Here is a 57,671-nt window from a genome sequence, read left to right as displayed (position 1 = left end):
CAAACGAAATGCCGTATATGATTTCTTTGCCGATGTCTTCCAATTAGATAAGAAGATGATCGACGAAGACAAAGTAACCATCGAACCCCAAAGTGCTTTACTCAGCTTCGGAAAGAAAGGCGAGTTGATGCCTGAAAACGCCATTCGTTCCTTCAATGATGTAGCCGTTTACTTTGATAAGAAACTCTATTCCAACCTTAAATCAGATGCCGGATTGGAAAAGAAAGCAACCGATTGGGTAGCAAGCCTGCAATTGGAGAACGAAAAAGATGCCTCTTTTGTACGCACATTGATTTATAATCACCTTCGTCAGGTACGCGATTGGCATAATGATCATCCTTATACCACCATACCCGAAGGCATTAACCCTGCTACGGGCAATAAGCTCAGTAAGTTAGATCGGGAAATGATAGCCGATTCTGCCATGCCCAAAGAAGTACATGATAAATTGATGAACGGTCTGCGTCGTGCCTTAACCGAAGAACAGGTAGAGCAAATCTTAGATAAATATACCGTAGGCAAAGTGGCTTTTACACTCAAAGGATATCAGGCAATCGTTCCTGATTTAACAGCCGAAGAAGAGTCAATCATCATCGGTCACTTAAAAGAAGCACGGGAGAAAGCCATTGATTATAAGAATATGAAGCAAATCTCTGCTATCTTCGAAATTTACAAAACCAAGTGCGAACAATACCTGAATAATAACGGGCGTAACTGGCGACAGTTGTTTAAGGATTATGTAAATAAGCGGAATGCGGAGAAAGCAGCGGGGAAGAAATAAATTACCCCCTCCGCCCTTTGGGCACCTCCCCCTTGCAGGGGAGGAATTCCTGCGGCATCGACTCCTCCCCTGCAAGGGGGAGGTGCCCAAAGGGCGGAGGGGGACTTTCTCATATTATGAATTAATTTTGAATACCTACTTCTATTATTAAACTGCAAGCATTTACCCCGACAGGGGTAATATGTGCATAACCCCTCTCGGGGTGACTGCTAAGATATGAACTAATTCTGAATACTTACTTAGTATAAATTGTAGACATTACCACTCACTCCAAATTCAACGTCCGTTGAAATCCGTTGCAACAAAAGAAAAGAATATAAAAGAAAAGAGAAGAAAACAACAACAACAACAACAAAGTTACTACTGCTGTTGTTGGAAATGAAAATAGTAGCAGTAGAAAAGAAACACTTCATTTAATGTAAAAGAACCTTCATTTGTTCCGAAAGAAGTATTCTTTTCCACTGGAAGAAGTGTTCTTTTCATAAGATGAATACTTTATCTCGCAATTTGCGCTTGTTTGACGCAATTCATCCATTCAATTTATTTTCTGTTTAGTACCTTTGCCTTAGAATAATTATAAAATCGTACTTTTGCGTTGAACTTTAAAAACAGCATCATGAAGAAGAACTTATGGCTATTATTAATCATACTGGGAGGGCTGGCCTCGGCTTGTCAACCGGGTAAAAAGAATGTAAATATGGACGGTAAAGAAACAAAATTGCGTATTGAAACAAGCATGGGCGATATCATAGTTATGCTTTATGATGAAACCCCTAAACACAGAGATAACTTTATTAAACTGGCTAAAGAAAGTGTATATAACGGCACGCTTTTCCATAGAGTGATAAAAGACTTTATGATACAAGCAGGAGATCCTGAATCGAAAAAAGCAGAAAAAGGTGCTATGTTGGGTACGGGCGATGTGGGCTATACCATTCCTGCCGAATTTGTTTACCCTCAATATTTCCATAAGAAAGGAGCTCTTTCGGCTGCCAGACAAGGAGATCAGATTAATCCGGAGAAAGCATCATCAGGTTGTCAGTTTTATATTGTAACCGGTAAGGTGTACAATGATTCTACGTTGTTAGATATGGAGCAACAAATGAATCAGGGAAAACTGAATACCATCTTTAACTCATTGGCATATAAGCGGATGGACGAAATCCGTAAGATGCAGAATGAAAAAGACCAGGACGGATTATATGCCCTTCAGGAAGAACTTTTTGCAGAAGCCGAGGCGGAAGCAGCCCAACAACCCGATTTTAAATTTACACCGGAACAAATTGAAGCATATTCTACCGTAGGCGGAAGCCCTCACCTGGATGGCGAGTACACCGTATTTGGCGAAGTTTTGGATGGACTGGATGTTATTGATAAAATCCAAAAGGTAAAAACAGATCGCAATGATCGTCCGGAAGAAGACGTGAAAATAAAGAAAGTAGTTGTACTGTAAATGAATATTCAAAAACATACATTGTCCAATGGTCTGCGGCTTGTACACTTTCAGGATACAAGTACGCAGATGGTGGCAATGAATATCATCTATAATGTAGGAGCGAGAGATGAACATCCCGATCATACAGGCTTTGCACATCTCTTTGAGCATTTGATGTTTGGTGGTTCCGTCAATATACCCGATTACGACGAACCTTTGCAACTGGCAGGTGGCGAGAATAATGCATGGACAAACAACGATATCACCAATTACTACTTAACCATTCCGAAACAGAATGTAGAGATAGGATTCTGGCTCGAATCGGATCGTATGCTTAGCTTGGCCTTCGACGAAAAGAGCCTGGAAGTGCAGCGCGGAGTGGTGATGGAAGAGTTTAAACAGCGTTGTTTGAATCAACCTTATGGAGATGTAGGGCATATACAGCATGAAATGGCCTATAAAGTACATCCCTATCGCTGGCCTACCATCGGGAAGGAACTATCGCATATCGCTCAGGCAACGATGGAGGAGGTAAAAGACTTCTTTTATCGTTTCTACGCGCCCAACAATGCAATATTAGCAGTTACAGGCAATATCGATTTTGAAGAAGCAGTAGCACTAACCGAGAAGTGGTTTGGCCCTATTCCGCGCAGAGACGTACAGGTAAGAAACCTGCCACAAGAACCTGTGCAAACAGAACAACGAAGGTTAACGGTAGAAAGGAATGTACCTCTTGATTCGCTATTTATGAGTTTCCATATATCTGATCGTTTAAGCCCGGATTATCATGCTTTTGATATGTTGTCGGATATATTAAGCAACGGTCGGTCTGGCAGACTTAAGCAGAGGTTGGTACAAGAAAAGCGGATCTTTTCGGGCATCGACGCTTACATTTCCGGTAGCCTTGATGCAGGATTGTTTTATATCGTAGGTAAACCGGTTTCCGGTATCTCGTTAGAACAGGCCGAAGAAGCTGTTTGGAATGAATTGAATCTGCTCCATCAAGAGCTGATTGAAACGCAGGAACTGGATAAAGTAAAGAATAAATTTGAGTCTACCTGGATATTTGGAAATACCAGTTACTTGAATATTGCTACTAACTTGGCATGGTTCGAACTAATTACTCGTGCAGAAGATATGTTGCATGAGGTAGATAAATATCGTGCAATAACAGCCGAACAATTGCAACGCGTAGCTACTGAAACCTTTATTCCGGAGAACAGTTGCATTCTATATTATAAACATGAAACTAATTGAAGCATACAAAGGGCATTATAAAGCATTATTGCAGCTTGGGCTACCTATTGTTGTAGGGCAGTTAGGAATGATTATTCTCAGTTTTGCTGATACTTTGATGATTGGACATCATGGTACCGACGAACTGGCTGCTGCTTCTTTTGTTAATAATATGTTTAATCTTGTTATTATTTTCAGTACCGGCTTTTCTTACGGATTGACTCCCATTGTAGGGGGGCTCTTTGGAAGAGGAGAACTCAGAGAGGCAGGCGGAGCTTTAAAGTGTAGCTTATTTGCCAATCTGCTGATAGGTGTTTTTGTAACTGTGATAATGACGGGCTTGTATTTTAATGTAGAGCGTTTGGGGCAGCCGCGGGAATTAATCCCTTTAATAAAACCTTATTACCTGGTTTTGCTGGCTTCCTTACTATTCGTATCCTTGTTTAATGCCTTTAAACAATTTACGGATGGAATTATGGATACACGTACTTCCATGTGGATATTGTTAAGCGGAAATGTGTTGAATATTGTAGGCAACTGGATACTTATTTACGGTAAATTCGGGTTTCCGGAATTAGGACTTCTGGGAGCCGGTTTAAGCACACTGTTTGCCCGCATCATCATGCTTCTGGTCTTTATTCTGATATTTGCCAAAAGTGCGCGATTCTTAAAATACCGAGAAGGATTTAAGCAGATTAAATTTTCCAAAACATTATTCCGCCGCTTAAATGAGTTAGGTTGGCCTGTTTCACTACAAATGGGAATGGAAACTGCCTCTTTCAGTTTAAGCACCATTATGATAGGATGGTTAGGCACTATTGCACTGGCGTCTCATCAGGTAATGCTTACCATCTCCACCCTCGCTTTTATGATTTACTATGGTATGGGTGCAGCGATAGCCATTAGGGTGAGCAACTTCCGCGGGCAAGACGATTGGGTAAATGTACGGCGGTCTGCTTATGCAGGGGCGCATATTATTTTAGTGATGGCCGTTTTCTTCTGTATTTTCCTTTATTCTTTAAGATATCAATTAGGAGGCTGGTTTACAGATAGCGAAGATGTAACAGCAACTGTGGTAACATTAATGATTCCGATGCTTCTCTATCAGTTTGGCGACGGAATGCAGATTGCCTTTGCCAATGCCCTTCGGGGAATCTCTGATGTAAAACCAATGATGATCATAGCTTTTATCGCTTACTTTATTATTTCGCTACCCGTAGGTTATCTGTTGGGCTTTGTGGTAGGTTGGGGAGCTTTCGGTGTATGGATGGCATTTCCTTTCGGATTAACAAGTGCGGCTATGATGCTTTGGCTAAGATTTAGAAAACAAACGAAAAAATATATTTAAGACATTGAATACTTCGGATCGTTTCACCAAGATTAAAGTAGCCCTCGGATACCTCTTGCTACTTATTATTTTATTTCTATCTCTGTGTTTTATTCGTAGAGAAATGGAAGAGCTTTCGCGTATAGATACCGAGCAAGTTATGAAAGGCGACAGCCTGCTGAATCTGATCAAAGAAAAAGATGAGACTGTAGTTCAGATGCTTCGTTCATTGACGAAAGCCAATGAAGAATTAATCTCTATGGAAGAGGTGAATAGATTATTCGAACTAAAGAATATGATAATCTCTCAGAAGGATGTGACGAAACGGACGGTGGCCAAGCAAGATACAATAGTTGATCCGGTGAATAAGAAAGGATTCTTCAAGCGGTTGTCCGAAGTATTTGTGCCTCCAAAGGATTCAACCAAGCGTGCACAACAAGAGATAGAGTATATCAATGATACGGTATTACAGGTTTATAATCCGGTAGAGGAATTGCAACAGCAATTAGAGGAGATTACTAAACAAAGAACAGCAACCTACAAACGGGCTGTTCGGAATAATGAGCGATTGAGAGAAATAAACCGGATACTGACAAACCGACTTGATACGTTGATTAATGCTTATGAAGAGGAAATGGTAGCGCAAATGCAATCGGAAGAGGAAGTACACCAAGATGTGCACTACCGATCCGGGCGTGCCATTGCATGGATAGCTATGGGTGCTGTACTTCTATCGGTGATTTTCTTGTTCATAATCTGGAGAGATATTACCCGTAGCAACCGATATAAACGTCAGTTGGAAGAAGCAAGAGCTCGTGCAGAAGAATTACTTCAAGCGCGCGAAAAGTTGATGCTAACCATTACTCATGACTTTAAAGCTCCTTTGGGCTCTATTATAGGATATGCCGAATTACTTTCCCGTTTGGTGAAGGATGAACGTGAACAGTTCTACCTCAACAATATGAAAAGCTCTTCGCAACACCTGTTAAAGCTGGTCAATGATTTGCTCGATTTCCATAAGCTCGACCTCAATAAAACAGAAGTAAACCAAGTGAGCTTTAATCCGGCGCAATTGTTCGAAGAAGTCAGAGTTAGCTTTGAACTGCTGGCCAAGCAGAAAGGACTCCGGTTGGAACTTGAAACCGATCCTGCTTTAGATGATAGATATATAGGCGATCCTTTGCGTATTCGTCAGATCGTTAACAACTTATTATCCAATGCCATTAAGTTTACAGAAAAAGGAAAAGTATCCTTAATTACGAGTTGCCGCGAACTCGAACTGATTATTCAGGTTAAAGATACAGGCAAGGGTATGAAGCAGGAAGATAAAGAACGAATCTTCCAGGAATTTACTCGCCTTCCCGGAGCACAAGGAGAAGAAGGAGTGGGACTTGGCCTGTCTATTGTAAATAAGCTGGTGCAATTGTTGGAAGGTACCATTAAGGTGGAAAGTACCGAAGGAAAGGGCAGTGTATTCACAGTCAGTATACCGCTTTGCCCTGCTGCCGAAGGTGCAGAGCCGAAAGAGCAAGAAGACGAAAAGGCTACACTTGCCGTATTAGAGAAACCGATGAAAGTTTTGTTGATTGATGATGATAAACTCCAATTGGATATGACTGCCGCTATGTTGCAACAGCAAGGAGTAACAACCGTTTGTTGTCAACAATTGGAAGAGTTGATAGAGCAACTTCGGTATGATACTTTTGATATATTGCTAACCGATGTTCAGATGCCTGCTATTAATGGATTTGATTTATTAAAGCTATTGCGTGCATCTAATATTCAACAAGCCAAACACATTCCGGTGGTGGCTGTTACTGCCCGTAGCGAAATGAGCGAAGCCGATTTTGTAGCTCATGGATTTGTGGCAAGGCTGAATAAACCTTTCTCTCTGAAAGACTTAATGCAAGTACTTGGTAAACAAATCGTTCGGGAAGAAAAGAGTAGTGGAAATACAACATCAGAACAAACATTAGATTTTACTCCTCTTACTGCTTTCTCGGGAGGCGATCCGGAAGCTGCACGTTCTTTCATCCTTTCTTTTATAGTCGAAACGCAAAAGAATATAGAGAGAATGAAACAGGCGCTTCAGCAGAAAGATGTGAATGGAATTGCAAATATGGCGCATAAGTTATTGCCATTGTTTACGTTGATAAATGCCACTCAATTAGTACCGTTGCTAAATGAGCTGGAAGCTTCGCGCGACACTCCATTTACTCCTGAAATAAAGCATAAAACCCAATTAGTAATAGAAGGCGTTGGAAATGTGTTAATTTTAGCTGAACAAGAAGTAGGATAAGGTTGTTCTTACATAGAATAATAAACTCCAAATCCTGGAATTGCATGGCTAAAAAGTGGATAAAGCGAATAGCACTGGTACTTTCCATTCCTATATTGCTATTTGCTATATTAATCATACTGCTTTATATACCTCCTGTGCAGAATCTTCTGCGCAAGGAGGCAATTTCTTATGCCTCGGAAGCCACAGGCATGAATATCAATGTAAAGCGTATTGACCTTAGATTTCCTTTGAAGCTATTAGTGCGAGGAGTTGAAGTAGTACAAGCCCCCGATACCTTATTAACCCTTCAAAGCCTGAGTGCAAGCGTACAGGTAATGCCTTTGTTTAAAGGCAGAATTGAACTGGACGATATCACCTTGAAAGAAGCATCTGTAAATACTGTCGAACTGATAGACGGAATGCGGATAGACGGAAAACTGGGCTTGCTGCAATTAACAAGTCGGGGCATTGATTTATCCAAAGAAACGGCTTTCATTAATTCCATAAAGTTAGCCGATACCCATATATTATTGAACCTGAATGATACAACTGAAACACCTCAGGATTCAACCGCATCTGCACTAAACTGGAGAGTACTGCTGGAAGAGTTGGAAGTAGAAAACGTGTCTTTCGGAATGCAGATGCCGGCAGATTCGCTTTATTTATCCACGCATTTAGGCAAAGCATTCATCAATAACGTCGAAGCCAGGCTGGGCGAACAGTATTATGGTTTGGAAAAACTGTTGCTTCAGGAATCATCTGTAGTGTATAACCTGGGAGAGGCAGAACCACTGAAAGGCATCGATCCTAACCACCTTGTTTTAAGAGATATCTATGTAGAAATTGATTCCGTATTGAGCTCCGGCAAGGAAATGAAAGCCATAATCAAAGGCATGCGCATGAATGAACGGTCAGGACTTAGCATCGCTTCTCTGGAAGGACGCTTTGAGATGGATTCCTCTCAGATATGTTTGCCGGAATTCAAGCTAACTACCCCTTCGTCGGAAATAAATGCAAGGGCATTGGTTGCCGCAGAGGTTATCAATGGAGAAAGAGGTGCTTTAGAGGCAGCCCTTTCCGTACGTTTGAGTAAGCAAGACATCTTCTTGTTTGCCCATGACTTTCCGGTAGCTTTTAAAACAAACTTCCCTTCTGCTCCGCTTAGCATGCAAATGGGCATTGAAGGTACTATGGATGAATTACGAATATCCCGCTTAACCGCCGAATTGCCCGGAGCCTTTTCGTTGACAGGAACCGGAAGTGCACAACAATTAACGGATAGCATTGCACGCACCGGAAAGGTGGAAATGAACATGAGAACTGCTAATCTGGATTTTGTTCGTTCCCTGATGGTAGCCGATAGTTCTATTGTAATCCCTCATGACATGACGTTGGATGTGAAAGCAGAGATGAAAGGCTCTCGCTACGAAGCTGCCATGCGTGCTATGGAGAGTGCCGGTTTTATTCAGGTAGGTGCCACTTTTGACGGGCAAACAGAGAATTACACCGCTTCCCTTAAAGTAGATTCATTGCAGATTAATCATTTTATGCCCAGAGATTCTATCGGTATATTGGCTATCACAGCAGATGTCGCCGGGAAGGGTTTTGACTACACTTCATCATCGACGTATGCCAAGGCCTCGGTCAACCTCGACCGATTGGAGTATGCCCGTTATGATTTGTCCGGTCTTGACCTAACAGCCGAACTTAAAAACTCTGTGGCATCGGCACAACTGAATAGCCGCAATAGCTTGCTTGTAGCTGATGTAAAAGCAGCATACAGTTTGAATAAACCCTATACCGAAGCCCGTATAGATGCCAATGTACAAAACCTCAATATGAATGAACTGGGGTTGCTAACCGATTCTATGTCTAAACCCGTTTCCTTGAAGTTGCAAGCCGGATTAATGAGAGACTCCATTCGAGCTACATTAACCACAGGAGATTTACGGGCAAACTTCCGCTCACGCGGTTCTTTGGAAACACTTATGAAAGAAACCACTGCCTTTACCAATGAGCTGATGAAGCAGGTTGATAGTAAAGAACTTAATCATGCTGCATTACGGCGTACGTTGCCATCGGCAGCATTAAGTATTCGTTCCGGTAAAGATAATCCCCTGGCAGAGTATGTAAGAATAACCAATAATATAAGGTACAATGATATCAATGTAGGTTTTGTTGCAACCCCACGGCTGGGCATCAATGGGCGTGCGGCTATCCATAGTTTGAGAGTGGATACTCTACAACTTGATACCGTTTATTTCTCTACCCATCAGGATACAGCTAAACTAAGATTACGTAGTGGAGTGATTAATGGACCGGGCAATCCTCACATAACCTTCCGTTCTTCTCTTACCGGAGAGGTTCGAAGTGATGATGCGGAATTAACACTCGAATTTCAGAATGATAAAGAAGAAACAGGAGTGCTTCTGGGTGTGAAAGCTCGTCCGGCGAAAGATGGTATGGAGTTCTCTTTTACCCCCGAAGAGCCGATTATAGCATTTAAGAAGTTTCTATTGAAAGATCATAACCAAGTAATTTTACAGAAAGATCTTGGTTTGATAGCCGATGTTGAACTGCTCGATTCTGTTGGAATGGGATTTCGCCTACATTCTATTCCGGATTCGGTGAACTTGCATAATCTGGATATTGAAATACGGCGTATTGACTTGGCAGAGGTCAGTAAAATATTACCCTATCTGCCTGAAATCTCGGGCTTATTCTCGTTGGAAGCCAATTATAAACAATCGGGAAAAAACATGCAGGTATCTGCCGAAGCTACCATCGGACGATTCTTTTATGAGAAAACCCGGATTGGAAACTTAGGCTTAGGTGTAACCTGGCTCCCTAACGGAAATACACATTACCTGGATACTTATCTGACCAATGAAGGGCAGGAAATAATGACGGCTAACGGAACATATAATGTTGCCAGTGATGCATTAGACCTTTCGGCTGCATTAGAGCACTTCCCTCTCTATGTAGCAAATGCCTTTGTTCCGGTTGAAGTGCTGGAATTAAGTGGAGACATAGATGGAAATGTTGCTATTAGAGGCTCTACTTCCCGCCCCAAAGTAGAAGGCGAATTAGGTATGCATGAGGTAGAAATGCGATCGCATATTTACGGAGTACATTTCAAGTTGGATGAACATCCGTTAAAAATAGCCAATAGTCGTCTGGCGTTCAATAAATACGCCATTTATTCTACGGCGTCTCCGGATAATCCTTTTATAGTAGATGGATATGTAGATTTCTCTAATCTATCGGCCAGCCATGCGAACTTAACACTTACGGCTCGCAATTATCCGTTGTTGAATGTGAAGCGCTCTAACATAAGCGAACTGTATGGGCGTGTTTATGTAGATTTGAACTCCACACTAAGAGGACCACTCGAATCATTAATGATGAGAGGCAACCTCAATATATTATCGAGTACCAATGTTACATACGTGCTGAAAGATTCGCCATTGACCGTTCAGGATAGATTAGGAGATTTGGTTGAGTTTGCTTCTTTTGCCGATGATAACCTACAGGTTGTTGAAGAAGAAAGTACCCTAACTTCATGGGGTGGACTGGATATGATGATGACGATTAATATAGATCCGGCTGTTAAAATGGGAGTTGAATTAAGTGAAGACCGGAACAGCTATGTTAATCTCGAAGGAGGAGGAACACTCTCATTTGGTTACACTCCACAAGGAGACATGTCGCTTACCGGTCGTTACGAATTTACGGGAGGTGCGCTTAAATATTCTTTGCCGGTTATTCCACTTAAAGAGTTTGCGGTGAAAAGTGGTAGTTATGTTGAATGGTTAGGAAACCCAATGGACCCGAATCTGAATATTGTGGCAACCGAGCGGATGAGAGCTTCTGTACCAACAGAAAGTGGAGCTACCCAAATGGTAAACTTCGATGTGGGGCTTACCATAAAAAACAGACTTGAAGATTTAGATCTGGCTTTCACTATAACAGCACCCGAGAATCAGGATGTTCAGCAAGAACTGAGCGCTATGGATGAGGCCGAAAGAGGAAAGCAAGCTGTAGCCATGATGGTGACCGGTATTTATCTGGCACGAGGAGGTGCAGGTGGTAGTGGAGGGCTCGATATGGGCTCGGCCATGAATACGCTATTGCAAAGTTCAATATCCAGTATTGCAGGTTCTGCACTAAAAACAGTCAACATTAGTTTCGGGATGGATAACTATGATGATGGTAGTGGCTCTACCCGTACAGATTATAATTTCCGGTATGCACAACGTTTCTTCAATGATAGAGTTCAGGTGGTGATTGGTGGTCGTGTTTCGACCGGAGGAGATGAACAGGAAAAAGATAATTCTTTCATCGACAATGTTTCATTGGAATACAGGTTAGATTCTTCCGGTACACGATACTTACGCCTTTTTCATAATAAGAACTATGAGAGTTTGCTGGAAGGTGAAGTAGTAGAAACCGGTGCAGGGGTGGTGCTTCGTAAGAAGGTGAATAAATTAGGCGAGTTATTCATTTTTAAGAAGAAAAAATAGAAGGTATATGAGAATAAAAGGAATAACTGTTGTACTACTTGCGTTGTTGATTTTAAACTCTTGTAAAGTAACCAATTCGGTAACTAAAACCTTACCGGAGGGGCAGATCTTTTACGACGGACAGAAAGAGCTGATTATTGATAACCAACTTAAATCTCCAATTGCCGAAATGGCTATGGAGGAGGTAGAAGTGGCTTTGGCAAAGGCCCCTAACAACTCTTTTATGAAAAGTTCTACCACACGTATTCCGTTTCCTCTTGGCATTTGGCTATACAAACATTATGGCGAATCTAAAAAAGGATTGGGGAGATTCCTGTATAAAAAGCTGGGTAGTCAGCCTATATTAATATCGACAGTAAACCCGGGCTTGCGCCAGAAGTCGGCAAATAATATTTTGCGTGATTATGGATTCTTTAATGCTACGGTCGATTATCAACTTATCCCCAATAAGAAAAACGATAAAAGAGCTCGCATACAGTTTCACATAGATATGAAGAATCCTTATTTCCTGGATTCCATAGCCTATCGACGCTTCTCGCCCGAAATGATGGAAATTATTAGCCGAAGCGAAACACGAAGTGTACTACGCAAAGGAAATCAGTTCAACGTTATTGACCTCTCCAATGAAAGAGAACGGTTGAGTACCATTTTCCGTAATGTTGGCTTCTATTATTTTCGTCCGGACTTTATAGGCTTTCGGGCAGATACTACCCGGGTCAGTGGCTTAGTTGATATTCAGGTAGTACCGAAATCCGGTTTACCCGCCGATGTTACTAAGCGTTGGTATATCGGAGATATTTCGGTGGAACTCTACGGCAGAAACGGCGAAGTGCCCAATGACTCTATGAAATATAAAGATCTGACCATTTATTACCATAATAAGTTGGATCTTCGCCCTAAAGTTCTGCACCAACGTTTTCGCTTTGCTCCCGAGCAGCGTTATTCGCAAAGACGTACTACCCTGACTCAACAAAAGTTTGCAGAACTGGGTATCTTCAGGTATACCGAAATGCAGTTTCACCCGCGTGATACCGTCCGGACAAATAACATCCTGGACGTGAAGGTTAAGTCGGGCTTCGACCTTCCTTATGATAGCGAACTTGAATTGAATCTGGCCACCAAGAGTAATGACTATGCCGGGCCGGGAGCCTCTTACAGCGTAACAAAACGCAATGTATTTAAAGGAGGAGAAACGTTTACCGTTGGCGTGAAAGGCTCTTATGAATGGCAAACCAAAACTCCCTCGGGAGGAAGCACCGGTAAAGTAAACTCTTGGGAGATAGGGTTAAATGCCGCATTGAAGTTCCCACGAATCTTATTCCCCAGGTTAGGCAAGAAAGACTATGACTTTCCGGCTACTACCACTTTTAATGCCAACATCGACCAGTTGAACCGGGCTCATTTCTTTAAGATGCTTTCTTTTGGTGGAGATGCTACTTATACCTTTCAGCCAACCCGGGTAAGCAAGCATACAATAACTCCGTTGAGGTTGACTTTCAGTACTTTGCAGAACCGGACAAAACAGTTTGATGAGATCATGAATAATAATCCGGCTTTAGCAAAGAGTATGGAGAATCAGTTTATCCCGGCTTTGGTGTACACATATACTTATGATGATATATCCAAACGCAAACAGAAGGATCGTAATCATTTCTGGTGGCAAAGCTCATTAACATCTTCGGGCAATATAACTTCCGGCGTTTATGCTTTATTGGGTAAGGGTTTTAATGAGGAAAAGAAATTGTTGAATTCTAACTTAGCCCAATTTTTAAAGCTAACAAGCGAACTCCGTTATACTTGGGGTATTGACAGAAACCAGTCTATAGCTACGCGATTTCTTGCCGGTGGTATTTATGCCTACGGAGGAAGCAAATATGCACCTTACAAAGAACAATTCTTTATTGGGGGTGCCAATAGTATCCGCGCTTTTACTGTGCGTGGTATAGGTCCGGGCAGTTATTATCCCAAAGAAGAAAGCAAATATTCGTACCTTGACCAAACGGGCGACCTGAAGTTTGAAGCTAACATGGAGTATCGTTTTCGTATTGTTAAAGATTTGCATGGAGCCATCTTTTTAGATGCCGGTAACGTTTGGCTGCTTCGTGATAGAGAGGGAATTGATAATGGAAAGTTCACTCTGAAGAATCTTGGCGATAATATTGCCCTTGGTACAGGTGCCGGTTTACGCTACGACCTTACTTTTTTAGTTATCCGTTTAGACTTAGGTATAGGAATTCATGCACCTTATGATACCGGCAAGAGCGGATACTATAATATTCCGAAGTTTAGTGATGGACTGGGATTCCATTTTGCAATAGGATATCCGTTTTAATTATTTTGCGTGATGCGGTGCCGATATAAGTATTAATTGTTATTTTTGGGCACAATAATTGGAACAACGCAAAACTATGAAGACAATTTTATCTGTATCTTCTGTTTCGGAAACTGCGAAGTGTATCTTTCTGTTATGCTTTCTTTGCATTGCGGATTTCTCTTTGGCGCAAGATACATCTCATGATAATGGCGATGAGCTAATCGTGCGTGTTGGTATTCAGCAAGCTAATTTACGTTTCGAGAATAGTACAGGTGTTCATGTAACTGCCTCGTATTTTCCCTTTGAGGGTATGGTTAGTGCGAATGCAATGTTTGCAAGAACCAATGCCTATTGGACCTATAATCCTTGTACGGTTATAGGAGTGACTGGTAATATGTTGTTTAAGAATGATGTTATGAGGCTTATTTTCACCATGCTCTCTTTAGAAAGTATGGGAGTAAATCTTCCTTTGACAGATAATATTGAAGTACAGCCCTATTGGAGCCTGTTAAGAGTTTCGAAGTATAAGGAACAGCATAACAATAGAGTAACCGGAGCATTTGGGCTTACTGCCTCCTATTATTTCAAGAACATTTTGTTGACTGGCTTTGGTGAGTATAACTTTGGATATGGCAATGGTGATTGGTGGGCAGAGAATATCACCAATCTGTTTAAGGGAGAGGATAACCAATCATACGACACCCAATATAAACGTGTCCGAACGCCCTATAAAGGATGGGTATTCGGACTTACTGTTGGCTATAGAATACGTTTATAGAGCGAATCTTATTTCTTCAAAGCCTCGTACATCGTTTCTTGTATTCTTCCTCGTATATTCTGTTTCGAAAGTTCATTCACCCATACATTCGGGTAAATGCGGTTGCTGATAAACACAAATACCAGTTTGTTTGTAGGATCTACCCAGGCGGCTGTTCCTGTGAATCCGGTATGCCCAAACACTGAGGCAGGTGTGGAGTCGGAACATGGGTTCTTTCGTTTGTCTTTAGTATCCGGCTTATCGAATCCTAATCCTCTGCGGCTATTTTTTGCTTTGGCAGTGGTGAAGAGGTGACAAGTTTCCTTGCTTAAATACCGTTTACCTTCCAACTCACCTTCATTTAATAGCATTTGATGAAGCATGGCAATTTCCTGAGCAGTTGAGAAGAGTCCTGCATTACCTGAGATACCTCCCTGGAAAGCGGCAGTCTCATCGTGCACGTAGCCTTGTACAGTTGTTTTTCGTAAGAAAGGATCTGTAGAAGCCGGTACAATTTCGTCTTTGGCATGTTTGCGTAGTGGGAGATAACCGGTTCTTTGAAGCCCCATCGGTGTATAAAACTCTTTTTGAAGAAATTCATCCAATGACATGCCGCTTAACTTCTCGGCTATTTTCTGTAGCAAAACAAAACCTACGCAACTGTATCTGTATTGCTTTAAACCGAGTTTGGCATCTGCAATTCCTATGTTGATAGAATCTTTGAATGTGTTTGTTAACCACATATTATCAGATACTTGCAAAGTGTGATTGGCTGTAGAGGTAGAAGAAATAAATCCATCTAAGAATTTAAACTTAGGCTGAGCATACGTTTGAGCACCTATTTGTACCGTATGGAGTGCATCGCTTTTAGCACTGAATAATCGACCTTCGTAACTGTCTTTGTTGATGGCTTTCAGGTAAAAGAAGATACTGGAAGGCAAGCCCGATTCGTGATAAAGCAACTCCCGGATGGTAATATCTTCTTTGTCGGTATCCTTTAAAAACGGCAAATGGGCAGAGGCCTTATCTGATAGGTTAAAGAGTCCTTTATCATATAACTTCATGATAGCCAATAGTGTAGCACTGGTTTTAGTTAATGAAGCAATGTCGTAGATATGAGTAGGCGTAACCGGAGTACTCTCTTTTCCGGTAACGGTGCCAAAGCATTTGTCATACATTGTTTTTCCTTCTTTCAGAATCACGATTTGGCATCCGGGGTATGCTCCTTTGGTGATTCCTTCGAGTGCAATGGAGTCGATTCGGTTTAATATATTTGTTTTAAAACCGTAGTCGGCCGGGTTGAAATGATGTGGAGTGCGTATAGAGATGGAAACACCGTCGCCGGTTTTGAATGCATCGCCTATGCTGGCAGATAAGCGTCCGTCTGCTGTAGCCTCTCCAAATAGCATGTTACCCACTTGCCCTTGCACAAATTTGTCGGTGGAGTGAGCCAGAACAACCGTAGAGGCTTTGGAAACCTCATTTGCTACCTGTTGCAACGGTTTGGCTTGTGTGAAGAATACATAAGTAACCGGAGTTTCGGGCGCAAATTCGGCAAAGAAGGTTTGGTAAGGAGTCAACTGCTTTTCGGTAACACACACAATGATTTGTTTGTGTTTGGCCAGACTCTCGTGCATGGTTTTTCTTTCCGTTGCACCCATATTGCCTCGCAAAGTAATTGGTTTTACGGAGACATATTTCTTTAGTGTTTCATTGAATACACCGGCATCGGCAGGAGCCCCAACATGCAAGAGTGCTACTTCTTTTATATCTGTATGAAGAGGCAATACCTGATCTTTATTCTTGAGCACAGTGATAGCAGCCAGATTCAGGCGACGGATTAAGTCACGTGCTTGCGGCGTGTTGATGCGTTGCTCCAAGCCCGACAATTGTATTTTTTGCTCTTTGGAAAGACCGAGTGCATATTTATAGGTGAGTATCTTTTTGCATTTACGATCAATTTCCTCTTCGCTAAGTTCGCCTTTATCCACTGCTTGCAATACAGCTTCTATTTCTTGTTTAAGCTGACGGGGAGTCAACACCATATCATGTCCGGCTTTAATAGCTTGCAAAGATAAATGCTTAAGCGCCGCAGCGCCTTGCATGGCCAAAGCATCAGTAAATACAAGACCGCGGAATCCGAGTTCTTCTACAAGCAGGTCGTTTACGATATTGCGCGAGAGAGAAGAGGGCAATCCTTTGGTTGGCTCAAGCACCGGTACTTCTAAATGACCAACCATGACACCACCCAAGCCGGCACGTATGACTTGCTTAAAAGGATAGAGCTCTACACTATCTAAACGTTCGCGAGAGAAAGAAAGTACAGGCAATGAATGGTGAGAGTCTACATCTGTATCGCCATGCCCGGGAAAATGCTTGGATACGGAAAGCACACCTTCGCTCTCCAATCCCGAGGAATAAGCAATAACTTTATCTGTAACATTAACCGGGTCTTCGCCAAAAGAACGGGTATTGATAACCGGGTTTTTAGGATTGATGTTGATATCTGCCACAGGAGCAAAGTTAACGTGTACCCCCAACTCTTTGCATTGACGGGCTACTTCCTGCCCATATTCATAAATGAGTCGTTCATCCTGAATGCATCCCAATATCATATTGCGAGGATAAGAAGGAATGGTTTTAATGCGCATGCCAAGTCCCCATTCCCCATCAAAAGTAATCATTAGGGGTGTTTTTGCCATCTCTTGCGATTCGTTGATGAGCTTGGCATAGTTCTCCAATGCGCCTCCGGAGAATAATAATCCTCCTACTTTATAGGTTTTCACTACATCGCGTAGCAAAGTCATATTGGCACTGGTGGTTTGTGGAGCTATGGTATAAATAAATAATTGACCTACTTTTTCTTTTAAACTCATTTCATTGAAGATGGAATCTACCCATTGCCGGCAGCGTTCATCTTGTGTGGCTTTATAATAAAGAACAGGCTCTATTTGAGCTTTTAGGTGAACCGATAAAATAGAAATAAGTGTAAGAACAATAGTTTTCTTAGTCATTTTGGTACTCCATTGATTGATAAATGAACTCCTGAATTTTTTCACGTGTCTTTGTCCAAATGATCTTATCATTCCATACATTCGGACAAATACTATTGGTTAGGAATACAAAAATAATATTATTTATCGGATCTGTCCATACACAAGAGCCGGTAAATCCTGTCTGACCATATACTTCGGCAGGGGTAGAGGCCGAACAAGGACTCGACAAAGGGTTTTCCAAATCAGGTCTGTCGAACCCTAAACCTCGGTGGCTGATGGTGGATTCTCCGGTGGTGAAGAGGCGGCATGTTTCTTTCTTCAGGTAGCGTATTCCCTTATACACGCCCTTATTGAGCAGCATGGAGTGAATGGCGCCTATTTCGCGAGCAGTAGAAAACAAACCTGCATTACCCGCTACCCCGCCCAGGCAAGCAGCCATCTCATCGTGCACATACCCATGAATATCCTGACGACGGAGATATTCATTAGTCACTGTTGGTACAATTTCGGCTTTATTGTATTTCTGTATAGGGTGATATAATGTATAGGAAAGCTCCATAGGCTCGAAGAACTGCGCATATAAATATTGATGTAGCGGCATACCTGTAATGTTTTCAATTACTTGTTGCAGAAGCACAAAGCCAATATTACTTTGTATATGGCGCTTGGGGCTCATTTCGGAATATGCAATAGCTTGCATGACTGTTTGTTTGAAGCTGTCTGCTACCCATATACCATCTGCCATTTGCAGGTTGTGTTCTTTATCTTGCCGATAGGATATTACCCCTTTCTTAAAGGTGAAATCGGAACAGGCATACGCCCGGGCTCCCACCTGTGTATAATGCGATTTATCTTTAAACCCTTGGAAGAAAGGTCCTTGCACGCTATGGTCGTCTACCAGATATTGGTAAGGACGAATGTAAGGGGCTAATCCCGATTCGTGCAACAGTACTTCGCGAATGGTGATGTTCTTCTTATTGGTTGTTTTTAAGTCGGGTAGATAATCGGATAATTTATCATTGAGTTTCAGCAATCCGCTATCATACAGTTTCATGATGGCAAGTAGGGTTCCTGTTGTTTGGGAGATCTCGGCAAGATCATACATGCTGGTAGGAATAACAGGTGTTGGGTTGTTATAAGCATGTGTGCCATAGCATTTATCAACTACGGGAATTCCGTCTTTTAAGATGAGTACCTGGCAACCGGGGAAGATGGTGTCTTGAATAGAATTTTCTATCAGTTGACCTATTTTGCGGTTTAAGATATGAGACTTCATGCCGTAATCATCTGCTACAATACCGTCGGTAGGAGTGTTTTTAAGAATCTCTTCTCCGCTTCCTTCGGGAAACAGATCTTCGATGGGCATAGATAATTTGCCATTAACATCTTTCTTACCTAACAGAACATCGGCAGCATCTTTCTGAATACTTTTGTTCAGTTCGTGGGTAACTACTACGGCGGCTGCTTTCTCCAAGGGCTCTACCAATAGATGAAGCATTCTGTAGGAAGAGAATACCACATATATTAAAGGAGCACGAAGCTTCAGCGAAGAGAGAAATTTACGGTGCTGGCGTACGTCCACCGTTTCGCCCGTAACACTGACAATAACGCGGCGGTACTCTTTTAATTCATTGGCTATTTTCAGATAGTCTTTATCTGTTGTTTTACTGTTTATCCGAAATGTTTTTATAGGTGTATGTTCCTCTAAGGAAAGTAGAAACTCGCCGTCGCTACCGGGCTTTCCGATACTTAATACAGCAATGTCGCCTGCTGTTAGTGGAATAACCGGAGCATAGTTTCCGAGTACAGTAATGGGTTGTGCTTGTAACAGCACGATTCCGAACCATAGCAGGATTGCTATGGAGAGTGATTTTTTCATAATGTGGTAAATGCTTATTTAAAGGTGATGTCCATTTTCCCCAAATATATTCCGCTTTTCCCTACTTGGTTGACGTAAACGTCTTTGCCGTCGAGATTCTGGTAAACTTGGGGGCTTTGCATAAGTGTGTGCGAATGTCCTCCTAAAACTAAATCAATGTTACGTGTTTGTTGTATCAATTCAATGTCGCAAACCGATTCTTTGGGGCTTCCTTGTAACCCTAAATGAGAGAGGCAGATTACGATGTTGCAACCTTTCTTTTTGAGTAATGCTGCTATTTTGTTAGCTATGTCATAAGGTTCATGAAAGATAACACCTTCGCAATTAGAGGCTTGTACCAGCCCATCTAATCGGGAACCCAGTCCGAATACACCGATTTTCAGTCCGTTCTTTTTCAGAATGATATAGGGTTTAACCAATCCTTCGAGTACGGTTCCTTTGAAATCATAATTGGCACAAACAATTGGGAAGTTTGCCATCTTGACTAAGCGTGCCAGGTTGTCCATACCAAAGTCGAACTCATGATTGCCAATAGTACCGGCATTATAACCGGCTGCGTTCATCAGTTGAATTTCTACATCTCCTTTAAAAAGATTGTAGTAGGGCGTACCCTGAGAGAAGTCGCCACAATCAAATAACAGTAGGTTGGGATCTTTTTTGCGCAGTTGTTCCACGCATCCTGTCACTCGGATAAGGCCGCCTTTGCCTGCCGAAACATCATCTGCTGATTTATCCTGAACGGGTTCAATCCTACTATGAATATCATTGGTGTGGTATATGGTTAACTTCTTCTGTGCTGCCATTGAGGTGGCTAAGCATAAGAAGAGAAATAATGTGAATGATTTGAATGTGATTATCGGTTGCTTCATCTGTATCAATTATTAAGTTGAATTCTTCCTTCTATTCGGGAAGTAACTCCTTTACCTTCGGCATGGAGTGCTTTAATGTACTTCAGGAAAAGGTCGCGAACAGCCTCGGTTGCTATGTACTCTTTTCTTTCGGCTTTTTGTAGGGCAATCATTTTGTCGTTTCCTTCTGCCAGATAATCAACAGTAGCCACTTCGTATATATGCTCGTCATCGATAGGTTTCCCTCCGATCTTTACGCTGACAATTTCCTGCTTGTTTGCAATTAACTCCAGATTGCTGACCCCTTCGCCCCCTACACTAACAATGTTTTGCATGAGTTCTTTCAAATTCTTTCCTTTGATATAAACAATGCATAACGTATTCTGAAAGGGCAGAATCTCGTATACATTGCCAAAGGTGATTTTTCCTTTATTCAAACTGCTGCGCAAGCCACCTATATTAATAATACCCAGATCGGCCGGATGCCCGATGTGCGGAATGGTAGCATCGCGAAGCACATCAGCAATTAAGTTGGATAGTAAACTTTCCGGGCGTTTAGCTTCCATATTCATCTCGCTTTCCCCGATAACAGGAGACATGATGCTGTCTACCTTTGCCTTGAAAGGAGCTACAATGGCTAACGCTTTATTATCCGGCGAATGATCCCATTCGGACGATATGGTGATCATATCTCCTTTGACGGATACGACTTTCTCGGACGACCGGCACGACAGAAAAGACTGTGATGCAAGCATACACCCCGCCAGAGCTATATAATGAATATATCTTGATGAACTATACATAGTATGTTTTTTTTGATTCACAAATATAAAGCTAAATATTCTATTTTCCTAAAAGGTACGAGAAAAACATCCATAATGACTTATTTATCAAGGGGATTGTTTGGCTGTTTGCCAATAAATTCGTTCCTTTGCACCGCTTTCGCGCAATCGCTGTCAAGAGTGTTGAGTTACTTGATATGTTGCGTTGTATCGATAAACAATTTAAAGAAATAAAAGATGGATCTTATTAAAATTGCAGAAGAAGCATTTGCTACCGGAAAGAAACATCCTGCTTTTAAAGCTGGTGATACTGTAACTGTAGCATATCGTATCGTTGAGGGTAACAAAGAACGTGTACAGTTGTACCGTGGTGTTGTTATTAAAATTGCCGGTCATGGCGACAAAAAACGTTTTACTGTACGTAAAATGTCAGGAACTGTGGGCGTAGAAAGAATTTTCCCAATTGAATCACCTGCTATCGACAAAATCGAAGTGAACAAAGTGGGTAAAGTACGTCGCGCTAAATTGTATTACCTGCGTGCACTTACCGGTAAGAAAGCAAGAATCAAAGAAAAGAGAGTTATCAACAACGCTTAATAGCACTCTGATTCAGCATAAAAAGCGGAGATCTCTTTGGAGGTTTCCGCTTTTTATTTGGCTTTAATCCAGCCTTTTGAATAGCTATTCTCGAGCCTTTGAGAAAATATTCTTAAGCCCTTGAGTATTTGTACTCAAGCCGTAGAGAAAAAAATCTCAAGGGCTTGAGAAGAATGAGAAAACGGGCTTTTTATAAAACTTCCTCCAAAGCTTTCATGTCAATCTTCACTTTTACCATTCCCACCGGATTGAAACGTGTCTTTGCGTGTGGGTTCTCACTGCTTTCGTCATGCACCCATGCTGTGTACACAATGGTGTATACGTCGTCTCCTTCGGGAATCAGGCATAGCGGTGTGCGCATGGTCATCCACCATTTGTTAACTTTCGAGTCGATAGCGAGGTAGCGCGCACGTGTCCAGTTTACTCCATCTTTAGATAAGGTGTAAGCCAGTTTGTTGGGAAGTTTGAGGTATGAAGGTCCACCGTCGAACATGGCAATGTAAACCCCATTGGGCAGTTTGGATACCATAGGATTCTCTACAAAGGTAGGATGAATGCAAGTAAGCGGATTGATATCCTCGCCTAAGCGTGTCCAAGGACCTTCCATAGTCTTAGATTGTGCCAATCCCACATACCAGGCTTTCTTTTTCTCTCCTCCATGCAGCGGATAGTCTTCTTTAGACAGGAAGGGGTAAGCGCCACTGATAAATCCATACCAGGTATCTTTTACTTTAAAAGGATAGAAAGAAGCTACTCCCTGACGACCTTCCCATAGCTGAGAATCCAATCCGGGTTCTACAATGATGCCCATATCTTTGTAAGGCCCACCAATTCCCTCTTTACCGGGCACTTGCGACTCGCACCGCCAGATGCGACCCCAAGAATGGTTCGGTTCTATTTCCTGATCGGTAGTATAAGCCAGGTAATAACCATACCAACGGTTGTTTTCTTCGCTGAATACCGCATTGAATGACCAGATGGCAGAACGACGATCGTTCATCGGGTTGTCTTCGTGCGTAATGGCATATACCCCGCTGGATTCCAGAATGGTAGATTGACGTGTCCAGTGAATAGCATCCGGACTTGTCCAGTGACCAATGCGGGTTTTTACGCGGTCGTGGCTCATTGGCATATCGGCGGCACCTGTTCGTTCGGTAGGAAATATATGATAAACTCCGTTTACCTTCATTGCCGAACCGGCTTCGAAGCCTCCCCGGATGTCTTCCGTGCCGGGCGAACCTACATTGATAACCGGTTGTTCTTGTCCGCCCACTACAGTGAATAGGGGAGTGCCTTCTGCGAATCCGTCGATATGGAAGGAGGCATAATCCTCTTGATCTTCCAATTTTACATCTCGGAAGGCAATCTTTTTACCGGAAGCCACTGCCCCCAGAATGGCGATGTGGAAGCCCGGGTTTGCAGGGATGGTTAGTTCTTGTTCGCCGGCGGGATAACGTACTTCGTATACATCCATTGCCGGAAGCTCGGTGATGCTTAGTGCATTCAGTAATACAGGTTTGGCGGCAACCTTACCCCGATGAAAGTCAAGTTTAGACAATAAAGAGGTTGCGTTTGCCTGATCGGTAGGGACGGTTACTCCCAATAGGAGCTTCACCGAACGATCGAACTTTAATTGTAAATGAGCTTGTTTTAGGTTGCCTTGTTCGTCAACGGGGAGGCGTACCCCTGTGAGTCCGTCTATTTCTTTGGCAATTTCAAGAATGCTGCGGCAATTGCCGGAGTAAGGGTTTCCGTAACATACGGTGGAATAGGTATTGAATCCCGATGATGTTACAGTATAATTTACCTTGCCCGATTGGGCAGCGGTGTGTTGCACTGCCAGGAAGGAGAAGGTAAGGAGGAGAGTGGATATTATTCTCATAAGGTTATTTAATTAGTTTATAATAGAAAGGATTGTATTAATTAATCCACGCCTCTTTCTGCACAAATGGATAAATCGAAATCTCCTTCGGCTCCTCTTTCGGAATGATATTCTTGTATGGTGCCTGTATGCCTGCTTTCTCCATCAGTGCTTTGGATTCATCATCGAAAGGACGGTTGCGGAAGTTAATTGTATTCGTCAGCGGCGTGTTTACTCCGTTATTGATTGTTCCGTTATCTTTTACAAAGTTGTGGTCAATTACAATGTCGTGGCAGCGATCCGAAGCGATGTGCAACCACAGATTATGCAAACTGTAAATCACATTATCTTTGATGGTAAAGTAGGCCGAACCATCGTCCGGGTAAATACAACGAGGACCGTCTGTTAGGTAGTTGCCAATGATCTGAGAATCAGGTTGTTTGCCTAAAGTGTATAACATACCACCATCGTGCAACACCAGGTGCGTATTGTGAATCCGGTTGTAGTTCATGGTATTATTCTTGGCTACAGTCGAAGGGGGGATTCCTGCGTTTGCCCACCACCAGCCGTTGGCAATGGCTCCGTAAGGAGTTCCTGCGATATCGTTATAATCGAAGTTTACATTCTCCACAAAGAAAGCCAGGATAGCTTCTACCATCCGGAAGTCGAGCGAGATATTCCGGATATAATTATTGGTAATCTTAATATTCTTGCAAACACCTTCGATGCCCGGACCATAAATATCGCCGTCGCCGATTTCATAATGTTGCGGATGCCCCACGTTGACAGCATTGCCTAACAGATCGTTGAAGAAGTTGCCGATGATTTGCGAGTCGGTCACATCATTTACATAGCTGATGCTTGTTGCCGAGTTCAGTTGCTCAAAGCGGTTGCCCACAAAAGAGATGTTCTTACTGTTCTTCACGTCGATAGTGCCGGGAGGAACATCGGTGCTGTTGTACTTCGTTGGGTGCCAGTTACCGTTGGGGATGTATTTAATGGCCAATCCTAAACTCTGGATTCCTCCGAAACCGTAAGAGCCGTCAATCTCCATCAATTCCCAAGCATCGTGACTAAAGGTGATTCCTTCGAATGCCAGATTCTCTACCTTTGAAGTGTTGGAAGTACCATAAATGCGTATCAACCCCTCGCTGACAGGTGCAATTACTTCGGCTTTGGACATATCTTCATCTTCGGTGTAATAGTAAATCCGCTGCTTTTTGCGGTCGTAGTAGAACTCACCCGGGCTATCCAGTAGCTCGAACGCATTGCGGATAAAGAATCCTTTATCATATTGAGTGCTTCCTGCCCATGCCAGCGATGTCAGAATAGCGCCGTAAGGTTGTTGAAGTTTAACTACCAATGTATCATTGTCTAATCGTGCTACTTCCGAGGCGCAGAGTATTTTCTCGTTCCATACATGTTTGTGAATCAGCTCCACATCTTCGGGGTTCGATAATAGCGGCAAGTCTTCATTTAAGAATTTAATACCTTCCACCACCGTTCCTTCGCCATAAGCCCAATGCTCGTTTCCGTTGACTTTCAACGCTCCCCAGCTTCCTTGTCCCGATATGGGTTGCGAGGTGATAGCCATTCGTGCCCGTTGTCCGTTAACAAAGAGAGCCCGTAGTTTTGATTCGCTTTTGAAAGGAGCACTGTATATATTTCGGTGCATGGTAGGTTCCCATCCTGTCACCTTTTGTCCGCCACTGATTACCGGGGTTTCGCCTTGATAGGCTTTGTATATAACGCGGTGTCCGTTAGTACCTGAGTCTTTTTCGGAAAACCTAAGAGGAGATGCCATGTAATAAGTACCTTCGCGAAGATAAACCGTGATGTCTCCCGTCATCTTTTTATTTATTCTTCTGACTGCCTTTTGTGCTTCCTCTAAGCTTGCGTAGGGAGACTGCAAGGTTCCTTTTCCTCCTTTGGCTGCACCGGGAGAAACGTAAATAGTTTGCTGTGCATACCCTATAGTGGAGAATAAGAGTGATAAGAGTGTAATCCCAAATAGTTTATTCATATTTTGCATGTTAAATAGTTGCCGGATGTATCAAAGAGGACGGCTTGGGAGAGTATTTGTACTCATTTCATGCAAAAGGGGGGGAGGAGAGAAGGGTGAGTCTTATTTAAACTACTTTGATCTTTACTTCTTGATATATGCGTTCTTTTTCTATTTGGTGGTAAGCTATATATGTAAATAGTATCGTATTGTCATCTATCCATATCCAGTCAAAATCATATCCACCCACAGAGAACAGGTCGCCTATGTGTTCATATTGTTTTATATCCCTGTTCCATATCTCAATGAAATAACTATAATCATCTTTGGCTAAATTATTAGGGCATTTCGCATTTATCCGAAACAGTCTGTTGGGCGATATAGAATGATTATCCGGGCTTACGTCATATTCTTCTGTGTTATTCTTGAAATCAATTGAATAATAGCCTCCCTCGGTATCGAAAAGTAATACTTTTATTTCAGGATAATAAGCGACAAAATAAAATTCATTATCCAGATATCGTTTGTTTCCACTGTTAAGGGTAATCTCAAATTCATGGATGATTATTTCTTCATCCTCTTTGTCAATTACTCTCATCCGTTTGCCAAGCATTCTCTGTACTTTGGCAAGATTCTCAATCTTCTTGTAAGGCTTGTGGCGCAAGTGTGTTGCAGTTTGCTTCTGTACAGTAAATTCGTCTTTGGTAATCTGCTTAATCCAGAGTGTAAGATTGTTATTTACCCGAATTTCGGATGGCTCACCATTATCAGTTTGCGCCATACAAGGATGCATTGTGAAGAAGAATAACAAGACGATTATGCTATTGAATATGGTAGATGTTTTCGGTGAAAAGCAAAAGATATATTGATGTGTGTGTTTCATGTTTTATTGGATTTCCCTCTGCAATCGTGAAAAAACAGTAGGAATAAAAGGTGTATGATATATATACCCTGCCGGGGTAATTGCTTAATCCGTCAGGGTATAGATTTCATAAAAAGAATTTTTATAATGCGACACCAAAGCCTTTTATGAACACAAATCCAGGATAAATCTTATTCCTTTCTTGTATTCCGTATCTATCTTCAATGTTCCATTCAATTTATATGCCATTAGTTGACAGATTGGAAGTCCCCATCCATCTTCTTTTGCCAAAGGATCGGTTTCCATAAATGGTTTAAACAGTTCTTCCTGTATTTCGGATTCGATAATTGTTCCTGTGTCTGTGATAATGAACTGTCCGGTACGTGCATTGCGTTTCTTAAATTCCAATGATATTCTTCCGGCCTCTGTATTCGACGCAGCACGAGCAAGCAGATAAGTTAAGATGTGTTCCAGCGCTTCTGTATTTGTTTTTACGGTTACTCTGGGCACGGTAGTAACAGACTCAACTCCCGGGTTGAAATTGGCACTTGCCTTTTGCATTACAGTTTCGCAAAGCAGTTTCACATCCAGATTGTTGATAGGATATGCCTCTTCGCGCGACTCTTCCAGAGAAATATAAGTTTGCATGTTGGCGATTCTGCCTTTTAGTGCAACAATGCTTTTCTGAATAATATCGGTAAATCCGGGATTTCCAACTGCATTCTCCATTACTTCCAGTGTAGGAGTTATCTGTGTATTAATATTGCTGATGAAGTGAGATTTCTGTGCATTGCTTTCATTGGCAATCTTCAAACTGTTTTTCAGCTTTCTTGCCTGATAGATGCTCTTGAAAAGAAGGAGAAGTAATATACCGGCTATAGCTGCCAGTGCAATAATAACTGTCCACAAACCAATGGTGACAGCCTTGTTGGTGCTGATGGTTTGCTCTTTTTCCTGCAAGTCTTGTTGAAGAACAACATGTTGCTGTTTTAAGCTTTCCAGTTCGCGGGCAGCTTTTACCATATTAATAGAATCTTGCCACGCAGTATACAACGTCTGAACCGATTTAGTTAGCGGAGCCATATTTTTACGATCCGCATAAGCCAACATGTCTTTATAGCAACTTTCTCTACTTTCTTCCTTGTTGCCGGAAAGACATCTTTGCAATAATTCTTTGTACGATTCCAGACTCTTGGCTGTTTGCCCGAATGTATAGTAGTATTCAGCTTCCGATAAAAGCATATCATCCATCAGGGAGTTATCATTTTTTAGATAGCTCATGCAATACTGCATCAGGTTATATTGTGTTTTACTGCTTTCGGACTTACCTTCGCGAGTGTACATACGCAAACGCTGATTAGCAATAAGAAAGCGCAAACGGAAGTTTGTTTTTCCGGTTTTCTTTTCACTCTCATAAACCAACTGGTCCATTTGGTAGAAAATGGGAGCAGCTTCTTTATTCTTTTGTTCTTCTACCAACAGTTCACCAAGTTTTGCCCCTTTCTCTACTGCATTCTGGTAATCTTTTTGCTTGAATAGTTCCTGGAACTCATTACGCAAATTGTTTAACTCTGTTTCTGTAACTTTAGTAGTAGCATTAATCTGTGCTTGTGCTACATGGTAACAGAGAACACAAATTAAAATTAAAAGGACTTTCTTCATTTTATTTCGTCTTATTTTGTTAAAAATAGATTTCACTTCAATTATTACGTTCCACAAAAGTACGTATTTTGCTGTAGCAGTCAAAATGAATCTTTTCTTCTTTTCAATAAAAAGAATAAATAGGAATGAAAGAACAATTGTTTTGGTGGTTTTTTTTTGGGGGGGAAGGTGTGTCGAAAAAACTTTTATTGAGGCATAAATGCTCTCGGCAATAGAAAGAAACGGGATAAATCACTTTGAAATTTCTTTCCACACCCGGATGTAGAACCCTGCTCCACCCGGATGTACAAACCGCTTACACCCAGGTGGAGAAGGCGTCTACACCCGGGTGGGGAAAGATGTTTAAAACCGCATCAAAATTTGGAACAAAACACCATTTATCAAGTGTGACACTTGTGACACTTCCGTGATGTTTTTTAGAAAAGTATCACCCACTATTCAACTCTGTAAATCAACTCATTAAAACGATTTGTGACACTTGTGACACTTTTTGATCAATAAAATCAATCTGAACAGAAATCTTTTGCCGCTTGAATTAATTATACCCATCGAAAAAGCCTTGGCAAGAACCTAAGAATGATATAGACTAATCTTATTGAGTACAAATCGCGATTATTTTCGTCTCTTTCTTTATGGAAAGAAAGATTTTTTTTATCATTCTATTGTTGGTGTTTTCGAGCGTGTTGACTCTTCGGAGTCAACATGCCTCTTTTGTTTGGAATACCCCCAGCCAGAACTCTTCTGAGTCTATGCCTTGCGGAGGCGGAGACATTGGGATGAATGTGTGGGTAGAGAATGGCGACTTGTTGTTCTATCTGAGCCGAAGCGGCACTTTCGATGAACATAATTGTATGCTTAAACAAGGACGCATTCGTCTGCGCCTATCACCTAACCCTTTTGAAAATACAACGAACTTTCGCCAAGAGCTTAAACTAAACGACGGTTATATAACGGTGGCAGCAGGTGGAACTACCATCCAACTCTGGGCATACGTGTTTAGCCCGGTTGTTCACTTGGAAATGAATAGTAAGCAACCTGTTACGGCCGAAGTATTTTATGAAAACTGGCGTTACCGGAACAGAACGATACGAAAAGGAGAAGGGCAGCAGAATTCTTATAAGTGGGCACCTCCTAAAGATAGTTATACCTCTAAAGACTCTATATATACCATTCATGATGAACTTGTTTTTTATCATCGCAATCCTGCACAAACAGTTTTTGACGTAGTAGTAAAGCAACAAGGGTTGGAGCATGTTAAAGAAAGAATGATGAATCCTTTGGCTAATCTAACTTTTGGTGGTCGGCTTTGGGGAGATCATTTATCTTATGTGGGCACCCAAGAAGGTACTTATGCAGGTACCGATTATTGTGCTTGGGTATTCCGTACCAAGAAACCTGTTCGTAAAGAACATATATGTATTGCTTTGCATACGGAGCAGACAGAAACAATGGAACAGTGGCAGGAAGGGTTGAATAAAACCATTGCAAATATACAAGTAGCCAAAGATCGGAAGCAGTCTCGTGCCTGGTGGAATGCATTTTGGGAGCGTAGCTATATTAAAGCCTCCGGTGAGGCGGAAGAGATTACCCGTAACTATACCCTTTTCCGTTATATGTTGGGATGCAATGCATACAGCAGTGTTCCCACAAAATTTAACGGGGGGCTGTTTACTTTCGACCCCTGTTATGTAGATGAAAAACAAGCCTTTACCCCCGATTATCGGAAATGGGGTGGGGGAACCATGACGGCACAGAACCAACGCCTGGTTTATTGGCCAATGCTGAAAAGCGGTGATACGGATATGATGGCAGCCCAGTTCGACTTTTACAATCGGATGTTAGGTAGTGCCGAATTACGTTCCGAAGTTTATTGGGGGCACAAAGGTGCTTGCTTTGCCGAACAACTCGAAAACTTTGGTCTGCCCAATCCTGCGGAATACGGATTTAAGCGTCCCGACTGGTTTGATAAAGGATTGGAATATAACGCTTGGCTGGAATACGAATGGGATACGGTATTGGAGTTCTGCCAAATGATACTGGAAACACAAAACTATCAGGGAGCTGATATCAACAAATACATTCCTTTTATTGAAAGCTGCCTCACCTTTTTTGATGAACATTACCGATATCGGGCAAGCCGACGCGGAAGAAAAGAACTGGATGGAGACGGGCACTTAATTCTTTTCCCCGGCTCTGCCTGCGAAACCTATAAAATGACCAACAATGCTTCCAGTACCATTGCAGCCTTACGAACGGTACTCGAAACATTCGGTCGGAAAGAAGAACTATTGAAAACCATTCCCCCCATTCCACTCAGAATAGTAGATGGTAAAGAGATGATTTCTCCCGCTAAAATCTGGGAACGAATCAACAATGTGGAAACACCTCAACTTTATCCGGTGTATCCTTGGCGGATGTATGGTATAGGTAAGGATGGTTTGGAAATAGCCCGGAATACCTATTGGTACGATCCGGATGCTGTGAAATTTCGGTCGCATATTGGTTGGAAGCAAGATAACATCTGGGCGGCTTGCCTGGGATTGACCGATGAAGCGGCTCGTCTGGCTCTACTTAAACTAAGTAATGGTCTGCATCGCTTCCCTGCCTTTTGGGGACCCGGTTTCGATTGGACACCCGACCATAATCATGGTGGAAGCGGTATGATTGGATTGCAGGAAATGCTGTTGCAAACAAACAGAGATACCATTTATCTTTTCCCGGCATGGCCTTCGGATTGGGACGTGGAGTTTAAGTTGCATGCACCGAAGAATCGAATCATAGAAGCGAAATTGAAAAATGGAAAAGCAAGCCTCTCCCCGGCCCTCTCCCGAAGCCTCTCCCGAAGCCTCTCCCCGGCCCTCTCCCAAGGAGAGGGAGGAAGACCGTGCGGAAAGGGAATAGAAATCGTTTTGTGTAATGGCATAACTTTTGAGAATGGAGAATCAACCCGTAAATATTAAAATAACCTCAATATGAAAAAACATATCCTCTTACTACTTTTAGCATTATTGTCCCCTTCTATATTAACTCTTACCGCACGGTCTTCCTCCCTCTCCTTGGGAGAGGGCCGGGGAGAGGCTTACTTCTCCATAGCAGGCTTCATCCCTTTGGAAGACAGCGGACGCTTGATTTATAACTTCAACCCTGGATGGCGTTATTACAAAGGCGATTTGAAAGGAGCCGAAGCACTCAACTTCGATGATAGTAGCTGGGAAATAGTATCTACCCCGCATACCGTAGAATTGATGCCGGCAGAAGCCAGTGGTTGCCGAAACTATCAGGGGCCGGCTTGGTACCGCAAGCGTTTTGTACTTCCCAACGAAACTAAAAATAAAGAAGTAATTATTCACTTTGAAGCCATTATGGGAAAACAAATTGTTTTCATCAATGGCAAGCAAGTAAAAGAACATTTGGGCGGTTATCTGCCTTTTGAGATAAACCTAACGGAAGCAGGATTGAAAGCAGGCGATGCTTGTTTGATTGCCGTATTTGCCGATAACAGCGACGATAAAAACTACCCTCCGGGGAAACGCCAGTACACGCTCGACTTTGCTTATCATGGTGGAATCTATCGGGATGTTTGGATGATTGCCAAATCTCCGGTAGCCATTACGGATGCTGTGGAGGCTCGCAAAGTAGCCGGAGGTGGTGTCTTTGTACATTACGATAACATAACCGATAAAAGTGCGGAAGTATATGTAGATACCGATGTGAAGAATAGCGCAAAAACTGCTCAAACCATTACCGTAGAAACCACCTTACTGACTGCCGAAGGCACATTGGTGAAGAAGGTTTCTAATCGAATTACGCTTCAGCCGGGAGAATCTAAAGCAACTAAACAACAAATCAGTGTTCGAAACCCTAAACTTTGGTCGCCGGATGCTCCTTATCTTTACCGGGTGGAATCTCGTATTAAAGATGGAAAGCAATCGTTGGATGGAGGCATCACCCGTATTGGTATTCGCAAAGCTGAGTTTAAAGGAAAAGAGGGCTTCTGGCTCAACGGCAAGCCGTTCGGACAGTTAGTAGGAACCAATCGTCATCAGGATTTTGCTTATGTGGGTAATGCTGTTCCCAACTCTCAACAGTGGAGGGATGCCAAATTACTGCGGGATGCCGGTTGCCGGATCATTCGTGTAGCTCATTACCCTATGGATCCGTCTTTTATGGATGCTTGCGATGAACTGGGCATGTTTGTAATTGTAGCTACACCCGGATGGCAATACTGGAACAAAGATCCTGAATTTGCCCGTCTGGTGCATAAAAACACACGCGAGATCATTCGTCGCGACCGCAATCACCCCTCTGTATTGATGTGGGAACCCATTTTAAATGAAACCCGCTATCCGTTGGAGTTTGCACTCGAAGCTTTGCAAATAACCAAAGACGAATTTCCTTATCCGGGTCGTCCTGTGGCGGCTGCCGATGTACACTCCGATGGAGTAAAAGAAAACTATGATGTAGTTTACGGTTGGCCGGGAGATGATGCAAAAGGAGTAGCCGAGCAAAACATCTTTACCCGCGAGTTTGGCGAAAAAGTAGACGATTGGTATGCACATAACAATAACAATCGTGCCAGTCGCAGCTTTGGAGAACGCGCATTATTGGTACAAGCCCTTTCATTAACTCAAAGTTACGATGAAATGTATCATACTGTCGGTGGATTTATAGGAGGTACACAATGGCACTCTTTCGACCACCAGCGTGGCTATCACCCCGATCCTTATTGGGGAGGGCTGTGCGATGCATTCCGTCAACCTAAATATGCATATTATATGTTCCGTAGCCAGACTGCTGCCGATTTAAAACATCCTTTGGCAGAATCAGGGCCGATGGTATTTGTGGCACACGAAATGTCTGCCTACTCAGATAGCGATGTAGTTGTATTCAGCAATTGCGATTCTGTTCGTCTATCTGCTTATGATGGAACCAAGAGCTGGGTGAAGCCTGTTGTACATGCCAAAGGTCATATACCAAATGCACCTGTCGTATTCGAAAATGTGTGGGATTTCTGGGAAGCACGCGAATATAGTTACATTCAAAAGAATTGGCAGAAAGTAAACTTTGTAGTAGAAGGTATTGTAAACGGAAAGGTAGTGTGTACAGAAAAGAAAATGCCTTCTCGTCGATCAACAAAACTCCGATTATTTGTAGATCATGGTTCACAAGCATTGGTAGCCGATGGCTCTGACTTTGTGGTAGTAATAGCCGAGGTAACAGATGATAGTGGAAATGTACGCCGCCTGGCAAAAGATAATATTTTGTTTACGGTAGAGGGCGAAGGTGTCATCATTGGTGATGAGCGTATAGGGGCTAATCCGCGTGCAGTGGAATTTGGCTCTGCTCCGTTATTAGTGCGTTCAACCCGTAAGGCCGGAAAGATAAAAGTGAAAGCCCGTGTATTGTTTGAAGGAACACTGGCACCGACTCCTGCGGAAATTGAGTTTGAAAGTATTCCGGCGAATTTGCCGTTCTGTTTTCTGGAACAAGAACAAACATCGAGTACTACTAAAGATATGAAAGATAGCAATAGTGAGCAAAAGAATATCCTTACAGATGAAGAAAAGGTGAAACTGCTGGAAGAAGTGGAGAAGCAACAAACGGAGTTTGGGATTGAGAAATGATTTGGATGAAATACCGCATAGTATAAATCGTATATTACCTATTTGTAACTTTTTCATTATCTTTGATCTGATACATTCATAATTAACCATGAAGAAGCACCTTTTACTTTTATTCTTTCTATCTATATCATTTGGAATATATGCCAACCCCAATATAATTGTGGAACACTACGGCGTAGAGCAAGGCCTGCCCAATAACAACGTAAACTGTTCCCTGAAAGGAGAGGATGGCTTTATTTGGTTTGGTACCTGGTACGGTCTGTGTAGTTTTGACGGTACAAAATTTAAAACCTATAATAACCGCGAAGGCTTTTACTCCGACATACCTCCCCGAAAAATACAGAGCATTGTAGAAGATAAAAACGGATTCCTTTGGATTAAAACAATCGACCGAAAGCTTTATATCTTCAATAAACACTATGAGAGATTTCATGCGGTTTATGATGATGTGAAAGATTATTCAGGGAATACTCAGATTATTAAGATTCAAAACACGCCCGATGGCGAAGTGCTTTTACTTACGAAAGATAAAAACCTGCTACGTGCATACGCTGCTCCCGATGGCAAGATAGAAATAAAATTGCTGCATGATGCCAGTGGAGACATCAACCCTTATGATTCTCGTCTTAAATACAATGTATTTGTTGAGACGCAGGAATACATAAGCTGGATTGGGCAAGATTACCAAATCTTTTCTTGTAGGAAAGGCGATGAACTGCAAGGAAAACCTGCCGATTTTATTTGTCGCAAGATGTCGGTTTCCTCACATGATATCTTTACCTGTGCTTACGAAACGTCGGACTTTGTTTGGTTAGGAGATAAAGCCGGAGGAGTTTACAGTATCAATATTCAGTCCGGTTCAGTCAATAAATACGAGTTGCCGGGTGTAACTAATGCTATACAGAATATATTAATTCTTCCTTCCGGTGTAGCCTATATATCTGTTCGAAATCAGGGAGTATATGAGTATAACCTTGGCTATAAGCAACAATCTAAACTACCTGTAAGCCTTGATACAACACATGCTCTTCATTCCTTTGTCGATAAATATGATAAGATATGGTTTGTAGAGAATGATAATGCGTTATTGTATTATGATCCACTCAATAAAACCTCTAAACGCTTTCCTTTCAATGTGGGGTTGAGTATTGTTTCCTTCGAATATCAGGATGCCGGAGAGCAAGGACTATTCTTTCTAACTCCTGCCGGCGAAATGTTAATGTTTGATCGGGAGAATGCCAATATGATCTCTCTGAATACCCTCAAACCTTTTACCGACGTAATGCCCGAACAGCTTTTCTTCGATCAGATGGTAGATGAAGATGGCGTACTTTGGTTGGCTTCAACTGCTATGGGGGTTTACCGGGTTAACTTCCCCAAGAAGCAGTTTAAGTTGTTCGAACCCCAGAAACTATCCGGACATTCTAATCTGGATGTTTCGAACAAGGGAGTGAGAGCCTTGTTTCAGGCAAAGAATGGAGATGTATGGATTGGTACCCGGTGGGCAGACCTATACAGGTTAAATGCAAACGGGCAGTTGAAACAAGTTTTCTCCGAAGGAAACTCCTTTATTGGGAATGTATATCATATCATGGAAGACGATAAAGGAAATCTTTGGTTCTCAACTAAAGGGAATGGGTTGGTGAAAGCTCAACCGGATATTCTTTCTCCTGCGGGTTTCCGCTTTACTCGTTTCACGAATGATGCGAATGTGCTTTCTTCTATCAACCATAACGATGCTTATTTTACATACCAAGACAGCAAAGGGCGTATCTGGGCTGGGCTAATGGGGGGAGGACTCAACTTAGTTTGGGAAGAAGGTGGAGAGATTACTTTTAAAAACAAATACAATGGTTTTAAACATTATCCGCCTTACGGACTCTATTTAGAAGTTCGTAATATAACCGAAGATGCCGATGGACGTATCTGGGTGGGTACTACCGACGGATTGATGTCTTTCGATGGAAATTTCAATGCTCCCGAAGAAATTGTATTCGAAACATACCGCGAAGAAAGCGCAAGCTCCAATATTGCCGATAATGATATTTACGTGCTTTACAAAGATGCCGATTCTCAAATCTGGGTGAGTGTGTTTGGGGGAGGACTTAATAAACTCATTAAGTATGACCATGAATTGCGTCGGCCTATCTTTAAAACGTATGGTATGCGAGAAGGATTGAATACAGATGTAATCGTTTCTATTGTAGAGGATGATAAGCAAAATCTTTGGTTGGCTACCGAAAGCGGCTTGTCTCGTTTCAATAAACAAACAGAGCACTTCCGTAATTACGATAAATACGATGGTTTCCTGAATGTGAAAATGGAAGAAGGCTCTGCTCTGCGAACACTAAACAACGATTTATGGTTGGGGTGTAGAGAAGGCGTATTAATCTTTAATCCGGATAAATTAGAATCTTTTAATTCTAACTTCCAGACTTATATTGTCGACTTTAAGATATCGAATAAAGAACTGTGGAATTTTAAAGACCATCCTATCATTACAGAATCCATTAAATACGCAGAGGAGATTACATTAAAATATGATCAGTCTATGTTTGCATTGGAGTTTGCAGCATTGAATTATGTAAATCCTAACAGAATATCTTATACCTATATTTTAGAGGGTTACGAGAGAGAATGGCACTTTAGTGGTAAGAGCCGGATAGCTTCTTATACAAATGTACCTCCCGGAAAATACTTGTTTCGTGTGCAAAGCGTAGATGAAGCTACTCCCGACACCGTTTCTGAGAAGACCTTGCATATTACCATTCTTCCACCTTGGTGGAGGAGTTGGTGGGCCTATACCATTTATGTTATTTTGGGAGCTATATTTCTATTCTTTGGCATTCGGGTAGCCCTGCTGCTGATGAAGATGAAGAATGATATCTATATTGAACAGAAGTTATCCGAACTCAAAATAAAGTTCTTTACAAATATTTCTCATGAACTGCGTACACCGCTTACGCTGATCAAAGGTCCTATTCAAGAATTAAAAGAAAAGGAAAGATTGTCTTCCAAAGGTAAGCAGTATGTGGAACTAATGGAAAAGAATACAGACCAAATGCTACAACTGGTGAACCAGATTCTTGATTTCCGTAAGATACAAAACGGAAAGATGCGTCTGCATGTGTCTCAGATGAACCTGAATGTTATGATGAACTCTTTCCATAAGGAGTTCCGGATATTGGCCGAGGAGAATGAAATTAATTATTCGTTCCACCTTACCGATGAACCCATTATGATTTGGGCCGACAAGGAAAGGCTGGGTATTGTGGTGAGGAATGTAATCTCCAATGCTTTTAAGTTTACATCGGCCGGAGGAAGTATTTTTGTGAGTACAGGCATTACCAATGATGGTAAGAATTGTTATATCCGGGTAGAAGATTCCGGCGTAGGCATTGAGCAAAGTAAGTTGGACGAGATATTTGAGCGCTTCTCTCAAGGAGAAAATTCTCGGGGAACTTATTATCAGGGAACCGGCATCGGGTTGGCGCTTTCTAAAGAGATTATGCATTTGCATCATGGTTCTATCAAAGTAGAAAGTCAGCAGCAAAAAGGATCTGTATTTACCATTGAATTGAATATAGGTAAAGAGTATTATAAGCCATCGGAAGTCGACTTCTACATGAGTGATAATGATAAAGCCACCGACGAAGAATTGCAGAATATGGATATAGCTTCCGAAGATAATATAGACACTGATGAGCCGGCAAATGCAGCTTTACCCACTTTACTATTGGTAGAAGATAACAGAGATTTGGCCAGCCTTATTAAACTACAATTGGAAGACAAATTCAACGTATATACCGCCAATAATGGAGTAGAAGGGCTTAAGAAAGTACACCTTTACCATCCCGATATTGTAGTGACCGACCAAATGATGCCCGAGATGGATGGACTGGAAATGCTTCGTCTGATTCGTAAAGACTTCCAGATTAGTCATATTCCGGTTATTATCCTGACAGCTAAAAATGATGATGAGGCTAAAACCAATGCCATTAGTCAGGGAGCCAATGCCTATATAACAAAACCGTTTAGCAAAGAATATCTGATAGCTCGTGTAGATCAGTTATTGCGTGAACGAAAACTCTTCCGCGAAAGGGTATGGCAGCAACAAGAAAACCCGGAGACGGATAACTACGAGCAATATCTGGTAAAGAAAGATGTGCAACTGCTTGAGAAAATTCATAAGGTGATTGAAGAAAACATGGACAACTGCGACTTTAATATAGATGCCATTGCCTCCAATATAGGTTTAAGTCGCTCAGCATTCTTCAAGAAACTGAAAAGCCTTACCGGACTTGCTCCTGTGGATTTGGTGAAAGAAGTCCGTTTAAATAAATCTGTGGAACTACTAAAAAATACCGATATGAGTATTTCCGAAGTAGCTTATGCAGTTGGCTTTAAAGATTCCGGCTACTACAGCAAGTGTTTCAGAAAGAAATACAATCAAACTCCGAGGGAATATATCAATGAATGGAGAAAAGGGTAACTTTTTCGATTACAATATCGGATTTCAATCGTCATTATCAATGAATCACCCCGAGAGGGGTGAGATGTGCATAACCCCGGGTCAGCGAAGCGCAGCCCGGGGCTGGCAAGTCACTACACACAGACTCAACCTGAAAGGGTTGAACCCACTTCGGGGTTCAGAGGAAAAGAGAAGCTATCTACCCTGGGTTACGCTTCGCTCACCCAGGGTTATGCACATATTACCCCTGTCGGGGTAAATGCTTGCAGTTTAATTAAATAGATGAATTAATTTTGAATACATACTAAAGCAATTGATAATATAATGAAAAAAATACCTTTATTTAGGAGTATTGTTTTACTATGGTTAGTAATATGTACGGGGTTTGCGCGGGTTACTGCGCAAACCTTTCCTTTAAAAGTAGAAAGGGATCGGCTTGTTTATTTACCTGATGCCAAAGGAAACCGTATTCTTGATTTTTCAACTTGTGGATATAAAAGTTCAAACCAAGATATCCCGGCCGTTCTTGCTGCTGTCTTGGTATCTCCTAAAGAGGGAGATAACTCTGCCCGGATACAACAAGCTATTGACTATGTATCTTCTCTTCCGTTAAATAAAGAGGGCTTCCGAGGAACTGTACTTCTGGATAAAGGAGTATTTGAATTAAGTGAAGGGTTACACATAGCAGCCTCCGGCGTTGTATTGCAAGGCATAAATAAAGAACAAACCATCCTATTAAAGAAAGGAGTAGACAGAGGAGCGCTCCTTCGTATAGAAGGTAAGTCGGATATAAAGATGCTTGATACATTAGTGATTGCAGAATCATATATTCCGGTAAATAGTACTCATGTACGGTTGGCAGCTACAAACGGAAAGATTCATGAAGGTTCCCGTATATTCATTATTCGTCCTTCCACAAAAGAATGGATTGCCTCTTTGGGGTGTGATGTTTTTGGAGGAGGCATCGGCGCCTTAGGCTGGAAACCCGGTGAGATGGATCTCCATTGGGATAGAACTGTGACACAAGTTACAGGCAATCAAGTTGAATTTGATGCTCCAATAACAGTAGCTTTAGATGTCAATTATGGCGGTGGACAATTAGTGACTTACCAATGGAATGGACGTATCAACAACTCTGGAATCAGCAATATAACGCTTCTGTCAGATTATGATAAGAACTACCCCAAGGATGAAGATCACTGCTGGACAGGTATTTCCGTAGAAAATGCCGAGAATTGCTTTGTGCAGAAAGTCAACTTTAAGCATTTTGCCGGAAGTGCTGTTGTGCTTCAACCTACTGCATCCAAAGTAACAGTAGAAGACTGTATTTCTTTGGCTCCGGTATCAGAAATAGGAGGAATGCGCAGAAGTACATTCTTAACTTATGGACAGCAAAACCTCTTTCAACGTTGCTACTCAGAATATGGGATTCATGATTTCGCAGTAGGCTACTGCGCTGCCGGTCCGAATGCTTTTGTACAGTGCGAATCTAAAGAATCTTTTAGCTTTAGTGGCTCTATTGACTCCTGGGCTTGTGGTGTTTTATTTGATGTGGTGAATATTGATGGTCATAATCTTAGCTTTAAGAATCTGTGGCAAGGTAAAAACGGAGCCGGATGGAATACCGCCAATAGCTTATTCTGGCAATGTACGGCTGCTGAAATAGAATGTTACTCTCCGGCAGCAGATGCCGCAAACAGGGCTTACGGCTGTTGGGCACAGTTCTCGGGTGATGGCGATTGGGCAGAATCAAACAATCATGTACAGCCTCGTAGCTTTTTCTATGCCCAACTGAAAGAACGCCTTGGAAAAGATGTATCCGACCGTGCACGTATATTACCGATGAATACCAATGCATCCAGTAGCCCCGATATTGAAACGGCTATGCACTTGGCGCAAGAAGCAAAGAAACCTAAATTAACGCTGGAAGCATGGATTAATCAATCTGAACTTGTGGTGGATATCCCAGCCAAACTAAAATCCATTGATGATAGTAAATGGAAGAAGACCCCAGCGTCCGATAAGCCATCTAAGTCTATTCAAATTATAAACGGACGACTTACCATGGATGGCGCTTTATTAACAGGAGGTAAACTGGAAGTGCCTTGGTGGAGTGGTAAACTGCGTACGCAAAGTATACAGAAAGCAGGTCCTCATATCACCCGTTTTGTACCCGGAAGAGAAGGGCAAGGATTAACAGACAGAATTGATTCGGTGATTGCCTATATGAACAAACGAAAGATTCGGGTTATAGATCACAATTATGGCCTATGGTATGATCGTCGCCGCGATGACCACGAACGTATCCGTCGCCGTGATGGTGATGTCTGGGGACCCTTTTATGAACAACCATTTGCCCGCACCAACAGCGAGAAAATGGCGTGGGAAGGACTCAGCAAATATGACCTGACCCGCCCGAATGCCTGGTACTGGTCACGCTTAAAAGAGTTTGCGGATAAAGGTGCAAAAGATGGATTGTTGCTTTTTCACGAGAATTACTTTCAACATAATATTTTGGAGGCCGGTGCTCATTGGGTAGATTCTCCCTGGCGTACAGCTAATAATGTGAATGATACGGACTTTCCCGAACCGGTACATTTTGCAGGAGATAAACGAATCTTTGTAGCCGAAATGTTTTATGATATAACGCATCCCGTGCGTCGTAAGCTGCATAAAGATTATATCCGCCAATGTCTTGACAACTTTGCCGATAATGAGAATGTAGTTCAATTAATCAGCGAGGAGTATACAGGACCTCTACACTTTACGGAATTTTGGTTGGATGTAATTGCAGAATGGGAGGCGGAAACAGGCAAACAGGCAAAGGTAGCACTAAGTGCAACGAAGGATGTACAGGATGCTATTTTGAGCGATCCCAAACGCGCAGCAGTAGTAGACATTATTGATATACGTTACTGGCATTATAAAAATGATGGTACGGTATATGCACCCGAGGGTGGTAAGAATCTGGCTCCTCGTCAGCACGCCCGTAAAATGAAGGTAGGCAAAGTAACATTCGAAGAAGCCTATAAAGCAGTAAGCGAATATCGTTCTAAATACCCGGAAAAAGCAGTAACCTATTATGCACAGAATTATCCGGCTATGGCATGGGCGGTTTTAATGGCAGGAGGTTCTTGTCCGGTGCTTCGTGTGGATGACTTGCATTTTTTGACTGATGTGGCACAAATGGAAGTAGAAGAAACAGGTGGCGAAGGGTATAAGAAACTGGTAAAATCTGATATTGGGTGTGTCATTTATTCCTATTCGGAAACTTCAACTCCCATTTCTTTAGCCGATGGTCGTTACACTGTAATGTACATAAATCCATCTTCCGGACAAATGGAAGAAGTTTATAAATCGTTGAAAATCAATGGAAAGTATACCTTCGAAGCACCTAAAGGAAAGGTAGGCGTGTACTGGTTCTATAAAAAATAACCCTAAAAGTTAAGCTTAATATTTAGAACAGCTTTTTAATTTGAAACTGGTAATTTCTGGTAAAAAGCTGTTCTTCAACATAGTACTGATTTTTTCTGTCCTGCAATCAAATTTTCCCAGCCGCCGACAGGCACTCCTCTTAACTTTGCATTATCATGGAAAACCCAATAAATCAAGTGATAATGGAGTCGACAAGAGCAATTCAATCCAATGTAGATGAGAGGGCTGACCTTACCACTCAGTTACTAAATGCATTTCAAGCTGGTGATCCCATGGCTTTTTCCCGCTTGTATGATTTATATATAAATGTATTATATAACTACGGGTATAGGCTTACTAATGATAAAGAATTACTGAAAGATTGTATACATGATGTATTTGTAAAGGTATACACAAGGAGAGGTGATCTTGGTTCTATCGAGAACTTTAAATCATACATCTTTATTTCTTTAAAGAATAAAATCTGTGATGAGGTACGTAAACGTATTAATATGTCGACTGCCGCTATTGAAGATGTTGATCCTGTTGCTACTGATGATATTGAAAAAAAATATCTGAAAGCAGAGCAAGAACGTGTGGAAGGACGCATGATAAAGCATTTGATGGGGCAACTCTCTCCCCGCCAGCGCGAAGCACTGACGCTTTATTATATAGAAGAAAGAAAATACGAAGATATTTGCGAAATTATGAGTATGAATTACCAGTCGGTAAGAAATTTGATGCATCGCGGATTGGTAAAACTTCGTAGTATTGCAAAATAATAAATATTAGTTGAGTACAAACAGAAAATAGGTGCGTCTATATGATATAACAATGTATCAATAGCGTGAATTACAGGGTAAATTATAGGGTAGAAGATCTACTAAAGGATAATGAATTTATTTGCTATGCTTTGAATATTCCTTCAGAAGCTGCCAGTCAGTGGGAGAATCTTTTGAAGGAATATTCTGCATTGGCAAAAGAGGCAGAGATTGCCAAAGCTATTCTACTTGGGGAAGATGAAACATATATGCTCCCAACCGAAGAAAACGAAGAACTTAAAAAACGCTTGTTCCAAACATTGGAAATAGCTTAAAATACCCCCTCCATTCCTCATTGTGATAAGAATACACCTGCTAACGGCGGTGGAGTTTCTAATTAATAATTATCTTAGCGGCCGGATTACATAAACAAATCATTGAAACCTTTGTAGTTTGGACGATATAGAATTATTTAACGAGATAAAACAACAGAACAGAGCCGCCTTCGATACACTTTTCCGCAGGTATTATGTGTCTTTATGTCGCTTCTCCTATATTATTTGCCTTTCTCGGGAAGAGGCAGAAGAATGTGTGCAAGATATGTTCGTCGGTTTATGGGAGAAGGCCCCAACGTTGCATATAAACACTTCTGTGAAAGCCTATTTATATAAATCTTCCCGCAATTATACATTAAACGCTATTCAAAAGAAGCAAACCGAACAACATCATTTAGAGGAGTATTCATCACAGATAAACACTTGCGAAGATAGCGAGACAATGTCTGATGCCGAAATATCGGAACTAATACAAACCGGCGTGAAAGAATTGCCCGAGAAATGCCGGGAGATCTTTATTCTCTGCAAACAAGAAGGGCTTACCTACGAAGAATTAGCCGCTTATCTTAATATATCGGAGAAAACCGTCGAGAACCAGATGAGCATTGCCCTGCGAAAATTGCGAGAACATCTTTATCCTAAATTGCAGAAACTATTAGTCCTCTTATTCTTTTATCTGTTTTTTTAGGGGATATCTATTTGAGAACTGTCATAAGATTATGAAAGAAGAAACACCATACGAACAGATCACCCACTATTTATCCGATGATTTTACTCCGGATGTGGAGCAAGCCTTGCGGAAGGTGAATCGTCGGATTGATGATAAGCAGAAGAAACGTCCGAAACGTATCTTTGCTTGGGTGAGTGCTGCCGCCGTAGCAGCCATACTTATTATAAGTATAGTTACGGTTTGGAATCGGAATACGCCGGATGAGATTCCTGTGGCTCTATTCCTTGCCCTACATACCAATACCTCTGAAACGCTTGAATATGCATTGCCAGATGGTAGTAAAGTAGTGTTGAACCATTCCTCCACTCTTCAATATCCGGAAGTATTTACCGGGGAAGCTCGCGAAATATACCTGGAGGGAGAAGCCTTTTTTGATATAGCTCCCAATGCCAATCAACCTTTCATTATACATGCCAAAGGCACTCAGACACGGGTAGTAGGTACCTCTTTCTCCATAAAAGCTCTTCAGACCGAGGAGGAAGTGGTAGTAACCGTAGCCACCGGAATAGTCAATCTAATGACCGAAAAGAAACCGGATTATATAGAACTCAAAAAAGGAGAGCAGGGAATCTGTCGTCTTACCGAACAAAAGTTAGAGAAGAACGAACACCCCGACCCGAACGCACTTGCCTGGAAAACCAAAAGGCTGGTATTTAAACAAACTCCTTTGAAGGAGGCAGTCAGAGTAATAGAAAATGCTTATCAAACTTCGATAAGTGTGGATAGTGCTATTGCCGAATTGCAACTAACAAGCACGTTCGAGCAGTTAAGCCTGGAAGATATATTGCAAATTATAGAAATCACATTGCAAATCCGTATAGATAGAACTTCCAAAGGTATATACTTAAGCAGTGCAAAGGTATATACTTAAGTATCCTAAAGGTACATACCTAAACATCTTAAGGATAGTACACTAAGGTGCGACTACATGAGGATCAACTACATGGGCATGTATTCCCCAACTACATGGGGATGTAAGCTGTAACTACATGGGATGTAAACTAACCGGTTGGTTGCAAAGAGAGCGAGAATGAGATTTAGTAAAGGGTATCAAATATAATACAAAAAAGGGAATTATGCAAGCTGAGGATTATGTATGGGAGTTATTTGTTTTTTGCGAAACAGGGTATTTTGCTTAAACCGAATAAGAAATGAAGGAAAATTGAACCGCAGATTAGCGCAGATTAGCGCAGATTTTTCAAATTTAGAGTTTGTACGCTGCCTATCTTGATATTTTAAAAATTTAATCTGCGCTAATCTGTGTTAATCTGTGGTTCAAAAATAACTCAAAACAAAAAAACAAATACTCCATTCATAAAAAACTCCTTCCCTTTTTAGGGGGCTTCACTTTAACCATTGTCTTATAAGAAAAAACAGTTTTGAGAATAATAGCAATCATAGTAGGTTTTTGGATAGGGATCATCTCTGTCGGTGCGCAAAATACGATTCTGGAGAAACGTATTAGCCTTGCACTCGATAACCTGTCTATGGAAGAAGCTATAGAAACGATAGCAGAGAAAGCAGATATTCACGTATCCTATTCGAGCGATCTTTTTGCAGACTGCGCTCCGGTAACCCTCCATGCACAAGATCAACTATTAATAAATATACTCAATAAGCTGATAGCCCCTTATAAAATAGCCTATACTGTACATGCCGGGCAACTGATTCTTTTCCCTAAAAGAACCATGGTAATCAGAGAATACACCCTGAAAGGCTCTATTTATGATGAGCAAACCCGGCAACCGATTTCTTATGCCACTTTACAAATTAAAGAAAAATCCAAAGGAGTAGTAACCGATCATCGAGGTTTTTTTGAACTAACATTAACGGGAACTGAATTGGCAGATAGCTTAACGGCTTCGCATCTGGGATATGAACGACGTACCTTTTTAGCCGAAACTTTATTCGAAGAATCTGAGTTGATTATTAATCTGAAAGAGAAACCAGTTAGTATTGCCCCTGTAGTAATTGCAGGAAAGAAATCGCGTCATAAACATCAGAGTTTGGGTAATCGTGGCAGACTCACAGGTGGTTCTATTTATTTGGATACACATGGCCAGCAGATTGCTCTATACATTGATAATAAGAAACAAGTAAACGGATATATCCGAAAAGTAAGTTACTACCTCTCCGATAAAGGGAATGTGGAAGCACCCTTTCGGGTACGTGTATTAGAGAAAGATACGCTCCATCAATCTCCCGGAAAAGATTTACTGCCCGAGATACTGGTGGTGCAGCCCCCGCAAGATACAGACGGATGGTTCGACGTAGACCTTTCCGAATATCGGATCAACGTGCCTTCCGATGGCTTTTTTGTAGCCATGCAAGGAGTATTCCCCAATGACTACAGCTTTTATGCCGGCGATTCGGATTTCTTTGAGATAGGAAAACGACCCTCACGGAAGAATGCGGACTATAGTCCGAAGTCCATACACTACGGCCAGCGCATCGGCTATTCCGATAAGAAAGGACGTGATACCTGGCATTATTCATTGTCTCACCAATGGTTTCAGATGGAGAGACATAATTATAGCGTGAAGATTTCTGCAGAGATCAATATTTATACAAAAAAATGAGATTATGAAACACATTCATTTACTATGTCTGCTCCTCGCCTGCTTCTGTTACACACAGACGAGTGCCCAGTGCGACCATACACTGGTGGAGAAAGCAGCCGCGCAAAGTGGCCCCGGTGCCGTGTACCTGCGCGAGTTTAAGGTAAAGTTTGATGGCTCCGAACGCGGGAAAGCAGTTCCCGTAGCTAAATATCCGGTCTTATTAAGCAAAAACATGACCTATCGGTTCAACGTCTGCAACTCCGAGGAGTATCCGGGCAGAGTGATCCTACAGTTATACTTAAAAGATAAGTTGATAGGCAGCACGTTCGACATGCAAACCTCTACCGATTTACAACGATTTGACTTTACTTGTCCCAAAGCCGCTACGTATGAAGTAGTGATGTCTTTTGATCAAGGCAAACCGGGCTGTGCGGTAGGCATACTATCCTTGTTGACCGAAGCCGAAGCAATATCGCAAGACGAAGAATTGGACATCTTGTATGCCCTGGCAGATAACCCGATCAATATTTACGACGATGAAGACGAGTTTGCCAACATCGAAGTGTCTATCGACAATGGTAGCATCACCAACATCGAGAAAACCAATTACATTGTTCGTCCCGAGAAGGAAGGCACAGCATTGTTATCCATACGGGTATTGCATCGCGACGGCTCGCTGAAAGAATTCAAGCAGAAGAAGTTTGCTGTTTTAACTTTGAATAAACCCTATATTTCCATTCGCGAGTTGACAGGCGATTATATAACGAAGGAGGAATTGATTCGTTCGGGACGGCTCGAACTCTGGTTTTCCGAAGATATGAAATGCAATTACCGGATTCTATCGTTTGTTATGTCCGATAAAAACGACCTGGTCAGTGGAATTAGTTCCACATCGGCTCGCTTTTCGAGGGCACAGCGAGATTGGTTGCAAAACTTGCCTTCAGACACTCGTATTTATATAAAGAGTATTCAGGTGCAAACCTCCGAACATACAGTGATAGACATTGACCCCATAGATTTTATTATGAAATAGGAATACAAGCTTTTATGAAAATGAAGATATTACAAACCATATTTTTGCTCTTTATTTGTACAGCTACCTTCTCGCAAGAGATGCGTATTGTTTCGGGAGTAATCAGCGATAACGACGGAGAACCGATAGTTGGATGTAATGTGGTGCAAAAAGACACAGCCAACGGCACCCTGACCGATGTAGACGGATATTATGAAATTACAGCCCCTCTGGGAAGTACCATTCAGTTCAGATTTATAGGAATGAAGACCTCGGAGATGGTGATTAGTTTAGCGAATTCTAAACCGGCTACTAACCGCATATCGAATTTTAAGTTTAAACAGGCTCTTCCTCAAAAAGAAAAAGATACCAAGGAAGAGAAAGACGAGAGTTTGAAAGTTACAGGCTATAAAGAAGACCAATCGCTATCTCCTTACTTTCTGATAAAAAGCAGCGCTGCCACCGAAGCGCACATGCCGCTTAAACAAACCAATGTGGAAGCAAATATTGCCGGTGTAATTGCGGATGTTTGTGTGAAACAAATCTATATCAATGAAAGCGAAAATACGCTGGAAGCCATATATGTATTCCCCGGATCTACCCGGGCGGCTGTATATGGCATGGCTATGACCATTGGAGACAGACGCATTGAAGCCAAAATAAAGAAGAAAGAACAAGCCCGTCAGGAATATGAGAAGGCGAAAGAAGAAGGCAAATCAACTACTCTGTTGGAACAGCATCGCCCAAACGTATTTCAGATGAATGTGGCTAATATACTGCCCGGAGATACCATTGTGGTAGAAATGAAATACACCGAACTTTTGGAGAACGAAGATAAACAATATGAATTTGTGTACCCAACTGTGGTTGGTCCCCGTTATTCCGAGTCGGGCGAACAGTGGGTAGATCGTTCCATCAATCAACTTGAGAGTGATAAGACTCCCGGGTTCTTCATCCGGACAACTATTCAGGCAGGTATGCCTATTCGGAAAATAAGCAGTATGTCTCATAACCTGACCATTGAGTCTCCTTCGCCCGATCAGGCAGTGGTATCTCTTTCAAATCCGAAAGATTATCAGGGAGATCGCGATTATATTTTGCAATATGAGTTGCAGGGAGGAAAAGTAGAATCAGGCTTATTGCGTTACGAACATGGAGACGAAAACTTCTTCCTGTTGATGGTTCAGCCTCCTAAGAAACCTTCTTTGAATCAAATCCCTCCACGCGAGTATGTATTTATTATAGACGTTTCCGGCTCTATGGGAGGAACACCTTTGGATATATCTAAAAAGCTGATTTATAACCTGGTTACCTCGCTTCGACCTATCGACCGTTTTAATGTGATGTTGTTTGAATCGAGCAATGCCATGCTTTATGAAGAATCACTTCCCGCCACCGAAGAAAATATAGAAAAAGCCATGAATGTTATCGACCGCAGGCAGGGGAGTGGTGGTACCCGCCTTTATCCGGCTCTGGTAAATGCCATGAATTTTAAAGCAACAGAAGGCTATTCCCGTACTTTTATGGTGATTACCGATGGATTTGTAACCGTAGAAAAAGAGGCTTTCAATTACGTACGCGATCATCTGAACGAAGCCAACCTGTTTCCTTTTGGAATAGGGATGGGTGTAAACCGATATATCATTGAAGGGCTGGCACATGCCGGAATGGGAACCCCGTATATCGTATCCAACTTCTTCGAGGCAGAGAAAGTAGGACAAAAAGCCATCAATGAAATATCTGAACCTGTATTGACTAATATTTCTGTAGACTGGGATGAATTCGATGTGTACGATGTAGAACCTGTAGGTATACCCGATGTATTTGCAGAGCGCCCTATCCTGATTTATGGAAAATATAAAGGAGAAGCTAAAGGAACCATAACTTTAAGCGGTTTATCCGGAGAAGAAAACTACCGGCAAACGTTTGATGTGGCTAAGGCTCGTCAGGAAAATAATCGGGCATTGCGCTATCTTTGGGCACGTAACCAAATACGTTACTTCGATGATTATGCCCAATATTATGAAGGAGATACCAACGGTTGGAGTGATATGTATGGCCGTCATCAACGAAGCCCAAGACAAATAGAGTATGTAACCAATCTAGGGTTGAAATATAATCTGCTTACTCAATATACCTCTTTCCTGGCTGTGGACGAAGAGGTGAGGACACCTAAACAGGTAGAACCGGTTAGTGCGGGCAGTTATAAGCGTAGTAGCGGTAAATCATATTCGTCAAAAAAACGTTCTTCCTCTCCCTCGCCAACAAATGTGACTACGCCGAATATTCAATTGGCAGAAGAAGCATCTGTATTGGAAGAAGTCGTGGTTTCGAGTGGAGTAATTCGAAGAAATGCAGTGGGTTTCGTTGCTTCGTGTTCAACTGTATCAGGTACGAGAATTCAAGTGTCACCTTCATTGCACCTTCAAGGAAGAGTACCCGGTTTGCAGATTGCGCAAACAGCAGGAGAACCGGGAGATGCCTCCAGAGTTCGTATCAGAGGCGGTAGTTCAATCATGGATAATAATGAACCATTGGTCGTTGTAGACGGAGTACCTGTTGAATATAGTGCGCTTTCGCAAATGAACGCGAATGATATCAATGATGTAACTGTGTTGAAAGATGCTTCTGCTACCACTATATACGGTTCAAGAGCCACGAATGGAGTGCTGTTGGTAACAACCAAGAAACCTGCTTATAAAAATCAATCCATCACTTGGTCTTCTTCTTTCACGGTTGATACGCCAAACAAACTACCTGAATTGCAACGGGAATATGCGCAAGGTCGTCCTTGGAATGGAACTCCGCTTTGGAACACAGAAGATGAACCGTTTGCCTGGGGTCCCGATGTACAATCTGTCAATGCTCCAACCTACGATGCGTATGATATTCTTGAAACGGGGTATTCTCTTAAAAACCACCTGTCGTTTTCGGGAAGGGAAGGGAACTATTACTATAATTTCAAGGTAGGTAATATTACTCAGCAAGGGTTTATACCTAAGTCTAAATTCAGCGCAAACTCTATGGGGCTGAGGATAGGTGCCGATGCAATAAAGAAGATCAGCTTTGATGTGGATTTGAAGTATAAAAAGACGGAGGGTAATCGCTTGCAACGAGGATACAATTTGTCCAGTGTTATGCGGGGAATCCTGCTTACTCCTCCCACCTTCGATAATAGGGAGTGGACTTTGGATGATGGCAGTCAGCGTTCGGCAGGATCTGCTGCGGATAATCCGTACTGGTCGGTGAAGAATAATGCGTTCAGCGATGAGGCAGACAGGTTTACCGGAAGCTTCAACCTGAAATATAAACCCACTGAAATGTTATCTCTGAACTATCTGTTGAGTGCTGATTATCTGTCGGGAGAAGCTTCTTCATCTTTAAACGAAGCTTCTGTTTATAGAGCTCCGGGGCAGACAATGAAGCGAGAAGAAGAATTCAAGTCTATACAATCTAAGCTTTATGCGGAGTTACGAAAATCTTGGGATAGAGTTTGGATAAATACGATGCTTGGTTATGAATATAACCGTTCGAAACGAACCATTGATCGATTAGATAGTTATACATCTCAGTATTATCCGAGTCAAGAGGGGGTAACAGATATTTCTTTTGAAAGATTATATAAACGTTATTCCAATGCAGCTTTTGGTAAAGTAAGTGTGGGGTATGAACAAATAGTAACATTGGAAGCAGCCATGCGTGGAGAGTGGAGCTCAATCAATCATATTTTCCTATCTGCTCCATCGGTAGGTTTAAATATAAATCTGAATAGGATTATTCAAAATGATACATTCTCAGAGCTTAGATTGCGTGCCAATGTTTCTCGTGCGGATAAAGAGATTCCTCTGTATATGGACCCCACTTACTTTAATTCGACTATTTATAATTTGAATGATGGTGCCAGTCACTTTGAAAGTAGAGAGATAAAGCAGGAAAGTCTAAAACCGGAAACCATCACTCATTATGAAGTAGGTGCAAGTATCGGTTTGCTGAATCATCGGTTGACGCTATCGCCCTCTTTCTATTGGAAAAGAGGAAAAGATCAATTGCTGCCCACACAAACTGTCAGCTATTTCCTTGAATTAGAAAACTGTGGCAGGTTCAAAACTCATGGGTTTGAACTTGAACTCAGTGCCTGGCTGATGCGGAGACGGAAATTCTCCTGGAATACAGAAATCATATTCTCTCGCGAACGGAGTCGTGTAACCGATTTAGGAGGACGAAAACTGATGTTGGCTGGTGTCAATAATGCTGTAGGTGCGTATGCCATTGAAGGACAACCGCTTGGAGTATTATATGGCACAGCTTACCTGCGAGATGAACAAGGAAATATGATTATTGGACCAAATGGTTTCCCCATAGTAGATTATAATCCGCAGGTGTTAGGTAACCCCAATCCGGATTGGCAATTGAGTTGGATTCATTCTTTAGAGTACCGTAATTTCTCATTATCCCTTTCATTAGATTATAAGAAAGGCGGAAAGATGTGGAATGGAACCCGGAATACAATGAATTATTATGGAACATCACAATATTCAGCCGATCATCGAAATACTACCGGATATGTATTCCCCGGTGTTTCACTTTATGATGGAAGTGTGAACGACATCCCCGTAAACTTCAATGGAGATTACATAAACCAAAACCGTTGGACACGTTACGGAGAATATGGAGTAGGAGAAGACGGTATTGAAGATGCAAGCTATATCAAACTCCGGGAAATATCGCTGGGCTATCGTATCCCGTTAAAACTATTCCAGCGAAATACTCAATTAAAACTGTCTATATTTGCCACCAATATATTATTATTCAGCAAATATAAGGGAGTAGATCCGGAAACGAACCTAACAGGTGCTTCCAATGGCTTCGGATTAGATTACTTTAATATTCCCGGATCGAAAAGTATAGGAATGTCGCTGAATTGGGAGTTTTGATTTAGAAGTTGTTGAAAATAGAAGGGGTAGGAGAAGGCAATGGGGGGGGCTCCTACTTGAATTGTTGTATTGGTAAGGGTGTTTGGGTGGACACTAAAGTGAAAAAGAGGGTGTGTCAAAACTAAGAATTTGCCACATCCTCTTTATTTTTGAAGATTTCTCTTCTTTCTTCTTTTAAGCTGCCCATTTTTTATTATCTCTCCATTTGTCTTGTTTTTTTTGCGCATATAATTAAAAAACGAGTTGCCCTTGGGGTATTATTTGTTCCATTTGCGGCCTTGGATACGGTTTTTGCTATCTTAGCACACATTTTTTTGATGATAAAAGATTGGAAAACCCAATGTGTGTTGACCCCTTAACCCAAAACAGGTTTGACTCCTAAAAATTATTTAATATTGACCCCTAAGTATCCTGATAAGTGGGGTCATTTTTATTTTGAAATACCATCCTTAGGCGAATACACCATTATTTCCTGACTTCATCACTTTTTTGCGCCATCACATAGCGCACAATGATTATGCAAAAATCAGCAAATCAGCACATTAAATGCCATTTCGTTTGCTTTTTTTGGCCCGAAAAAAAAAGCATATGAATAAGCAAAGAGAAATATTCTATAAACTGCCATTTTATGCGTTTTCAGAGGGGTGGTCTTAAAAAGAAAAATCCCTGAAACTGTCTATGTTTCAGGGATTTGCTTCGTTTTGCTACTCTTAAAGTGTGGTGCCACCAGGACACCATTTGTTAAGCAATCTACCTTGTTGATTGTCAGGTAGTTATATATTTAAGAGCATGATTCAATGTACACTTTTCGCACACTATTACATAAAACTCTTCCTGTTTCTGTTCTACAAATGTATTACTAAAATCTCAAATTCACAAATCATTGTATTGTCCTATTATATAGTCCAATTCGCAATTTTCAACAATAAATTCAGTTTAACCATAATTTTCACCCAATGTACACTATACAAATATAGCACACTCTACTACTAAACCGAAAGATTTTCTCTAAACAAAAATACCATAGGTGCATTTTTAATACTGGATGAATCTCTTGTATTCCCACTCAAACCGGTTTCTCCCAGTTTGTTTTAATTCAAATTCAACTTCATAATACCCGGCTTGCTCCGCTGTTTCTTTTGGTGGCACGGTCACTATATCAATTGAAGGAATACGGGGAACTCGATATATATTTGACTTACCTGGCTTTGCTTGCGCTTTAGGGTCCGGAAGATAATCTTTCGATTTTTCTATAATATCTTTGAGCTCTAAATCAGTCATATTTAATAATTTTAATTGTTATATTGCAAAGATAAAACGTTTTCTTGTTTTGTTGTATATTCAATTGCAAATCACAGAGTATAGACCACCAGAAATGAAAAAAGGTGCAAGAAACCTAAGTCTCTTACACCCCCTAAAACACAAGCTTGAAGTTATCGCGCCCCTTCGGTTTTATTTGATTGATAAATGTTGTCTTCATATTTTGCAAGTGCAATACTCAAACACCCTATTTTTTGAGTATACTCATTGTCCATTTCAGGCTCTAATAATCCTTTTTTAGTTGCCTCGGCAATTAAATCGTCTAATTTTGAGCGAACATGGTCGTACTGCTCTTTAGATGTAATTTCTTCTATCATAACGTTGTATTTAGTTTATCGCGGAAGCAGAGGGACTCGAACCCCCAGAACGTTTTACCGTTCGGCTCTTTAGCAAAGAGCTGATTTCACCAATTCACCCATACTTCCAGAAAGGCTACCGGGTTTCACAACTGGGTAGCTTAAATTGTCTAATTTAAAAATGATTGTTTTATGAACAACATGAAATGAGAACAAAATCGTGGAGGTGGCGGGAATCAAACCCGCGTCCAAACAAACTATCCTCAATGAATATACTTACGCCATAGCTCGTTTTGTCTGAACGGGCAAACATATCCTTTTTCAAGGAAGGGCCGACGGTTTGTCGAGTTCCACCACCAGACTTCTAAATTTCAAACTCCACCTGGAAAGTTATTTAACTTGCTTTACGCAGCAGCAGAAAATCTAACTGCTGGTTGTGCAAACATATTGATTACGTTTGCTGCTTTGGCAGAAACCTTGTTTCCCCAAGCTTTAATTTTATTTTTGCCAGTTAATTGCTTTGTACTTTTGTTGCGCGGTATTCACAACCGCAGGCGATTCATTTACTTTTATTCGCTGTCAAAATCAGTCACCCCCATAGCACGGCAGGAAAGACTTGAACTCCCGACACCCGGTTTTGGAGACCGGTGCTCTACCAACTGAGCTACTACCGCAAATTTTAGACCAGACTATTTCGCAATAACCTGGTCTCAATGACTAACCCTATAAAACAAATCCATTACCATTAAAAATTGCGTCCTCACATGGATTCGAACCACGGACCTGCTGGTTAACGGCCAGCTGCTCTACCACTGAGCTACAAGGACCTGTCTCCCGAATTTTACGGCTCGGGAAAACACCGCCAGAGGTTTTAAGTCTGGAATACCTTATCGCCTAATGTTCCACATCTGATTGGCATTATCAGCATTAAACAGAACATCGATATTTGCGCCTTGCTTCTTTTCGATAATGTCCCACGCTTTCAAGCTAATAAATTGTTCAGCGGTAAGCCCCATTTCTTTTTGATAAGCTTTATCGGAAATAGCGCGCTGTCGTTCAGCTTGTTCTCGCGCCTCTTCCATTTCTTTTCGTCGTTCCTGTGTTTGCTTAGCCTGAATTTGAGCTGCTGTATTATTCATTTCAGCAAGCTGCGCATCATTAGGTATCGCTCGACCAGTAATAACGTTTTCGACAACAACAGGGAATTCTTTTTCTTCGGATAATTTAGCGATATATTTAACCATATCGTTTTTTACGCATGAGTCTATATGTGCGATTACCTCCCGATTACTTGTCAAATCGAATGGAGAATACTGGGAGACATAATGTCGAGTTAAGTTTGTATAAGTTTCTTTTATATTGTTGTCATACCAATTGACACCATAATTTTCCAATAGTATTGGCGACTTACCGTCTTTAACCTTCAGTACAATTATACTTTTAAAATCCAGCGGCGTATTCTCGTTTGATATAATGTCGTCAAGAACTTCTTCGTGTTTTACCGGTACAATTTTGAACGTTTCTGAACTTGTGCTCCAAAAACACCATGTTAATCCGGTTTGAACAGGCTTTGCTTCAACTCCACCATGTCCGAAAAACCAAGGCTTTTTGATAAGCACCGTTTCTTCATCCGCATCTGGCCGGACTCCATGACAACTCGTAAAAGTTACACACGCAAATAACGCGATAATTAGATACATGAATTTCTTCATAAATAAAATCTGTTTTTTAATTAAAAATTTCAAAGAACTCTGATGGCACTCCCATCATTGTGTCCCTAAAAGGATTTGAACCTCTGACACGTAGAACTTCAATCTACCGCTCTACCAGGCTGAGCTATAAGGACAACGGATTATAAAAAGATGAAACCGGAAATTAGCCGAGGAATTTCGAAAAGATTTTTATCGAAATTTTGTTTTTAAAACTAAGAGATGAAAGGCCTTTGTTTTCTTCCCTTAATTGTTTAATCCGACTTTTGTTATTGGAAATGTTAGCTCTTATTTCTTTGTTCAAGTTTTCTAAGTCTAACTTGGCTTGATTGAAAGTGCTGAAGATGCTATCTCTTCTTTGGTTGTAATTCATAACTATCTGTTTAAATTAATTTGTTGCGGAGTCAGGACTCGAACCTGAGACTGTGAGTAATGAGCACACCGAGATACCTCTTCTCCACTCCGCGATGTATTCAATCAGTTATTTACTATGAATAGATATTTGGCTGATTGAATGTTGATAATTATTCGCCTTTTTTAAAAGAAAAGCCATATTTTTGTGAAATATATGGTGATGGCACTGTATCTGGCTTTTCTTTTAGTGGTAAGCAGAATGAAAATCACAATCAATATTGACCTTGCTGATATATTGAAAGCTATTTCATCGCTTATACGAAAGGCAGATGAGGAAGATTGATCCTCAGTCAAGTTGAAATATTACCATAATTTAGTTATGCCTCCTGGGTGGCTCAATCTGTAAAAATGTCATCTTCAGGAGGTTTCTGAATATTATATTAAGATTCTTGGTAGAATTACCTGTTTCAATTGAAGTTTTTGTCGATAGCTTTTATTTGTTGCCAAAATCTGCCGGTGTTTCGCCCCAACTTTTGTTGTCCCAATGAAGGACTTCGATGGTGTCCACATCAGCAGCAAATGCTTTTAGAAATATCTCAGCTTTTTGCAACTCTTTGTTTCGCTTGTTCGAAGCGGTGCTTTTATTTCTATACCAAGCCATAGCTGTTTTGCTATCTGTGTAAATTATACGAGGCTGGAAGTCATTTTCGATTATGTATTTAACGGCTTCAATCACCGCAAGAAATTCTCCGATATTTACTGTTTGATTTCCGAGATTTCTATAAAACAATCTTTCTCCAGTTTCAATATTTATGCCTTGGTATTCAGTAATCGATCTTTTTGTCGAATGAGCAGCATCTGTTGCTATCCCTATACTTGGACGATGCAAACTCATGCTTACCAATATTTTGTAGGCGTTGGCAGTAGCCTTATTTTATCATCATGCAATATTCGAGGTTGCATTTTTACCTCTGAATTCACCCAGAACTTACAGACCGGTTCGTAAAATCGACCACCTTTACAAGTAATCTTATGTAGCTTAATTGTGTCGTGATACCATTTACGCCCCTGAGCTTTAATTGCTACTTTTTTGCGTTTTCTGGGAAGCTTAGGCTTTTTAGTGCCTTCTGTGCCTAAGTTGAACACCGTCATGGTTGTAGTGTCTTATTAATAGATCAGCCGCTTCTGAGAAGTCGTCGATAACGCTTGGCAAATTTTCAATATCCATGCGTTTCTCCAGGATTTCTCTAACCCCGGCGATTGTCCTTACAGAATCTTTCTTACCATCGACAGGATCAAACAGTATCGTTTTGTTCCCAAACTTTACCTCGACTTTATAAATAGCTTTCGGAACATAAGATGTTTCTATAGTTGCCTTAAAAGCTACAGGAGTCGCTTCAATAGCTATGTAGCCATTTTTCTCCTTCATCGGGATCAATGTCACGTCATACAAAATGTTCGGCACAATCAGGTTTGAAAGTTTCTGATCTATGATGCAGATTTTCTTGGGGTATTCTGAATCTTGCCTCACACCTACAATTCTCCCGGTTTTAGGGTTTTGCGATACAAAACTAATATAAGCACCAGTTTGTTCTGACTTGATGAATTTTAGCTTTGTGAAAATTTTCTTTGGTTGCTCACTTGCGTTAGTTTCCATTTTTAATTTATATTTTTAATTTGGTTCAAAATAAAAGCCACCAACCATATTTCTATAATGATTGGTGGCGCAAATATATATTCTTATTTACAATCTCCAAAGGATTTTTGGGGTAAATTTTATCATCAAATAGCTGATATGCAGCTGTTTATGATTAATGTTAAATTTCTTTTTATAGATGATTTTGATCTATCTATCAGTCATTTACATAACTGATAAGATACATATTTTAACATATTGAATTTTCTAAATTTAGTAGTCGTTTTCTTTGTCTGTTTTCAGCTGATTAATATCTGGAATGTCAAATTCGCCGTTTTCATTCCGTTGACTTACCATCTTTGTTATAACAT

General features: G+C 41.4%; 36 protein-coding genes, 4 tRNA genes and 1 other RNA gene (2 of these 41 cut by a window edge). 21 read left to right on the top strand and 20 right to left on the bottom strand.

All coding sequences use genetic code 11. The features are described from left to right. Positions 1 to 781, top strand: the end of a protein-coding gene (locus tag D0T60_RS02145) for a DUF3826 domain-containing protein (RefSeq protein WP_163216498.1). The gene continues 1,181 nt to the left of window position 1, outside the view; 781 of the gene's 1,962 nt are visible here — the last part of the coding sequence; its start codon lies off the left edge, out of view; it ends in the stop codon at positions 779 to 781. 360 nt (positions 782 to 1,141) lie between these two features. Here the strand turns inward: D0T60_RS02145 and D0T60_RS18905 are convergent, their stop codons facing one another. Next, the gene (locus tag D0T60_RS18905; RefSeq protein WP_255491551.1) at positions 1,142 to 1,264 is read right to left on the bottom strand and encodes a hypothetical protein; all 123 of its coding nucleotides are present in this window, start codon (positions 1,262 to 1,264) and stop codon (positions 1,142 to 1,144) included. Positions 1,265 to 1,397: 133 nt separating this feature from the next. Here D0T60_RS18905 and D0T60_RS02140 point away from each other — a divergent pair, with 133 nt between their 5' ends. From D0T60_RS02140 to D0T60_RS02110, 7 genes are all read left to right on the top strand, one after another. Further along, positions 1,398 to 2,234 (top strand): peptidylprolyl isomerase, encoded by an 837-nt coding sequence (locus D0T60_RS02140; protein ID WP_163216497.1) that lies wholly within the window; start codon positions 1,398 to 1,400, stop codon positions 2,232 to 2,234. Then, the gene (locus D0T60_RS02135; protein ID WP_163216496.1) at positions 2,235 to 3,473 is read left to right on the top strand and encodes a pitrilysin family protein; all 1,239 of its coding nucleotides are present in this window, start codon (positions 2,235 to 2,237) and stop codon (positions 3,471 to 3,473) included. Continuing rightward, positions 3,460 to 4,800, top strand: a complete 1,341-nt coding sequence (locus tag D0T60_RS02130; RefSeq protein WP_163216495.1) for an MATE family efflux transporter — start codon at positions 3,460 to 3,462, stop codon at positions 4,798 to 4,800. Before D0T60_RS02135 ends, D0T60_RS02130 begins: the two co-directional genes overlap by 14 nt. A 4-nt stretch (positions 4,801 to 4,804) precedes the next feature. Further along, positions 4,805 to 7,078 carry an ATP-binding protein gene (locus D0T60_RS02125; RefSeq protein WP_239059478.1) on the top strand — a complete coding sequence of 758 codons (2,274 nt, stop codon included), beginning with the start codon at positions 4,805 to 4,807 and terminating at the stop codon, positions 7,076 to 7,078. A gap of 44 nt (positions 7,079 to 7,122) precedes the next feature. Beyond that, complete coding sequence (locus D0T60_RS02120) at positions 7,123 to 11,583, top strand: translocation/assembly module TamB domain-containing protein (RefSeq protein ID WP_163216494.1); 4,461 nt, start codon at positions 7,123 to 7,125, stop codon at positions 11,581 to 11,583. Positions 11,584 to 11,596: 13 nt separating this feature from the next. Next, entirely contained in the window at positions 11,597 to 13,915 is a 2,319-nt protein-coding gene (locus D0T60_RS02115; RefSeq protein ID WP_370524364.1) for a BamA/TamA family outer membrane protein, read from the top strand. A gap of 76 nt (positions 13,916 to 13,991) precedes the next feature. Beyond that, positions 13,992 to 14,675 (top strand): hypothetical protein, encoded by a 684-nt coding sequence (locus D0T60_RS02110; RefSeq protein ID WP_163216492.1) that lies wholly within the window; start codon positions 13,992 to 13,994, stop codon positions 14,673 to 14,675. 8 nt (positions 14,676 to 14,683) lie between these two features. Here D0T60_RS02110 and D0T60_RS02105 read toward each other — a convergent pair whose 3' ends face one another. Genes D0T60_RS02105 through D0T60_RS02090 form a run of 4 tightly spaced genes read right to left on the bottom strand, consistent with a single transcriptional unit; the run spans position 14,684 to position 21,180 of the window. Then, positions 14,684 to 17,668: a glycoside hydrolase family 3 N-terminal domain-containing protein gene (locus tag D0T60_RS02105; RefSeq protein WP_163216491.1), complete on the bottom strand. Its 2,985-nt coding sequence runs from the start codon at positions 17,666 to 17,668 to the stop codon at positions 14,684 to 14,686. Beyond that, positions 17,661 to 19,529 (bottom strand): serine hydrolase, encoded by a 1,869-nt coding sequence (locus D0T60_RS02100; RefSeq protein ID WP_163216490.1) that lies wholly within the window; start codon positions 19,527 to 19,529, stop codon positions 17,661 to 17,663. The genes D0T60_RS02105 and D0T60_RS02100 overlap by 8 nt, the downstream gene beginning before the upstream one ends. Before the next feature lie 14 nt (positions 19,530 to 19,543). After that, entirely contained in the window at positions 19,544 to 20,398 is an 855-nt protein-coding gene (locus D0T60_RS02095; RefSeq protein WP_163216489.1) for a bifunctional UDP-sugar hydrolase/5'-nucleotidase, read from the bottom strand. A 5-nt stretch (positions 20,399 to 20,403) separates the two neighbouring features. Beyond that, entirely contained in the window at positions 20,404 to 21,180 is a 777-nt protein-coding gene (locus tag D0T60_RS02090; RefSeq protein ID WP_163216488.1) for a 5'-nucleotidase C-terminal domain-containing protein, read from the bottom strand. A 216-nt stretch (positions 21,181 to 21,396) separates the two neighbouring features. Here D0T60_RS02090 and rplS point away from each other — a divergent pair, with 216 nt between their 5' ends. Further along, on the top strand, positions 21,397 to 21,756 hold the full coding sequence (rplS, locus tag D0T60_RS02085) for a 50S ribosomal protein L19 (protein ID WP_163216487.1): 360 nt from the start codon (positions 21,397 to 21,399) through the stop codon (positions 21,754 to 21,756). Between the two features lie 190 nt (positions 21,757 to 21,946). Here rplS and D0T60_RS02080 read toward each other — a convergent pair whose 3' ends face one another. The 4 genes from D0T60_RS02080 to D0T60_RS02065 all read right to left on the bottom strand — a co-directional run bounded on the left by D0T60_RS02080 (position 21,947) and on the right by D0T60_RS02065 (position 28,143). Next, a complete protein-coding gene (locus tag D0T60_RS02080; protein WP_239059477.1) occupies positions 21,947 to 23,638 on the bottom strand; it encodes a hypothetical protein in 1,692 nt (563 codons plus the stop codon). A 37-nt stretch (positions 23,639 to 23,675) separates the two neighbouring features. Further along, positions 23,676 to 25,640 (bottom strand): right-handed parallel beta-helix repeat-containing protein, encoded by a 1,965-nt coding sequence (locus D0T60_RS02075; protein WP_163216486.1) that lies wholly within the window; start codon positions 25,638 to 25,640, stop codon positions 23,676 to 23,678. A gap of 106 nt (positions 25,641 to 25,746) precedes the next feature. Next, positions 25,747 to 26,400: a hypothetical protein gene (locus D0T60_RS02070; protein WP_163216485.1), complete on the bottom strand. Its 654-nt coding sequence runs from the start codon at positions 26,398 to 26,400 to the stop codon at positions 25,747 to 25,749. A gap of 246 nt (positions 26,401 to 26,646) precedes the next feature. Next, positions 26,647 to 28,143 (bottom strand): HAMP domain-containing sensor histidine kinase, encoded by a 1,497-nt coding sequence (locus tag D0T60_RS02065; RefSeq protein ID WP_163216484.1) that lies wholly within the window; start codon positions 28,141 to 28,143, stop codon positions 26,647 to 26,649. 632 nt (positions 28,144 to 28,775) lie between these two features. Between D0T60_RS02065 and D0T60_RS02060 the strand changes: the two genes are divergently transcribed. The 11 genes from D0T60_RS02060 (at position 28,776) to D0T60_RS02010 (ending at position 51,985) form a co-directional block, all read left to right on the top strand. Next, positions 28,776 to 31,103, top strand: coding sequence for a DUF5703 domain-containing protein (locus tag D0T60_RS02060; RefSeq protein ID WP_239059476.1), 2,328 nt, complete (start codon positions 28,776 to 28,778; stop codon positions 31,101 to 31,103). A gap of 12 nt (positions 31,104 to 31,115) precedes the next feature. Continuing rightward, positions 31,116 to 33,767 (top strand): glycoside hydrolase family 2 protein, encoded by a 2,652-nt coding sequence (locus D0T60_RS02055; protein ID WP_163216483.1) that lies wholly within the window; start codon positions 31,116 to 31,118, stop codon positions 33,765 to 33,767. An 88-nt stretch (positions 33,768 to 33,855) separates the two neighbouring features. Then, on the top strand, positions 33,856 to 38,259 hold the full coding sequence (locus D0T60_RS02050) for a hybrid sensor histidine kinase/response regulator transcription factor (RefSeq protein ID WP_163216482.1): 4,404 nt from the start codon (positions 33,856 to 33,858) through the stop codon (positions 38,257 to 38,259). A gap of 303 nt (positions 38,260 to 38,562) precedes the next feature. Continuing rightward, the gene (locus D0T60_RS02045) at positions 38,563 to 41,673 is read left to right on the top strand and encodes a DUF6298 domain-containing protein (protein ID WP_163216481.1); all 3,111 of its coding nucleotides are present in this window, start codon (positions 38,563 to 38,565) and stop codon (positions 41,671 to 41,673) included. A 182-nt stretch (positions 41,674 to 41,855) separates the two neighbouring features. Then, entirely contained in the window at positions 41,856 to 42,434 is a 579-nt protein-coding gene (locus D0T60_RS02040) for an RNA polymerase sigma factor (protein ID WP_239059483.1), read from the top strand. A 65-nt stretch (positions 42,435 to 42,499) separates the two neighbouring features. After that, entirely contained in the window at positions 42,500 to 42,748 is a 249-nt protein-coding gene (locus D0T60_RS02035) for a hypothetical protein (protein ID WP_163216479.1), read from the top strand. Between the two features lie 118 nt (positions 42,749 to 42,866). Next, positions 42,867 to 43,436, top strand: a complete 570-nt coding sequence (locus D0T60_RS02030; RefSeq protein ID WP_163216478.1) for an RNA polymerase sigma factor — start codon at positions 42,867 to 42,869, stop codon at positions 43,434 to 43,436. A gap of 31 nt (positions 43,437 to 43,467) precedes the next feature. Further along, on the top strand, positions 43,468 to 44,349 hold the full coding sequence (locus D0T60_RS02025; RefSeq protein ID WP_163216477.1) for a FecR family protein: 882 nt from the start codon (positions 43,468 to 43,470) through the stop codon (positions 44,347 to 44,349). Positions 44,350 to 44,857: 508 nt separating this feature from the next. Next, complete coding sequence (locus D0T60_RS02020; RefSeq protein WP_163216476.1) at positions 44,858 to 46,057, top strand: carboxypeptidase-like regulatory domain-containing protein; 1,200 nt, start codon at positions 44,858 to 44,860, stop codon at positions 46,055 to 46,057. 4 nt (positions 46,058 to 46,061) lie between these two features. Next, a complete protein-coding gene (locus D0T60_RS02015) occupies positions 46,062 to 47,072 on the top strand; it encodes a GldM family protein (protein ID WP_163216475.1) in 1,011 nt (336 codons plus the stop codon). Between the two features lie 20 nt (positions 47,073 to 47,092). Then, complete coding sequence (locus D0T60_RS02010) at positions 47,093 to 51,985, top strand: SusC/RagA family TonB-linked outer membrane protein (protein ID WP_163216474.1); 4,893 nt, start codon at positions 47,093 to 47,095, stop codon at positions 51,983 to 51,985. 1,035 nt (positions 51,986 to 53,020) lie between these two features. Here the strand turns inward: D0T60_RS02010 and D0T60_RS02005 are convergent. From D0T60_RS02005 to D0T60_RS01970, 8 genes are all read right to left on the bottom strand, one after another. Further along, positions 53,021 to 53,266: a hypothetical protein gene (locus D0T60_RS02005; RefSeq protein WP_163216473.1), complete on the bottom strand. Its 246-nt coding sequence runs from the start codon at positions 53,264 to 53,266 to the stop codon at positions 53,021 to 53,023. A gap of 152 nt (positions 53,267 to 53,418) precedes the next feature. Then, a complete protein-coding gene (locus tag D0T60_RS02000) occupies positions 53,419 to 53,622 on the bottom strand; it encodes a hypothetical protein (protein WP_163216472.1) in 204 nt (67 codons plus the stop codon). A 21-nt stretch (positions 53,623 to 53,643) separates the two neighbouring features. Continuing rightward, positions 53,644 to 53,730: transfer RNA gene (locus tag D0T60_RS01995), tRNA-Ser, on the bottom strand. Positions 53,731 to 53,819: 89 nt separating this feature from the next. Next, positions 53,820 to 54,198: a transfer-messenger RNA gene (ssrA, locus tag D0T60_RS01990) on the bottom strand. Between the two features lie 4 nt (positions 54,199 to 54,202). Then, a tRNA-Trp gene (locus D0T60_RS01985) sits at positions 54,203 to 54,275 on the bottom strand. Positions 54,276 to 54,356: 81 nt separating this feature from the next. Beyond that, positions 54,357 to 54,428, bottom strand: a tRNA-Asn gene (locus tag D0T60_RS01980). A gap of 60 nt (positions 54,429 to 54,488) precedes the next feature. Beyond that, on the bottom strand, positions 54,489 to 55,313 hold the full coding sequence (locus tag D0T60_RS01975; RefSeq protein ID WP_163216471.1) for an SPFH domain-containing protein: 825 nt from the start codon (positions 55,311 to 55,313) through the stop codon (positions 54,489 to 54,491). A gap of 60 nt (positions 55,314 to 55,373) precedes the next feature. After that, positions 55,374 to 55,447, bottom strand: a tRNA-Phe gene (locus tag D0T60_RS01970). 422 nt (positions 55,448 to 55,869) lie between these two features. On the opposite strand from D0T60_RS01970, the gene D0T60_RS01965 reads away from it, so the two are divergent. Further along, positions 55,870 to 56,007, top strand: coding sequence for a hypothetical protein (locus tag D0T60_RS01965; protein WP_163216470.1), 138 nt, complete (start codon positions 55,870 to 55,872; stop codon positions 56,005 to 56,007). Positions 56,008 to 56,157: 150 nt separating this feature from the next. Here D0T60_RS01965 and D0T60_RS01960 read toward each other — a convergent pair whose 3' ends face one another. The 3 genes from D0T60_RS01960 to D0T60_RS01950 form a co-directional block, all read right to left on the bottom strand. Then, positions 56,158 to 56,559, bottom strand: a complete 402-nt coding sequence (locus tag D0T60_RS01960) for a reverse transcriptase-like protein (protein WP_163216469.1) — start codon at positions 56,557 to 56,559, stop codon at positions 56,158 to 56,160. Positions 56,560 to 56,781: 222 nt separating this feature from the next. Then, complete coding sequence (locus D0T60_RS01955) at positions 56,782 to 57,321, bottom strand: hypothetical protein (protein ID WP_163216468.1); 540 nt, start codon at positions 57,319 to 57,321, stop codon at positions 56,782 to 56,784. Positions 57,322 to 57,573: 252 nt separating this feature from the next. Then, a protein-coding gene (locus D0T60_RS01950; RefSeq protein ID WP_163216467.1) for a hypothetical protein crosses the window boundary here: on the bottom strand, positions 57,574 to 57,671 show its 3' portion. It continues 232 nt past the right edge of the window; the window shows 98 of its 330 coding nt (coding positions 233-330); its start codon lies off the right edge, out of view — the gene reads right to left on this strand; the stop codon is at positions 57,574 to 57,576.

The sequence above is a fragment of the Bacteroides sp. 224 genome (assembly GCF_010500995.1).
Lineage (GTDB): Bacteria > Bacteroidota > Bacteroidia > Bacteroidales > Bacteroidaceae > Bacteroides.
The sequence above is the reverse complement of the archived record's forward strand: the minus strand, read 5'-3'. Positions and strand labels throughout refer to the sequence as shown.

Coding starts and splice junctions, on each gene's coding strand:
- D0T60_RS18905 (WP_255491551.1), bottom strand. CDS start 1,264: ATGAAAAGAACACTTCTTCCAGTGGAAAAGAATACTTCTTTCGGAACA.
- D0T60_RS02140 (WP_163216497.1), top strand. CDS start 1,398: ATGAAGAAGAACTTATGGCTATTATTAATCATACTGGGAGGGCTGGCC.
- D0T60_RS02135 (WP_163216496.1), top strand. CDS start 2,235: ATGAATATTCAAAAACATACATTGTCCAATGGTCTGCGGCTTGTACAC.
- D0T60_RS02130 (WP_163216495.1), top strand. CDS start 3,460: ATGAAACTAATTGAAGCATACAAAGGGCATTATAAAGCATTATTGCAG.
- D0T60_RS02120 (WP_163216494.1), top strand. CDS start 7,123: ATGGCTAAAAAGTGGATAAAGCGAATAGCACTGGTACTTTCCATTCCT.
- D0T60_RS02110 (WP_163216492.1), top strand. CDS start 13,992: ATGAAGACAATTTTATCTGTATCTTCTGTTTCGGAAACTGCGAAGTGT.
- D0T60_RS02105 (WP_163216491.1), bottom strand. CDS start 17,668: ATGACTAAGAAAACTATTGTTCTTACACTTATTTCTATTTTATCGGTT.
- D0T60_RS02100 (WP_163216490.1), bottom strand. CDS start 19,529: ATGAAAAAATCACTCTCCATAGCAATCCTGCTATGGTTCGGAATCGTG.
- D0T60_RS02095 (WP_163216489.1), bottom strand. CDS start 20,398: ATGAAGCAACCGATAATCACATTCAAATCATTCACATTATTTCTCTTC.
- D0T60_RS02090 (WP_163216488.1), bottom strand. CDS start 21,180: ATGTATAGTTCATCAAGATATATTCATTATATAGCTCTGGCGGGGTGT.
- rplS (WP_163216487.1), top strand. CDS start 21,397: ATGGATCTTATTAAAATTGCAGAAGAAGCATTTGCTACCGGAAAGAAA.
- D0T60_RS02080 (WP_239059477.1), bottom strand. CDS start 23,638: ATGAGAATAATATCCACTCTCCTCCTTACCTTCTCCTTCCTGGCAGTG.
- D0T60_RS02075 (WP_163216486.1), bottom strand. CDS start 25,640: ATGAATAAACTATTTGGGATTACACTCTTATCACTCTTATTCTCCACT.
- D0T60_RS02070 (WP_163216485.1), bottom strand. CDS start 26,400: ATGGCGCAAACTGATAATGGTGAGCCATCCGAAATTCGGGTAAATAAC.
- D0T60_RS02065 (WP_163216484.1), bottom strand. CDS start 28,143: ATGAAGAAAGTCCTTTTAATTTTAATTTGTGTTCTCTGTTACCATGTA.
- D0T60_RS02060 (WP_239059476.1), top strand. CDS start 28,776: ATGGAAAGAAAGATTTTTTTTATCATTCTATTGTTGGTGTTTTCGAGC.
- D0T60_RS02055 (WP_163216483.1), top strand. CDS start 31,116: ATGAAAAAACATATCCTCTTACTACTTTTAGCATTATTGTCCCCTTCT.
- D0T60_RS02050 (WP_163216482.1), top strand. CDS start 33,856: ATGAAGAAGCACCTTTTACTTTTATTCTTTCTATCTATATCATTTGGA.
- D0T60_RS02045 (WP_163216481.1), top strand. CDS start 38,563: ATGAAAAAAATACCTTTATTTAGGAGTATTGTTTTACTATGGTTAGTA.
- D0T60_RS02040 (WP_239059483.1), top strand. CDS start 41,856: ATGGAGTCGACAAGAGCAATTCAATCCAATGTAGATGAGAGGGCTGAC.
- D0T60_RS02025 (WP_163216477.1), top strand. CDS start 43,468: ATGAAAGAAGAAACACCATACGAACAGATCACCCACTATTTATCCGAT.
- D0T60_RS02015 (WP_163216475.1), top strand. CDS start 46,062: ATGAAACACATTCATTTACTATGTCTGCTCCTCGCCTGCTTCTGTTAC.
- D0T60_RS02010 (WP_163216474.1), top strand. CDS start 47,093: ATGAAGATATTACAAACCATATTTTTGCTCTTTATTTGTACAGCTACC.
- D0T60_RS02005 (WP_163216473.1), bottom strand. CDS start 53,266: ATGACTGATTTAGAGCTCAAAGATATTATAGAAAAATCGAAAGATTAT.
- D0T60_RS02000 (WP_163216472.1), bottom strand. CDS start 53,622: ATGATAGAAGAAATTACATCTAAAGAGCAGTACGACCATGTTCGCTCA.
- D0T60_RS01975 (WP_163216471.1), bottom strand. CDS start 55,313: ATGAAGAAATTCATGTATCTAATTATCGCGTTATTTGCGTGTGTAACT.
- D0T60_RS01960 (WP_163216469.1), bottom strand. CDS start 56,559: ATGAGTTTGCATCGTCCAAGTATAGGGATAGCAACAGATGCTGCTCAT.
- D0T60_RS01955 (WP_163216468.1), bottom strand. CDS start 57,321: ATGGAAACTAACGCAAGTGAGCAACCAAAGAAAATTTTCACAAAGCTA.